This window comes from Deltaproteobacteria bacterium (genome assembly GCA_016208165.1).
GTDB lineage: Bacteria > Desulfobacterota > Desulfarculia > JACQYL01 > JACQYL01 > JACQYL01.
The window spans coordinates 1-57,671 of record JACQYL010000087.1 but is presented as its reverse complement, the minus strand read 5'-3'; the positions used below and the strand labels follow the sequence as shown (position 1 = coordinate 57,671).

Genomic DNA, 57,671 nt, shown 5'->3' with positions numbered 1-57,671 from the left:
GAAGCGGGAGGGCAGCGTCATTCGATGCCGATCCTGCAAGGAATCAACGCCGCCGGGAAGGAATGGGAAACTGAAATGCCGTTTTTGATTGGGAAGGGAGGCTTTTTCATCTGGCCTCTGCTGCTCTGCTCGGTCATCGCTTTAGCGATTGTGGTGGAACGGGCCGTGTGTTTCCTGAGGAATGAAGGTCCGGGCAAGGACTTTCTGCTGCGAATCGTACCCCTGCTCCAGAAATCGAGACTCCAGGAAGTGCTTTCCCTGTGCAAGAATACCAAAGGACCGTTGGCTTGTGTCTGCCGCACCTACATCGAAGCAACGAACATGCCGAAACATGAACGGGACGAGATTCTGTTTCGGGAAGGAAGCCAGCAGATTGCCGTGCTGGAGCGACGGCTTCGAGGATTGTCCCTCGTCGCTGAAATTACTCCCTTACTGGGGCTTCTGGGAACGGTTACAGGGATGATCCAGGCGTTTCAACGCATCCAGGGGTTGGGAGGCCAGATCAACATCGAAGCACTGGCGGGAGGCATCTGGGAAGCGCTGCTCACCACGGCCGTCGGCCTGACCATCGCTATTCCGGCCATGGCCGCTTTCCACCTGTTCCAATCCAGGATCGACCATACCCAGGCCAACATGCACTACCTGATCGCTTATTTGAATGAACACGTCGGCTTCAAGTCCGCGGGATCCGAAACCATTCCCGTGGAAGTCGAGTGCGCATAAGGGGTACGGCTTATGGAATTTCGGCGGGCCCGCAAGGTACGTTCTCCGATGTCCATAGCGCCATTGGTGGATATTGTCTTTCTGTTGCTGATCTTTTTTCTCCTCAGTTCATCGTTTCAGAATCCGGCCATCAAGCTCGATCTGCCGGAGGCGGAGAGCCGCGCGCATTCGGAACAGAAACCCATTACCATTGTCCTGGACCGCAACCTGAAACTGTTTCTGAACGCGGACGAGCTGAGCTTCGAGGAGTTTCCGCAGCGGTTGAGCGCCCTGATGCAGCAGACCGGAGGCCGGGACGTCATCTTCAAAGGGGACAAAAGCGTTCCTTACGAGATGGTGATCCGGATCATGTCGTTATCCAAGAAGTCGGGTGCTGAACACATCAATCTTTCCCATCGCTATCTTCCCTGAACGTGGAACACCGAGAATCCAAATTCTGGCTCTACCTGGCCCTGGCGCTGGCCGTTCATGCCGGCCTGCTGTTGGCTTTTGCCGGCCGCAGCACCAACATCCAGGAGCCCGACCAGACGTTCAGCGTGGATTTGAAGAACTTTCAGGTCCCTGAATCGACCGTGGTTGAGACCCTGCCTCAACCGGAGTCTCTCCCGGTCCATCCGACTCCGCCGGAGGACCCTCTCGAGCCGCGGCAGGCCATGGCGCAACTCCCGGTTCCTATGCCGAAACCATCCGTGGTTTCGGATCGGAAGCCGGTAACTCCGACGCCCCGGCGTGTGGTCATTCAAGAGGCCGCCATCCAACGCCCGAGCGCACCGTCGCCCGCGGCCGTGCCGACCGATAGAACGCTCAACGCCACGGCGGACGCCATGTCCCGGTATCTTTCGGCTGTCCAGGCCCAAATCCGCGCCAACAAAAGATACCCGAGGCTTTCGAGAAGCCGTTCCGAAGAAGGAGCCGTGACGGTGCAATTCCGGCTGCACGAGAACGGCGCCATTCAGAGCGGCCCGAAGGTGTCCAGGTCTTCGGGGCACCCCATGCTGGACGGTGAAGCCCTACGAAGCGTCGAGGTTTCGGCGCCGTATCCCCGCTTTCCGGAATCCGTGCGAAAAGAATACGTGGATCTCGAGATCGTAATTGTGTTCCGGCTGGAGGAGAGATCTTAACATACGGTCGTACGGATTCCGTCGGCTAAGTATCCCCTCTTTTACCTTCCAGGTAGAAATCCTTTGACTTTGGCGCTTCTTCTTGCTGTAAGGACACAAATGTCCTATAATTGATATGTATGAAGCTGAAGCAAGTTGTGCGAAGATTAAAGGCAGCCGGGGTTTTGGTCGACGCGTCCCGTGGAAAGGGGGGGCATTGCTTGTTGCGATACAACAATAAAAGGACCACGCTGCCATGTCACGGCAATGATCTGGGCAATGTGCTAATAAAGCGTATTTGCAGGCAACTCGGCCTGGACGAGAAGGAGATACTTTAATGTTTACAGGCTACCCGGTTGAATTCGAGCCGGATGATAACAACACCGTGATCGCTACGTGCCCCGATGTTCCGGAGGCCTTATCCGCCGGGCAAACTGAATCGGAAGCGCTTGATTGGATGGAAGACGCTTTGTGTGTCGCTCTGTCCGCCTATGTGGACGACAACGAGGATATACCCAAACCGTCCGCACCCAGGAAAGGGCAACCGATGGTGGAGCTTCCTCCGATGGCCGTCATGAAGCTGACCATTTATCAAAGCATGAGAGATCAGGGCGTCACGCAGGTGGAGCTTGCTCGCAGACTCAACTGTGATGCTCGACAGGTGCGCCGGATTCTTGACCTCGATCACCATTCCCGGCTGAACCAACTGGAAGCCGCGCTTCGCGCCTTGAAGAAAAAACTGGTGATCGATATCCGGGAAGCCGCCTGAAGCGGGGGGATGATGAAAGGAAATCGTATCCGATAGGAGAGAAAATGACGGAGGGCATGAAAGGGATTCCGTTTATGACCTCCGAGTGGGGCAAAACCTTTCAACTTTCAATATTTCACGGATGTCCCCAAATCGTGTGCAAAAGTTAAAGGCGACTTTCGTCGCCTCTTTTATTAAACACTCAGATTGTATTCCATTCGACACATCCAATTAGGCTCCCACCTCCCGTCTTTTCCCTTCCCGGCTCATTGAAACGTGCTCACGCCCTTTTCAGGGGCGCTCTTATTTGACTTCGATTTTCTTGGCTTTTGCTTCCTTCTTGTGCGGCATTACCAGGGTTAGCACTCCGTCCTTGAAGGTGGCTTCCACCTTGGCTTCGTCCACTTCTCCGGGCAAACGCAGGCTTCTGGAGAACGAGCCGTACACCGATTCCTTGAGGTAGAAGTTGGCGCCTTCTTCTTCTTTGCGCGCCTCTTTTTTGCCGCTGATGGTTACCATCCCGTTGTCAACGGTGATGTTTAAGTCGTCCTTGTTGATACCCGGCATCTCGGCCGTAAGATAGTACTTGTTGTCCTTCTCGAAGAAATCCAGAGCAGGCACCCACTCCTCGCCTTCAAACCGCGGCCATTCAGTCCACAATCGGTCAAAAAAAGCATCTCCCCAACCTTCGCCGCCCGGGGTCATCCATAAAGGTCTCCGTTTCTTTCGAACCAATGGAAGATTCATATGTGTACCTCCTTTCGTCTGAGATCGCCCTTATTCGGCACTAGCCGGAATTCGCTGTTTACTTAAAAAATAAGCATCCTCTTTCTCACGTTCAATGATTCCTATATCAGAAATGATGAGACTTCCGGATTGTGCAGGGTTTTGGACGGCCGGAATAGGATGCACGGCTCGCACCGGATGGGTCATCCGGCGTAAAAAGCGCGGGAGAACGTGTAAGAGCGATGCAGGCTCGATCGCGTCGAGAAAGAGCACCCGGAGAATCGCGCTCGTCCGGGCAGTGAAACGGCGTCACTTCACCGGGAACAGGAGGGAGTCCAATTGAATTCCAAGCCAGAGGCCGTAAGTAACAAAGGGCGCCAGTCCGAAAATTGTCGAAACGCTGACGGCCGTTAATTCGGCGTCCCGGGCTTCGAGCAACCGTCTGCTCGTCATCGCACCGACCCAGACCATTACGGCGGCGAAGAGCACAAAACCCGCCAGATAGACCGGTTCAGGCAGGAGTGACAGCCGGTGGATCCCAAGACCCGGATAGTAGGCATCGAGGACCGGCAACACGAGAATCAGTCCCAGGCAGGACAACACGGCCACGTGGAGGGAATGCATGTGTCGCACAACAGGAAGTACCGCCAGAATAATCGAGCCGAAAAGGAGCGCACTCTGGGTCAGTACGAATCTCACGAGATAAGAGGGGTCGCGGGCGGAAAATGCGGCAAAATCCCATCCGTCCTCCGCGGATATGCCGAGAAGGATCGGCGCCATGCTCAACACCAGAAACAACGTTCCGTATGCCTGAAAGGCGTGCTTGATGATAACTACCATGAAATGGGCTCGAGCGTGTTCTTCCGGAACCATCTCTTCGAAAACATGCGGCAGCAGGATCAGGGTGAGATAGGCGGACAAGGCTGCGTAGGTTTGCCAGAAAGTGAAGACGTTCAGGCTTTCCAGGATCTCGTTCCAGGGCATGTCTCTGCTCCGTTGAGTGATATCGGTAACGGTGGTCGGTCCGCGCAACGTCGGGGCGCCCCTTCCGTCTTTTTTATTCTTTATCATAAGGATTGACAACAAACCAGCGGAGGCTGTAATGTATAATACACCGTTGGGGGTGCTAGGCTTGGGCCTAGGGCTGAGATCATACCCTTTGAACCTGATACGGGTAATACCGGCGCAGGGAAACGGAGAACAGATACCGTTTCGATCAGGCAAAGCCGTCCTCTATACGGAAAAAGAGAGGAGCGGTTTTTTTGTTTTTGTTAAGCGAATCGGAGGAAGCGCGTTACCAACGCAATATTCGGGTCCCGGAAATTGGAGTTGCCGGGCAGAAAAAGCTTTTCCAAGGCCGAGTTCTGGTTATTGGAGCCGGAGGACTCGGTAGTCCCGCATTGGCTTACCTGGCCTGTGCAGGCGTCGGGACTTTGGGGATTCTCGACAACGACTTCGTAGAACTGTCCAATCTGCAACGCCAAATTCTCCATTTCACATCGGACCTGCAGCAACTCAAGATCCGCTCGGCATCGGGAAAAATAGCCGCCTTGAATCCGAACGTGCGTATTGTAACCCATCAAGTCCGGTTCTCCGCGGAAAACGGACGCAGCATCGTGCGCGATTACGACTTCGTCATCGAGGCCACCGACAATTTCGCGTCCAAGTTCGCCGTAAACGACGCTTGTGTACAGGAGAACGTTCCTTACTCCCATGCGGGCGCCATGGGCCTGGTTGGCCAGGCGATGACCGTAATACCGGGGAAAGGGCCCTGTTTCCGCTGCGTGTTTGGAGGCGTCGAGAACACGGAAAAGGCCCCAATGCCTTCGGAAATCGGTATCCTGGGCACGGTGGCGGGAGTCTTGGGATGCGTTCAGGCCTCGGAAGCCATCAAATATCTGGCGGAATTCGGGGAACTCCTGGTGGGGAGGCTGCTGACTTACAACGCGCTGGATTCATCGTTCCGGACCGTGCCCCTGCCGAAAGGCAACTGTCCGGTTTGCCGCAAATCGAAGACGGAGGCTTAAGCCCTGGAGGGTGATCCGGAGTCTCTATCGTGTGGGATCGGCTCTCGCACAGGACGATTTCGGGACGCGGGAACTTCAGGGAAAACCGAATGGTTTCGGGTTCCTGATTCAAGGTCCGGCGAGAGTCCGGACGTGACGGAGGAATGGATATTTCGTGCGCGGCCCGAACATGGTTCGTAGGTTTTCAACGTTTCAACATTAGAATTTGGGGGTCCAGTTTTGATTGATCTATCACCTCTCGTCATAGCGGGTCGTTCTTTCCGTTCGCGTCTGTTGGTGGGAACGGGAAAGTTCCCGTCCACGGAGCTTATGGTTCAGGCCATAGAAGCATCGGGCGCCGAAATAGTCACAGTAGCGCTGCGCAGGGTGGAATTGGACAACCCTGCGGATGATCTCATGTCCGCCATCGATCGCGAGCGGTACTTGCTGCTGCCGAACACCAGCGGCGCTCGGGACGCGGAGGAGGCTGTCCGCCTGGCTCGAATCGCCCGCGCCGCAGGCTGCGATCCTTGGATCAAGCTCGAGGTGACGCCGGATCCCAACTATTTGCTGCCCGATCCCATCGAAACCCTGAAAGCGGCCGAGATTCTTGTAAAAGAGGGATTCACGGTGCTTCCATACATCAATGCGGATCCCGTTCTGGCCAAACGACTCGAGGATGTGGGAACGGCGACGGTTATGCCTTTGGGCGCCCCCATAGGGACCAATCGTGGAATTAGAACGAAGGACTCCATTCAGATTATTATCGAGCAAGCACGGGTTCCCGTGGTGGTGGACGCCGGACTCGGCGCTCCGTCCCACGCGGCGGAAGCCATGGAAATGGGGGCGGACGCCGTGTTGGTGAACACGGCCATCGCTGTGGCCGGAGACCCGGTAGCCATGGCGAAAGGGTTCAAACTGGGAGTCGAGGCGGGTTTCTTGGCCCGGCAGGCGGGTGCGGGCAAACAACAGTGGAAGGCTGAAGCCAGCTCGCCCCTGACCGGATTTTTGAGGAGTGTCTGATCATGTCGTTTTCGGAAGAGATCGAGAAGCTGGATTGGGAAAATGTAAGAAGCACCATTGCGGGCGTTACGGCACGGGATGTCGAGCGTTCACTGCAAACCGAACGAAGAACCTTTCGGGACGTATTGAGCCTCCTGTCCCCTGCGGCGGAATCCTATCTGGAATCCATGGCTCAGATCGCGCACAACATCACGGTCCGGCGTTTCGGACGTATCATCCAGATGTATGCGCCCATCTATGTCTCGAGCGAGTGCACCAATTCCTGCGTATATTGTGGATTCAATCGACATAACGCTATTGAACGGGCGACGCTCACATTGGATGAAGCGGCTCGCGAAGGAGAAATACTGCACAGGGAAGGCTTCCGCCATGTACTGTTGGTCAGCGGCGAATCGCCCCGACACGCGTCGGTGGACTACCTGTGCGCCGTTGCTGAACGTCTTCGTCCTCTGTTCGCGTCGATTTCCATTGAAGTGTATCCCCTGGATACGGATGAGTATAGAGCGCTCATCGCATCGGGCGTCGACGGACTGACCATTTACCAGGAGACCTATCATAAGGGGCGATATGCGGAGGTCCATCCCGCCGGCCGGAAACGGAACTACAAGTGGCGTCTCGATACCACGGACCGCGGCGGTGAAGCCGGATTCCGCCGGCTGAACATCGGCGCTCTCTTGGGGTTGTCGGACTGGCGAATCGAGGGGGCTTACATGGCCTTCCACGCCGCCTATTTGACCCGGCGATTTTGGAAGAGCCAGATCTCGGTCTCGTTTCCGAGGCTCCGGCCCGCCGCGGGCGGGTACGAACCCGAGTTCCCCGTCAGCGATCCCCAAATGGTGCAGCTCATGTGCGCGCTTCGGCTGTTCCTCCCGGACGCCGGTCTGGTTCTTTCAACGCGTGAATCCCGTGAATTGCGGGATAATCTCGTTCCCTTGGGGGTAACGCAGATGAGCGCCGGAAGCAAAACGGCTCCCGGGGGATACGCTTCCAAACCCGAGGCGGAAGGGCAATTCGAGGTGAGTGATAAACGCAGTCCGGGGGAAGTAGCTCATATGATCGCCTCTCGAGGCTATGAACCGGTCTGGAAAGACTGGGATGCCGCTTTCTTGACCGGCGGCGAGGCCGGATCGGCATTGGACGTGAGGCGAGCGTCCGTCGAACGGTAACCACGCCGCTTGCGCCGGGAATTCCGTTCTTGCTTGGATTCCGGGCGTCAAAAATGCGCCTACCGATTTGCAGGCTCGAGCCGGCATGCCATTCGCCGGAGAGGCGCGGTAAAAAACGAGGTCGGCATGTCCATTTGCGTCAGACTGAACGGCGAAGACCGTTCGCTTGCTCCGAACACCACTGTTTCGGGCCTTTTGGAATTTTTGAAGGTGCCTGCGACTAATGTGGTCGTGGAACGGAACCGGCGAATTGTGGATCGAGACACGTTCGACCGGGAGGTTCTCGAGGACGGCGATGAGGTCGAACTGATTCGCTTTGTGGGGGGAGGATGACCAGAGAAGATCGTATAGCGCTTTTGCGCGACGTCGACCTATACCCGGTAACCTGTCAGGACCTCTCTGACGGACGAACCGATCTTGAGGTGTTGGACGGGGTTCTCGCCGGTGGCGCCCGAATGATACAGCTTCGAGAGAAGTACTGGGACAAGAAAGACTTGTACGAATTGGCGGTTGAATTCCGTAAGAAAACCCTCGAGCACAACGTCCTTCTGATCATCAACGACCACGTGGACGTTGCCTTGGCGGTGGATGCGGACGGGGTTCATCTCGGGCAGGAAGACCTGCCCATTCCGGCAGCCCGGAGCATTGCACCGGAACTGATTCTTGGTGCGTCCAGCCATAACCTCGAGGAAGCCTTACGCGCGCAGGAAGAAGGAGCCGACTATGTAAATATCGGCCCCATTTTCCCCACGAAGACCAAAGACAAGATCACGCGGTTTATAGGCCCCGACGCCGTCCGGGAGATCTCGCCTCATCTTCACATACCGTTCACCACCATGGGAGGCATCAACCTGGACAACATTCGGGAAGTGCTCGAGGCTGGAGCACGCCGCATTGCGATGGTTACGGGGGTCACCCGTGCCGAAGACATAGCGGAGAGGGTGCGCGCCCTGCGCGGGGTGATTCTCTCCTATGATTAAGCGGGGCCGGTGAACAGGGACGATCGATCCCGCGCATGTCTCTATGTCGAGTTGGAGGAATACATAGGGCGACGAATCATGCCCATGAGGTTCCCTCGATCACCAATACCGTGGCGGCGAATGCCGATGTAGGGGCCAACGATTTTTCGCCCCTACTCCTCGTGTCCTAGAAGCACCATCCGCCGGTGTCTCGCCGCGTCACGCTTTTCCTTCCAATGGTCCCATTCTCTTCGAAGTTCTTCGAGGCGAATTTCTTCCGAGTTCAGACGATGGCGCAGTGTTTCATTACGGCCGGCGGGTCGCTCCATTTCCTCTTCAATTCGTTTCCGGAGTGTCGCGATGCGCTCCTTAACCGGGAGGGCTTCGGACCGAATGCGTCTCATGACCGCCAGGATTTCAGCTTCTTCTTTAGTAAGGCCTTTCTTGGCGTCGAGAAGAAGGGCCCGCTCCTGGTCATCCTCGCAGAACACGTTTGGGATCGTCTCGAGAGTGATCGCTCCTGGATTACGGTATTTAGGTCTGGTTTCTTCGTCCACGGTCGGCGCCTTCGTTCGGGTCCCGGTTTTGGTCCATTCGACCCACCCAGGAGAACGGCACGGAGCCGGCCGAAGGGGCGCTTTTCTCCTGAGGGTCTCGGGGGCAGGGGTCCCGAACCATCAAACATCAGTGAGTTTTGATCTGAAACTGTTCCAGGTGTAAGATCTCCGAGGATTTGATCACGATGCTCTTATTGATCTTCCGTTCCAGAAACTCGATGTGCTGATTTTCTTCGTCCAGAAGCATGTTGCTGATTTCGGGGTGTACACGAACGTGTAGGTTGTTTTCCTGTATCTCCGGCGCCTCTCTCTCGATATTTCGAAAAATTTCGTAGCAGATGGCTCTTTTCGATTTGAGCAGGCCCTCTCCTTCACAATAAAAGCAAGGCTCCGACAGAAAGCGGTTGATGTTTTCGCGAGTGCGCTTGCGCGTCATTTCGATGAGGCCCAATTCGCTCATTCTCAGGACGTGGGTTTTGCTCTTGTCTTTGTGCAGGGCCTCCTTAAGAGAAGCGAACACCTTCTCCCGATCGCTTTCGCGTTCCATGTCGATGAAATCAATGACGATCAGGCCCCCCAGATTTCGAAGGCGTAGTTGATAGGCGATTTCCTTGACCGCCTCGAGATTGGTTTTCAGGATCGTTTCCTCGAGATTGCGTTTCCCAACGTAGCGGCCGGTGTTCACATCGATGCTGACCAGGGCTTCCGTCATCTCGATGACGATGTATCCACCCGACTTGAGCCATACTTTCTTACGAAGCGCCCGGTAGATCTCCATCGCGATGCCGTAACGATCGAAAATGGGCTCCGGGTCGGTATACAGTTCCACCGCCGGAGCCAGGCTCGGCATAAACGTTTGAATAAAATTAAGAACGGCCTCGTACTCCTCCCACGAGTCTATGATCAGACGGTCCACTTCTTTGGTGAACAGATCGCGAACCGCACGAAGCGCAATGTTGAGGTCCCTGTGGACCAGAAAGGGAACTTTGGGCGTTCTCTTTTTCTCCTGGATGCTCTCCCAGAGCTTCAGCAGGAATTCCATCTCCGCCATGATTTTGGCCTCGTCCTCTCCTTCGGCGGCGGTCCTAAGGATGAAACCGGTAGCTTCCGGTCTTATGGCCAGGATCATGTCGCGAAGCCGTTTACGCTCGGTTTCGTCCTCGATGCGCCGGGAAACGCCTACGTGATCCATCATGGGCATCAGAACGAGATTTCGGCCCGGCAAGGAGATATGAGTGGTCACACGAGCGCCTTTTGATCCCAGAGGTTCTTTGGACACCTGGACCATTACTTCCTGGCCTTCGTGGAGCAGATCTTGAATCTGGAAGCGGGGTTCTCTGCGAAACGGTTCCTCTGATGGCTCCTCTTCGCTCGATTCGTCTTCCTGGTCCTCCGATTCCTCCCTGGCGGCGAGCATCATCAACTCGAATTCTCTGAGATTGTCATACACATCGGAGACATACAGAAACGCCGCCTTCTGCAATCCGATGTCCACGAATGCCGCCTGCATGCCGGGGAGCACCCGGATGACCCGCCCATAATAGATGTTTCCGCTGATCTCCTGTTCTTTGCTCCGCTCGACCTGATATTCGGTAACAACACCGTTTTCCACAAGGGCCACTCGCGTTTCGTACGGCCTTGAATTAATGACCAGTTCCGTGGACATGGCAGCAATATTCCGCGTATGCTATAGGGTTCGAAGTTTTGCGACGGAAATCGAGATCTCGTCGGACTCCGGGAACCCGAAGATCTCCTTCGCAACTCCCGTCGGCTTCAACTTAACATCACCCGCCTGAAGCAGCCTCATCCGTATGGCGCAGCTTCCTTCAGCTTCTATCGCAACAATGTGTTTGAGGTCAATGGAACGTGTTTTTCGTTTGCCTTTATGCAGGAAGACAAAGGACGGAGCGTCGTTGAAGGCATCCATTTTCCCTTTGGGGAACGTCCCTTCCGGACCGGTTATGCGGTATTCCGCCCCCTGAGCGGGTATCGGTTTGCCCTTAACCTTCTTCACGTCCAGAACTTTCAATTCTTCCGGCAATTGAGCGTTGGCCCGTTCCATTATGCGATCCGGCGACATCGGTTCCGAAAGGATGATGTCGACTCCCTCTTCCCAGCTCTCCATCCCCAACGGAAGAGCGTCGTGAAAGACTATTTTCGGTTGGGGATGAAACCCCTCGGAGTATTTGAGGGGCAATTCCGCGCGTCGGAGAGAACGCCTGAAGGCGGCCGACATGTCAAGATGCCCCAAAAGACGCGCCGAACCCGTTTTCTTGAAAGTGATTCTGTACCTTTCGCCCACGGTCTCCTGATGTTCGATTCTTGTTTGATGCTCCGAGGACATTTCACAATCGGTCAGGGCATGCCGCACGAGTTTGTGATCGCACGCCCCGCAGTTGTGGCATGTGACGCGGCAGTCTCCGGTGATGGCGCCCTCGAAGGCCCGTGCATATTCCGACTCGAGAAACGAGCGTTCCACACCGAAACGAATATGATCCCAGGGCAGAGGCTCCTTCAGGGATCTGGATCTCTGAATCTCCTCCCACGCGGGCGCTCCGGCCTTTCGGAGTGCTTCCTCCCAACGCTGAAAGCTGAAGTGCTCGGTCCAGGCGTCAAGCCGGCATCCCTGACGGTACGCCTCGTATATCCAATGCGCCGTCTCCCGTCCTCCGCGGGCCAGAGCTCCTTCAACGATACTCATGGTCGTGCTGTTCCACTTGGGTTGCAGGCCTCCGCGGCTGCAGGCGTTTCTCAGGAATTCCATCTTTTCGCCGGCCTTCTCCAAAGAGTCCTGAGCGCACCACTGAAACGGAGTCTGAGGTTTGGGTACGAACAGGGCGTAACTCACATTGACCGTCCGGTGGTTGGAAGCTTTGGATTGATTCAATACTCGAACAGCCAGTTCCGGGATGGCCTTTACGTCTTCCGGGGTTTCTGTCGGAAGCCCGATCATAAAATAGAGTTTGATCAAGTTCCAACCGAGACGAAAAGCATGCCCCGCGGACTCCAATAGATTGTTTTCCGAGATATCCTTGTTGATGACCCCACGGAGTCGCTCCGTTGCTGCTTCAGGAGCGAATGTGAATCCGGTCTTACGCACCCGTTTGATTTGTTTCATGAGGTCTTCTGAAATGGTTCCTACCCGGAGGGAAGGCAGAGACACGGACGTCCTGTGCGGCAGCAGCTCTTCCATGAGGTGGGACAGCAGCGAATCGATGCACGAATAGTCTCCCGTGCTCAGCGAAAGCAGGGAGAGGTCTTCGTAGCCCGTGGAGGCCAAGCCTTCGAGAATCAGTTCCCGAACACGCTGCGGGGAGCGTTCCCTTACCGGACGGTAGAGCACGCTGGCCTGGCAAAAGCGACAACCTCGGGAACAACCGCGGGCGATTTCGACGTTGAGGCGATCATGTACGGTTCTGATGCCAGGCAACACAGGGCATACCGGGTAGGGTGAGTTTTCAAGGTCTGTCACCAGAGCTTTTTGGACGAACTCATATCCGGGAAGCTGGGGCTCTATGGCCGACAGTTTGCCGTTGCGGTCGTGGATGGGTTCGAAAAACGCCGGCACATACATTCCCTCGATGCGGGTCAGAGCGGACAGCAATTCGTTTTTTGAACCATGGGCCTGTTTCCATTCTACAACGGTATCGGCAATCCGTTCGACGGCCTCTTCACCCTCGCCGATCAGGAACGCATCGAAAAACGCCGACATGGGTTCGGGGTTTGCCGCGCAGGGCCCCCCGGCAATAACCAACGGATGCCGTTCATTCCTTTGTCCCGCCCACAAGGGTATGCCTGCAAGGTCCAACATGCTGAGCACGTTCGTGAAATCGAGTTCCGTCTGAAGACTGAATCCGACGATATCGAAGCGGTTGAGTGGAGTATCCGATTCCAGGGATGTCAAGGGCCGCTTCTCTTCCCGCAGCAGGGTCTCGAGGTCCGGTGCGGGAGCGAATACCCTTTCGGCCAACGTGTCCGGCCGATGATTCAAGATAAAGTAAAGGATCGATAGTCCTATATGGGACATACCGACCTCATAAAGGTCCGGAAACGCCAGAGCAAACCTGACTTTCGCACTATCCCAGTCTTTGCGTATTGCGTTGACTTCGTTTCCAAGATAGCGACCGGGGAGGTGCACACGATTCAAAAGACACTGATCCAACATAAAATGCCAGGAGTTCCTATATGTTTTGATTACGCCTATGGGGTTTTCAGGGGAGTGGTAAGAGAGCCGACGAAAAAGCCCACCATCCTGCCCGGTTGGAGATATTCCATCGCGTCAGCCGAGATTTGATCGGGGCGGAGACTGGATACAATGCGAAGATTGTCTTCTTCGGCAAGGCTGACGATCAATGGTTCCGCTCTGGAAAAGCTTTCATCGTAGATGATCAGTGTGGGATGCATGGATTTGGCCTGATCCGTGGTGATCACCATGCCCAGACTGCCGTCGGAGAGTTCGACTACCGTGCCGGGAGGGTATACCCCTAAACACTTTATAAAAGTCAACGTCACTTCTCTTGACAGCTCGTCTTTGTATCGGGTGTAAATGAATGAAAGCGACTCATGGGGGGTAAAGAAGCGATCCTCGAGTCCTCTGTTGGTCAGATTATCGTAGACGTCGGCAATAGCCGCGATCTTAGCGAAGTACGAAATCTGTTCGTCTTCCAGTCCTTGTGGATATCCCTTTCCATTGCATCGTTCGTGGTGTTGGAACACTACATCCAATACCTCCTTGGTGGCGTTCGCAAAGCTCGAGATCAGCGAAACCCCGTATTGCGGGTGGAGATGCAGAAATTGCTCTTCAGCCTTGGTGAGGGGCGTCTTTTTGAGCCACACCCGCTTGGGTATCTTTAGCTTTCCGATGTCGTGCAAGACCCCTCCCAAACCCAATTCGTGCAATTCCGACTTGGACAGCCCAAGCTTTCTTCCAACGATGAGGCTCAAAATGGATACGTTCAGGGAATGAAAGTACGTCACGTTGTCCTTTTCGCTCAGATTCATCAGGTGCACGATGGTTTCAGTATCCTGCAGCATGACGTCCACCACATGGTCCATGAGCTTGTCGGCCGCTTCCATGCCTTTTTCGTTGCCGGCTTCAATGTCCTTCATCACCCCGGCCACCTGATTCAGCGCGAGCTTGTATTCCTGTTCCTGCTTTACCAGGTTTTTCCGGCGCGTGTTGAGAAAGTGGATCCGACGTTGCTTTCGCTCCGTGATAAACTGCAGATATATGTCGGGGGCGTCCGAAGATCCGTCGACGTCCGGGGACGGTAGATTCGGCGATTCCGGAACGGGCTTTGCCGCGAGGGTCTTCTCCTCTCCGGCAACCGCCGTTTCCTGATTCACGCTTTTCTTGGGATCGTACTTTACCGAGTGAAGTCCCAGCCCAAGGAGTACTTCGACTTCCTTGGGATGAGTGAGCATGAATGAACTCCGCAAAAATGGATGCTTAAACCAGCTCATTTCCAGCCGGATGAACATGCCCAAGCGGACTTGGTCGATGGGTATTTCTACGAGACTCATGAATCCGTTCGTCACGCCCTCATGTGGCTATTTGGAAAGAGAACACGTTCTTTTCAAGCTTACGTCAGGAGTGGATCGACTAATGTTTTACGGATCTCTTCGCCGACAGCTTCCAATCCTTTTTCCGGAATAAGGTTGTAAAAGTCAACCAGTTCCTTGGCTTTTTGGCGCAGACGATCGTACGCGCGTTGGCGATCCTGCTCGATCCGGGTCCAGTCGCCGGAATCCGAGAATTCGCAGAATCCTGAGACGATTTCAGGATAAAGCACACGGGGGAAGCCGTCAATGAAAGCCGCGTATAGAGCCAGTGCGGTTTCGTCCTTTTGACGAACGATGTAAGCCACCGTTCCGTCCGGATGCGTATCCGCCATCACGTCTCTCAAAGACCGAACGAACTTTTCTATGGGCGACATGGGAAAGGCCGTCAGGATTTCCTTGAACGTCGCATCAAATTCATCCAGCCTGGATTCTCCGATCTCGTGATGCAACATGATTCCCAGATGAACTTCCACCAAGGCATCCAGATTCCGCCTCAGACCGTCCAAATCGACTATGCCCTGCCGGCGCAGAGCATACATGATGGCCGGCTTTTTGGCGGCGAGCCGTTCGAAGGTCTTGTCCCAAAGATAGAATCCGGCGCACTGTCTCCGAATATAGATGTTCGAGCCCTGTCGAAGGGCCGGGGAACCGATCATGTCGCGGGCCAACTCTCTTCCGACGAAACAAAGGTTCAGTCCATCAAGTCTTTCCCTTCGTTCCATCCGACCGAGAAAAAACGTGGGTTTCAGACCGTACGCGTACCCGGCTCCATACAAGAGCCCGTGGGGTTTCATTGCATCATTGACCCGTTCCAGGTCGAAGGGATCCATGTGTTCTCCGGATAGTACGAGATCCTGGTACGAAGCTTCGACCACGCTCTCCCACAGAGTTTCCCGCTCATCAATCCAACCCATGACAACCTGGGAATCCTCTTCTTGCCACGGTGGGTGTCCCTGTTCCCATTTATAGAAATTCCGAACCAGCAGGAGAAATGAACAAAGGGAGAGGGCGCCCGCATATTGCGCGTCGGAGATGTCGCAATTTCTCTGCACCTGCAACGTCAGGTCGCCGATCTGATCTTGTTTCATTACACCGCTCGATGGTGCATCATTTTGAAAAGAAACGCAAAAACCTTCGACGAAGGCCCGATCTTTTTGTTCAACCTTCCTGAGACGAAAGCATAACGCACCTTAGAGCTTCGAACCTCCAAAACCGTGCCGAATCACTTGAATTCAACATATGATCTGTTCCGAGCTTTGCTAATATACGACCAAGGGCCACGGCGGTCAACATGCAATACAGATCAGCCATGGGGATGAAACATCCTGTCAAACCGACTTATGATAGATGGACGGCAAGTTGGTCTTGATCCTCGGAGGATTATACCTATTGTATCCAATATGGATAAATTACAAGAAGAGCACCCGAACACCGGAAAGAGACCATGCCGGCAAAGAAAACCGCCGTGGCTTAAGAAGCGGATGACTGTAAACGGTTCATACGGCGAAGTTCTGAAGTCTCTCCGAATGCTGTCTCTGCATACGGTCTGCCAGGAGGCCCGATGTCCCAATCATTTCGAGTGCTTCTCGGAGGGTACGGCCACTTTCATGATTTTGGGGGACCGATGCACACGCAACTGCGGTTTCTGTGCGGTGCAGTTCGGAAGCGCGTTGGAACCGGATCCCACGGAACCCCTACGGGTAGCGGAAGCGGTCAGGCGCCTGGGACTCGCGTATGTGGTCATAACCTCCGTTACAAGAGACGACCTTCCGGACGGGGGGGCCGGGCACTTCGCCGCCACCGTGGGCGCCATACGTGGACAATGTCCGGGGGTATCCATCGAAGTGCTGATTCCGGATCTTCAGGGAGACAGGACCGCACTTGAAACCGTGCTGGATGCTCAACCCCAGGTCTTGAACCATAATGTGGAAACCGTTCCGAGAATCTATCCAACAGCACGGCCCCAAGCAGTATATGGTCGGTCCGTCGAACTTTTGCGGCGCGTGGGTGAAACGTCCGACGCAGTCGTGAAATCGGGCTTCATGGTGGGTTTGGGGGAAACCGAAAGCGAGGTGACGTCGCTGTTGCTCGACTTGCGAGAGGCGGGATGTGACATCGTAACCATCGGGCAGTATTTATCACCCTCTGCTTCGCACATTCCTGTCGTCGAATACATACCGCCCGAACAATTCGAGCGGTACGCCGAGGTGGCTCGTGACATCGGAATACCCACCGCGGCTTCCGGACCGTTCGTACGAAGTTCTTATCGATCCCGTAATCTCCTGGAAAATACTCGTCAGATTCTGCGGGAGCGTTCGCTTCGATCAAGGATACCTCCAAAAACGGAACCGAGTCCTGTACAGTCTTGATACGCGGGCGGAAAGGACCGTTTGTTTAAAGGGCAACAAGACACGATGAAAAGTCCACGTTCCTATGAAAAGTTCACCTATTGGCTTACCGCTTCTGAGGTGGAGCGGCTTTCCGAGGTCTTTTCCGAAAGAAAAGTCAGAATCAAAACGGCCAAAAGCGTGGTGTGCACTCCCCTCGACATCCTGAACAAACTATCGGTGGTAAAGCCGGAGACGTGGAACGATTTGTGCGGACGCCAAGGCTCCTGGTACCGCAAATCCGAACGGGCCGGCCTGTACCTGGTGGTCAGCAATTTCGATTTGAGCGAGTTCGGATACCGCCTGAACACGCGGATCCAACCATCCCGTTTCAAACTACCTGGAACGCCTGCGGCCGATGAACTCGATCAACTCGTATCTTCAGAGGCGTATCGTTCGGCCGTGCCGAAGGAATGGTCCGAGGTCAGCGAAGGGGAACGAAGACGATGGTTGCATTGGCTCGGCAAAGTGGGCGTGCACGAGCCGTTCGAGCGGTTGTTCCTGATTCATTCGGCAAATCACGCAAATTTCATGGCCCCAAGGTTGTATCTTGAAGAGGGGGGAGAGATTGTCCCATATTCCATAGCACCGAGCACGCATCTTTGCTCTTGCTGTCTAGAGCTGTACAATGTCATTGGGACGGAGTTCACCAAGAAACTCGTTTCCCCCTGCGTCGGAGCCGTGACGTTTGCGCGGCTGGAAGCGAACCGTTATCTGCAAGCCGTCCAGCCTGAATAGGGGGCGCTGAGCAGGAGGTCATGGTCCTATGCGAAATCCGGATAGGAACAAGAGACGCCGGACTTTTACCGGCGAGTTATGGCGCAGTCCGCGACTCAGAACCGTCCTGATCGTTCTGATCGGATGTGTGCTTTTGTATACGCTTCTTGGTTTTTTTGGCGCTCCCTTCCTCATAAAAAGCCTATTGGACAGTCGGCTTGAAACAGCCCTCGACAGACCGGTTAACATCGAGAGAGTCAAAGTGAACCCCTTTTCCTTCTCCATGACCGTAGAAAGCCTGAGCGTCCAAGACAAGGACGGCGAACCTTTTTTCGGCTTCGAAGAATTGTTCATCAACCTGGATCTGCTGTCGGCGGTTAAACGCGCTCCGATCATGCAGGAACTTAGGCTTTCGGCGCCTCACGCGCGCCTCTTGAGAACCGGCCAAGGGGCGTACAATTTCTCCGATCTTATCGGCCGGGAGAGAATTCAATCGCAGCAGAAGCAAACCGGAATACCTCGATTCTCCGTAAGAAATCTGAAGGTGGAAAGCGGAAGCGTGGACGTTCTGGACCGGGTGACAGAGTCCAAACATGCGCTGAACGATCTTTTCGTGTCCGTTCCCTTCCTGTCCAGCCTGCAGGAGGATATTCGGGAGAAGGTTCCGGTAACGGTGACGGCCGGGCTTGACGGCGCACCGGTGTTGTTTTCGGCGGAATGTTTGCCCTTTGCCCCGGAACGTACGGCGACGCTTTCGCTGAACCTGATGGGGCTCGATCTGCCCCGATATCTTGCGTACTTCGAGTTGCCGGTGAACATCCGGGTTCGCTCGTGTTATGTCGATGCCGACACCGAGTCCGTGCTGACTTGGGCGCCCGGAAAGAATCCGGAATGGTCGCTGACCGGTCATATGGGTCTCTCTGATGTGGACGTGGCGGATCAAGGGGGAACCAGCCTGCTTGACCTTCCCCAGTTGGATTTGGCTCTGGCTCCCTCGGATCCCCTGGCGGGCCGAATTCATGTAAAAAGCCTTTCTCTCAAGGCGCCGGAGGTCTGGATTCAACGCTCGAAAAACGGAGAGATCAACCTGCTCGATATACTGCCCCAAAAGGACGACCGTACGGTTGACCGAAACGAGGCTCGTGAGCCTGCCCAATTTGATGTGGTAATGGACGATTTGCAGCTGGCGGACGGCAGACTGGTCGTTTCCGACCTTCGCCCCACCAACCCGGTGGACATGAAAATGGATGAGATTGTGCTCGATGCCAAGAACATGACCACGAGACGTGGGGAGACCGGTTCCGTTCTGTTGCGTTTTCGCGTGAACGAACGCGGTTCGGTGACCCTCGAGGGAAACGCGGGAATCAGCCCTCCGGCAGCGGACCTGCGGCTGAACATGGAGGACGTCGGTATTCGTTCCTTCGGAAACTACATCGAAGACAACGTCCGGCTTGGGATCATTGACGGTCACTTGGAGGTAGACGGGCGTATCGCACTCGTTCCGGCGGAAGGAATCGAGCCCTCGTTTCAATTCAAAGGCGAAGCCTCTCTCGTAGATTTGAAAACGGTCGATCTATCCAACACGCAGGAGCTTTTGAGTTGGGAGAGTCTGTATACTTCCGACATCGATTTCAAGGAACGGCCGGCAAAGGTTTCAGTCGGGAAAGTCGCCTTGACCGGCCTCTACGCACGTGTGATCATCAGTCCCGAAGGCAGGCTGAATATACTGGACGTTTTTGGAGGGAAATCCGGCGAGCAAGAGTCTGAGCCGGTGGAAGTCGAGGAAGAAGATTCCGTTTCAGAAAAAGAATCTCAACTGCCCATAAGCCTTGGAACGATTACACTCCAGGGAGGGAACATCCTATTCTCGGACCGGCACGTCAAACCGAACTTCGAGGCCAATATGCGTGATTTGGGAGGGAGGATTTCCGAACTGTCTTCCAAAGCCCAACAGCCTTCCGATGTGCTTCTGGAAGGCAAGCTGGAGAACCAGGCGCCGCTCGAGATCAAAGGGACGGTGAACCCATGGGGAAAAGAGCAGGTGGCGAATCTGAATGTTCTGTTTAACAACATTGAACTTGCGCCCTTCAACCCATATTCCGAAAGATACCTGGGCCGAGCCATCAGGAAGGGCAAGCTCTCTTTGAATCTGGCTTACCAAGTATCGGAGAAAACGGTTTTTGGATCGAACCAGGTCTTTCTGAATCAGCTTATCATGGGCGACGAGGTGGCCGGCCCGGAAGCGACGACTCTACCGATCGAATTCGCCATTGCTCTGTTGAAGGACCGCGAAGGGAACATACAGCTGGATTTCCCCGTAAGCGGAGATTTGGGGGACCCTCAATTCAATTTCGGCCAGGTCATACTGAAAGTCATCGGGAACCTGTTCACCAAAATTATCACTTCACCGTTCGCCGCCATCGGCGCCGCCTTGGAAGGAACAGGCGATCGGGCCTTTATCGACTTCCAGCCCGGCCTCTCCACCCTCGATGCCGCGGCGGTCGACCAATTGAATACGTTGGCCAAAGCCCTGTATGAGCACCCTAAGGTTACGCTCGACATCCAGGGTGACGTGGCTCCTGAAGACGAACGGGAAGCAGTCAGACAAATCCGTTTTGACAACCTTCTCCGCGCCGAAAAGGAAAAAAGCTTCGGGCAAACAGGGCGACCGTCATCTCCTCGGGCCGAAACAAAAATCAAGCCTGAAGAATACGAAACCTATCTGAGAAAAGCCTACGAATCCGCCGACTTTTCCAAGCCGAGAGACACACTCGGAAACATTAAAGCGCTCCCGGCGCCGGAGATGGAGAAGCTGCTATCCACACACATCGAAATTACGGACCAGGAGCTGCTTCAATTGGCCCGGGCCCGCGCTTATCGGGTGAGAGACCGCCTTTTGAGCGACGAAAGAATTGATCCTGCGCGCATTTTTACTTCCGAGCCCGAGACCGTCAAAAAAGCGAACGCGGAAGAGAGAAAAAGCCGGGCGGTACTGACGCTGAAGTAGAGCCCAACTTCGTTGGATCTCTTTTCCGGAGAATGCGGAACAAACCGTTGCAGGCCTGTTCCGGCATGGCTGGTCAAAGAGCGACAGACACGGGGAACCCATGGAACGAATCGTTGGAGGCGGGCCTGAACAGGAGCTGCTACTCTGGTGCGCCAAACTGGGATCGGACGAGGAGGGCGAGCGGACCATTGAACACCTGTTGCGGCAGCGTTTGGACTGGGCCTATCTCGTTCGTATGTCGGATTCCCACGGAATGACGCCGCTCCTCTACTCGAAGATCCGCCGTCTCCGCCCCAGGAACATTCCCAACGACGTTTTATCCCGAATGCGGGGCAGCTATCGGTTCAGTGCGTGGCGGAGTGTTTGGTGCACACAAAAACTCATCGGGATTCTGGATCTCCTATCGTCGAGAGGTATTGAAGCCATACCGTTCAAAGGACCTGCGTTGGCGCGAATTCTCTACGAAAACCCGGCACTCCGATCTTTCGGTGATTTGGACTTATTGGTGCGTCGGCGGGATCTCGATGAATCCAAGCAAGTTCTTCTCTCCTCAGGGTATCATCTCGAGTTCGACCAAGACAGGCTTCCACCACACGAGTTCCACCTCACATTCGTGGATCGGCAAGGCATACCAATCGAGATCCACTGGGCTTTGGCCCGGACCTGGTACTTTTTCGGCATAGATATGGACCGATTCTGGGAGCGCAAAGAAACGACGCTTCTCGCAGGGAAGCCGGTTCCGATGATTTCCCCGGAGGACTTGCTGCTGGCCCTCTCCGTGCATGGAGTGCGACACCATTGGAGAAGCCTTCGTTGGGTATGTGACATTGGAAGATGGGTAGAGCGTTACAAGGAGAGGGACCTGTTCCGGACGCTCTCTCGTGTGAAAACAATCAGTCAGCGGCGCATACTTCTTCTGAGTTTGTTTCTTGCCTCAGAACTGACGGGCGTGGAAATCCCCGAGACCGTTCATCGTGCCGCTCGAACCGACCCCATCGTACCGTCTTTGGCCTCGTGGGTACGCGGGCAAATGTTCTCGGACACGGAGAACCTTTCGTGGAGATTGAAGAGCAAATGGTTCTACTTCCGCCTCACGTCCGGCGCGCATCGGAAATGTCGTCTGCTGCTTTCCATGCTTGGCCCCACACCCACGGACGTAACCTACAGACGGTTGCCGCCGGCGCTTTCCGTTTTCTACTTTATGATCCGCCCCATTCGGTTTATTCGCGAATGTGAGCTATGGTCTTCTTCCCATCACTGATCCCCTTTTGGCCCGCTTTGGGCCTCTCCAAGGCGGGACAGGAAATGCCTTCCGTAGAAACGATAAGGCCATGGCTACCGTTTCTTCCCGAGGAGTTCGCAGGGCCGTTTCTTTCGAGTCGGGCCACGTTGCTATCAACGGCCGGTCGAGTAAGCAACGTCACCGGTTTGTCCGGCGGGCTCCGTCTTCACCACGACCGCCGCTCCGAATAACAACTTTGACAGATCGATCACCGACTCGCGCGTGACGCTGCGGATCAGAGCGGGATATTCTTGGGAATAGTTGTAGCCCAGTCCGACGAGTTCATCCAGAGCAGCCGAATCCGCACGACTGGACAGCGTATCCAGCGAGATCTTGTGCGCGGTTATACAGAGGTCTTTGGCCTGCTCGAGTTCTTCCTCGGAAAAACCGCCGGCCGCAAGCTTCGCCATCTGGGTTCTGATTACCCCTATCACTTCCTCCGAGTCCTTAGGAGCCGATTGAGCGAGGATCTCATAGAAGCCACCCTGAAAATGGTATACCGGGTATCCGGATACAACATAAACGAGACTCTTGTCGCCGCCCCGAAGCGAGTCGAACAACCAACCTCCCGGATAGCGCCTGCCCGATTCCATGACGTCGATTACGTCCATAAAGGGTCTTCGTGGGTCCAGAAGGGGAATTCCCTGGTAAACCACCATGATGCCGCTGGCGGTTTTTTCATCCTTCCTGCTTATGACCTCATCCTGTTTAATCTGGAATTCTCGAGGATACTCCTCTACGGATGGAAGCTCTGCGGCTTTGAGTTTTCCAAACGTTTTCTCAATCACTGGAATGACTTCGTCGGTCTTGACATCTCCGAAAACGGCCAGCACCATGTGATTCGGTTGGATGAGCTCCTTATGGAAACGGACGAGTTCCGGTCGCGTAAGGGCGGAAACCGATGTCGTATCGCCAAGGATATCGTTTTTCAGGTGGTCCTTATCGAACTGACTCCGCCGGAAGATCCGGTCCACCTCCTGTACCCAATTCTCGTCCATACGATGGATGGCCAACAGAGTGTCCTGCCTGAGTTTCGAGATTTCTTCCTCTGGAAAAGTGGGTCCCGTCAGCACCGTAGCCATGAGTTCCATCATCCGTTCGAAGTCGGCTTTCAGGGCGTCTCCTCGCAGATAGTAGGTGTTGCGTCCGGAACCCGAAGCCAACTCCGCACCCATGTCCTCCACTCGCCGATCGATGTCGTTTGCGGTCAGGTCCCCGGCGCCCCGAGTCAGCATTCTTGCCATAAAGTGGCACAGCCCAGGCTCTTCAGGGGGGTCGTAGCGGGTTCCTCCATCTCCGTACAGGCGAATCGCCACCATGGGCAGAGTCTCATCGTTTTGGAGAAGAACTCTCAGCCCGTTGTCCAACGTGTGCATTTGTACGGGAGAAAGGGCTTTTGAGACTTCACCGGGCTCGTTGTCGGCTTTCGCCTGGATTTCCGGCCGCATGACCGCCACTGTAATCCGGTTCGGCCTGAGGTAGCTCCGGGCGGCTGCTTGCACCTGTTCGGCCGTAACCTCCTGAATACGATCCGTGTAGAAACGATTGAAATAGGCGTCCCCGCTGGAATAGACCGAAGATGCCAGTTCACGCGCCATGCCGGAGGGCGACTGCTGGTTGTAAACGTACTGCGCCTGGACTTTTCGTTTGGCCCGCTCCAATTCATCGGGAAGAGGACCCTCCTTCTGCATTTTCCCAATTTCAGCCCACATACGGTCAAGGGCTGCGTCCACATTTTCCGGCGACAGCTCCATGGACACGGAGAAAACGCCGTTCACAAACCATGGAGTCCAGCTCGAGCTGGACACGGACAGTACGAACTGGTCCTGCTCTTTCAGGGCTTGGTGCAATCTCGAAGTTCTACCGTCTCCCATAACCATCGCCAACACATCCAAGGCGTACAGGTCCGGGTCGGTTAAACGCACAGTACGGAATCCTGCCTCGATGCGCGCAACGCGAGCGATCGCAGACCGGATTTCGGCCCGTCTCGGGGCAGTCTGGGGGGGCTCTTCAGGGATGTACACTGGTTTAGGGATCGAGATGGGAGTATCCTTGGTGAGAGAAATCACGGCCTTAAGCGCCTGTCGGGGATCCACGCCTCCCGCGACGGACACAATCATATTGGAAAGGACATAGCGGTCTTTGTAATAGGCCTCGAGGTCCTTTTGTTGCACCTGAAGGAACCTCGATAGATAGCCAATGATGGGATACCGGACCGGATTATCAAGATAGGCCGTTTCGGAAAACAGCTTCCACAGCTCCCTATCGGGGTTGTTCTGGTTCATCAGGATTTCGCGCTCAATGACTTTCTTCTCGCGTTCCACTTCTTTGAGGTCCAGCACGCACTCCGTTGCGTAGGAAAGCAAAAGGTCCAGCGCCTCTTTGACTTTATCCGGTGTGGTGTCGATGAAATAAACCGTACGGTCGAACGAGGTGTACGCGTTGGTCGCCCCTCCCAGTTTTCTCAGGAGTTCCTTGTTCTGCTCCTCCGTACGTCGCTCTGTGGCGCCGCCGGAAACGATGTGTTCAAGGTAGTGAGTCATCCCGGCGGAGAGATCTTTCCCTTCGAAAATGGAACCCGTTTTAATCCACACCTGGTTGGACACCGCCGGAGCACCGGGTACTTCGCGAAGGATAACCGTTAGGCCGTTCTTCAATGTTACCCAGAGGTCTCTTTCCAAAGACGGAATGACCCTGTCCACGGCGCCGCGCTCCTCCGGAGTCAGCATGGTGAGGCTCGGGACGCGGTATGCGTCGGAAGGTCGCACTTCCTGACCCGAAGCGTGACCTTGAAACAGCACGCCGGATATCAGGAAGACAACCAGCATGCAGCAGACTGAAAGCACTGGAAAGCGTCGCATGACTTCTCCAATCTGAAATGCAACAAATCGGTAATAATCGAACCTAAGTCCGGCCGGACTAAGTGTCAAGCAAGGCGGGTTTAAGGAGACGGCGGCGCCGACGCTATAGGAAGTTGTCCAAGCGGGCCGGGTGCGGATCGATATGGATTGAAATGCTCAAGGCGGTCCGTCTAGAGCTCTTCATCAGGTAGCATCGGCGCCTTGGTGGAATCGCCTTGCGCGACGGTGAAGTGCGTCACATCTCCATTACCGGAAATCCGCGATGCATCAAAAGCGCCGCCGTGACCCCCACGGGTCGCTCCGGATACGACTTACAGCCGCACGAAGGACTTCGGGATTTGAGATAGCAGGCAGTCACCCGAAACCTCAGCGCCAGGTCCAAGGTCCGTTTTGCTCCATCCACAAATTGTGCGGTCACATCCACGTCTTTATCGCTTCGAACGAAAGCGGCTCCGTCGAGCACTCGCATACCATCACCGCCGAAAATCCGGGCCGGCGACCGGGGTATGGAGAGTCCCCCCAGCACTTCGGGGCAGACGGCCAGACAGGATTGATCCGCAAGACTAAGAACGAGCCGACGGCTCGCGGCGGAATTCCCATCGTATCGGCAAGAGACTCCCAACAGACACGCACTGACGAGAATCATGAGTTTGCGAATCGGATAGGCACGTCACCTTCAGCCCGCTCGACGATCTCACCGATCAGGTAGGCTGTTTCTCCCATGGCTTTGGCTCGTTCGGCTATCTCTTCCGCCTGTTCCTGCTGCACGACGATAATGAGACCCAGACCGATGTTGAACGTTCTGGCCATCTCATCGTTGGGGATGTTCCCCTTCTCCTGCAGAAACTTGAAAATCGGGGGCGGATTCCAGCTTCCTCTGTGAACCACCGCCTGACACGGTCGGGGAAGGATACGCGGAAGGTTGTCGACGATGCCGCCTCCAGTGATATGACTGATGCCCAGCAGTTTGAAATCACGTATCAAGTTGTGGATCAGCTCCCAGTAGATCTTCGTGGGCTTCAGAAGTTCTTCGCCGATCGTCGTCTGTAGTTCCTCAACGTACGTATCGGGCTGCATCGCGAGTTCTTCAAACACGATTTTTCGAACCAGCGAATAGCCGTTGCTGTGCAGCCCGCTGCTGGCGATGCCTATCAGTTTATCTCCGACGCCGATTTCCGACCCGTCGATGATCCGATCGTTATCCACGATTCCCACAACAAAACCGGCGAGTTCATATTCGCCCTCTTTGTAAAAGCCCGGCATTTCAGCTGTTTCGCCGCCAATAAGAGCACATGAAGCCTGCTTGCAGCCTTCTGCAATGCCTTCCACAATTTCCAGGGCAAGATCAGGATCCAACTTGCCCATAGCCAGATAGTCCAGAAAAAACAGAGGCTTCGCGCCGTTGACGATGATGTCGTTCACGCACATCGCAACAAGGTCTATGCCAATCGTCTTGTGACGGTTCAGCATCTGGGCGATTCTGAGCTTTGTCCCCACCCCGTCGGTGGACCCGACCAGAACAGGCCTGGCCATGCCCTCAATGGGTAAGGAGTACAGGCCGGAGAAGCTTCCGATGTCGGTTATTACGCTCGAGTGGTATGTCTGACGAACCAAGGGTTTGATCATTTCGACAAACCGGTTTCCAGTGTCGATATCCACCCCGGCCTCTTTGTATCGATCCGCTTTCATGTTTGCCCCCGACTCACCAAAAGAATGGATTGATTATGAACACGTTTTGTATTGCTGTCAACAGCGCTGCCGCCTTAAGATTCTTTAGGTTGAATGGTTGAGCGAAAGCTAATACGCGTCGTATGCTCGAAGCGCGAATCAGATTGAAGGGCGTTGGGCGACTGGTTGAAAAGTGCGGAGTGTTTTCGCCAGAAATTGCGAGAAACTGCAGCGCTGTTGTGAAAAAATCCTTGGCCTCCCCGCCGGCAGTGTGCTACAGGGGGCGGACCCCTTGAAGGCGAAGGGTGGGGGGAAGAAGGTGCAGCTAGGGAGCCTGTTTAGAAGCCTGTTCTCGCCGTTTTTCTATCCGGACAGGCGTCAGGGGGACCAAAGGGAGGCCAAAGAAGGCGGGGGTGACGACGGGCGGTTCGCCGGCCAAAAATTGACCGTGGACATGCGATATCGAGACTTTTCGTTCTCCTTGTCCAAGTCCAAACTAAAGGGGTTCTTGAAACGCCCTTCGGATGGTGAAAGCCCCCAAGCCACTGTTGATACGGAACCGTTGGAAGTCGGCTATGCCGGACAGGCCGTCGATCCCGTGGCAACGAACCAGCCTTCGAATCACCCCGGAATCGCTTATCTGATCGAACGGCTAAATCGGCTATACGGCACTGTAAAAGAAGTCGCCAACCGTATGCAGCGGCTGGAAGAACGCATTCTTCCCGTCCGAAACAAGGATTACTGGCCGGGCTTCAATCCCGATCAGGGCGTATTGGTGGCGAGCGTTCTGGGGGAGCAAGAGAAGGAACTGCTTCTACAAAGGAGCATGGGCGTTGAGTACGAACAGAACAGGGCCTACCGAACGATTCGCCCGGAAACGTTCATTGGGGATCGAAAACTGGACGTAGTCGCGTAATCAGCCAAAGCGACGGTTCTCCGTCCGAGTGCTCCGGAAAAAAACGACATCCGGAGAGGGGATGTTTCTTCGGCCGGCTCTTGCTGAATTCGTCTATCCAATCACATCCAGCAGGTGACCCATCTTTTCGTCTTCCGCTTGAAGCGTCTTCACGTTGGCTTCAAACGCCCGTTCATTGACGATCGTCTGAACGAATTCTTCAGCCAGATCTACGTTCGAACTTTCTTTCAGTTCCAACCCGTTTTCGGTCTGTTGAGCCATGAGCGCACCAGGGGTATCGATTTTTCTGACCGACACGGAGACTCCGCCCTCGGGATCGGATTTGAACTCGGCCCGTGACTTCTTGAACCCGTCGGTGTTCACGTTCGCCACGTTGTTGGCAATAACCCGGGCCTGATTCGTGAACGCCGTAAGGGCGGACAAGGCGCTGGAGATGCCTGAGATCACGGTGTTCCTCCTATATAGGGGGCTCGTTGTCATTCACTGCAAGACAAGCATTGCATATATCATCGACAAAATCAAAGAAAAGTTGAGCTCCGGAATTGATAGGAGCCTTCTTTTTTCGGATTTTCCGTGTCAACGCACTTGCCGCAAGACCTAATCCGCCCCAATCCGACCACCGACAGTCCAGCCGTCGATCCTCAATGAAATCTTGACACGCCATGGTCGAAACAGCAAAATAGTGGCCGTTCAGTGCCGACGACGAATAACAAGCCCTCCTGGGACACGCCGACCTACCGGGACAGCGGCCGAGTAGCGGCGGCCCGGGCTGTTTCGTGTTTTCTCCCCAGGGCAGATTCGCGCATCACCGCTTTTTCGAATGCGACGGGACGAGGATGAGCGTCTTAGCCATCCGACCAGAGTCAGGTAAGGAGATATCATGAAAAAGTTAAGCCGTTTTCAGCTGATCTGGATGTTGGCGGCGGTGCTTTCCCTTCTCTGTGTTGGGATTGCGCACGCCCAGTATCAGGGAATCTGGAAGGATGAAGGGCTGCCGTCCACGTACGGTTTTTATATTCAACACTATTCCAGCGGCGCTACCGTGGTGATCTACACCACCGATGGGACCACATTCCACGCCTTCCTCGGAGACATGTCGGGCGCCACCTTTGAAGCGGATTCCCTCGACTCTGAGACCGACCCATCCAGAAACATCCAAATCATGTTCGTGTCCGATAACCACGGCGCAGCCAAGATCACGGACAACGCCCTCCCTTCGCAGCCCGTCAATTTGAGTATCGAAAAAGCCTTCGACGCCGTTCGAACCATGCATTCGGGGATTTGGAAGAACACGGCGGGCGATTTCAGTATGTACGTTCAGGATTACGAATCGAATTCCACCATAGTGATATACACGTATGACGGAGTCGTATTTCGGGCCTTCCAGGCGGACATATCCACCTTCTTGTTCAGCGCAACCAGCATGGGAGCCGGAGACGAGCTGATGACTCTGGTGTTTACCGGCTCCGGCTCGGGTACGGTGAGTGTAGAGCCTGTGGTTTCAGGGGCCTCCCCTGCCGTGGCCGGCCCTTTTAGCTATCAGATCGGCAGAGCTTTCTCTCCGGGCGCCCTTGACGTGGCTTTTCAAGCCACGCCTACGTCCGGTCTGGTCCCTCTGGAGGTTCACTTCACGGATCTTTCCACCATCGGCATGACCAGCTGGCATTGGGAATTCGGAGACAACACCACGAGTGACGAACAGCACCCTTCGCACACGTATACTACTCCCGGAACCTATGACGTGGTTGTGACTATGAGCAACGGCACATTGACCAGCTCGTGCATTGCCCTTGACTACATCCAGGTGAACCTCCCCGCGGCTCTAATCATTTCCGGGAAGGTGACTGTTCAGGGCTCCGGGCTGCCCAGCGTCGAGGTATCGGCAAGTGACGGTGGAGGCACCGATGAAACGGACACCGCCGGCAACTACAGCATCGCGGTTCCCTACAATTGGAGCGGCGCCGTCACTCCTTCGCTGACCGGATACGCTTTTACACCTGCTTCCGGATTTTTCAGCAACCTGACCTCCGACAAAATACTGAATTTCCAGGCGGAAGAGATCAAATTCGCTATATCGGGGACCGTCCGCCTGAACGGATCGGGCCTGAGCGGCGTAACCGTGACCGCGAGTAACGGAGGCGGATCGGCCGTCTCGGATGACGCGGGCGAATACAGCGTCGAGGTTCCCTACGACTGGAGCGGAACCATCTCGGCATCGCTGCAGGGGTACAATTTTACTCCGGCTACTTATAGCTACAGTAACCAGATGGATGATCAGGAGGGCCAGGATTTTGAGGCCGCTATTACCATATCCGGGCGGATGACATTCGGCTATCTGTCTGACGAAGGACATCCGAACACGTCGCTGTCGGTCACCGGAATCGGCGCAATCAGCACGGACGCAGAGGGCTACTACACTGTGCAAGTCCCGTATGACTGGTCCGGGACCATTCAACCCTCGGAGGAATTCGCGCTGTTCGGTCCGAGCGAGATAGCCTACGTGAACGTCACTGCACCCCTATTCGAGCAGAATTTTGTGACCATCGTTGCAGAGGGACAGACGAATTATCATGCGATCTCGGGCGACATAACGTTTGTGGGTTTTTCAGGATCGTACAGTGCGGTGAGGATCTTTTTCTATAACGAGGAAGACTCCCAGTATGCTTACGCCAAAGTGGACGATACCGGCACGTATTATATGATGGTGCCGACAAACTGGAGCGGTACGGTCACTCCGACGTGGATGGGTATGGAACTCGTTTACTTCACACCAAGTTCGAAGTCCTATTCCGAAGTGACCGATTCATCATGGAATGAAGGCTACCAGGCACGTTTGGGTATGGCGGGTGATTCCATGTAGGAGCATCCCGGTTTCGCCGAACCTGCCGGGAGCATGAACGTCCCAATGCGGGGTCGCGCGAGGCCCCGCTGTTTATTTCAGAGGATCGTTCGGGAGAGCGGAAGACAAGAAAACATGGAAGATGATTTTGAATACATTCGACGCGCAATGAACACTGTTCTGGGCGGAAACGCGATTACCGCGTCCGAGGCGAAAACGCTGCTGGATATGCAAGACCCTCCGGCCATTCAGTACCTTATGGCGTGCGCCAATCGGATCCGGGAAACGTTTTTGGGAAAAGTGATCGAGTTCTGCGCCATTGTCAACGCCAAGTCCGGTAAGTGTTCGGAAAACTGTTCTTTTTGCGCCCAATCGGCGCATCATCGCACCGGCGTGAATGTCTATCCCATGATGTCCTCAGATTCGATGGTGGAGGCGGCTCGCAAAGCCCGAGACCAGGGCGCGACCCGATTCAGCATCGTAACCAGCGGAAAGGGCGTGCTCAAAGATCGGGATCTTGACACCATCCTCGAAACGGTTGACGAGATCGTGCGGGGGGAAGGCATCGATTGTTGCGCGTCTCTTGGTCTGGTGGATCGTGAGGATGTGAGGGCCCTCAAACAGGCCGGTCTGACACGGTACCATCACAATCTGGAAACTTCGAGAAGCCACTTCCCAAACATCTGCACGACCCACGGGTTCGAGGAACGTGTCCAAGTGCTTCGCATTTGCCGCGAGGAAGGGCTTGAAGTATGCAGCGGCGGTATCATCGGTCTGGGAGAGACTCGGGAGCAGCGACTCGAACTCGCATACACGCTGATAGACTGCGGGGTGCACTCGGTGCCCATCAATATTCTGAATGCGATCCCGGGAACGCCGCTTGAAAAGGAACCGCCTCTGTCGCCGTTGGAGGTGCTCAAGACGATTTCCGTGTATCGGTTCCTGATGCCCGGAACCGAAATCCGCACTTGCGGAGGCCGCGAGAATGCACTCAGGGGGTTACAGCCGCTCATGTTTATGGCGGGGTGCACGGGTACGATGATTGGTAACTACCTGACCACTGAAGGCCGATTGCCTGCGGATGACGTGCGGGATGTTCTCGATTTGGGGTTGTATCTCAGAAAACCGGAGCGAGACGGGAAGTGATCCTTGAAAGGAATCCCAATGCCCGACGTGGCCCAGGTTGCCCGAGACACCTCATCGTAACTTCCCAGCGCCTCCCGTAAAGTAAGCCGTTCCAGGGAAGAAAGCCGCTTCCCCATCTTTGCGGACTCGGGAAATCCCGGGCTGTATTGGATGGCGGCGCCTGGAAATCGACCGCGGCGGACGAATCCTTTATCCTGGTCAACATTCCGTAATCAGGCCAAGGCCGTATGCGGAAACCTCAAGGAGTGACGACTTATGACCTATCCCATGCCCGAAGGAGAACTTTTTAGAAAAGCGATTCGGTGGATCTCGGAACGACGAGAGTTGCCCGAGAGACCGGCTCTCTCCAAACTCATCGAAGAAGCAGGCAAGATATTCAACCTTTCACCCAAAGACCAGGAATTTCTCTTCGATTTTCTAACCAGGGACCGCCAATAGCCGGATCACCGGCGCGTGGGCCTTTGCGAAGCTCTCCTGCGACCCGTCGGAAATCGGTGATGACCGCTTCGATGTACGGCATCGGAGCTTCAAGTCCATTCGAATTACGATTTCGTAACATCGTTGACTCTCTACGCCTCCCGATTTCTGATCCTTTTCTTTTCTTCAGATATAAGCCTTTGTAATTATAGGACAATTTTTCACCCCGAGGGATCGGCCCGTGCTTTGCATACAATAGCATGCAAACGCATACAGTCCCGAGGGGGTACTCCACATGATCACAAAAGCAGGCCGCATCCCAACCGTCATCACGGCCGTACTGATGTTCCTCATCACCGCCGTTTCGGCTAACGCCGCTCTAGAACTCTACACCGTTCAGCACGCCATCGAGCAGCGACAACTTCAATGGACCGCGGAAGACAGCCTGTTGAGTCTCTTGTCCTCCGGCGAGAAGGTCGGATATGCCGGACTCAGCCTGCCCACCCCCGAAGATCAGGCCCAGGCCGATCTCTGGATGCCGGAAGCTTATGCCTCGCTTCCTTCGACCTTCGACTGGAGAAACGTGGAAGGGGCTTCGTGGATCGGGCCCGTGCAAGACCAGATGGGATCGCCCGTCAGCTACGCATTGGCCGGCGTGCAGAACCTCGAGGACCTGCTGCGCATCCGTGAAAACGAATCCGATCTGAACCTCAACCTTACGGCCTACCCCCTTATACCCGAGGATCCGGCCGACGGTTCCTTCACCGCCTTCCAGAATGTGCTCAAGCGATTCGGAGCTCCGGTGGATGCCTCGGATGTAAACGAAAACTACACGATCCGTTCGTGGCAGTGGGTGATCCTGGACGAGCCGGACGTCGAGGCCATCAAGCAGGCCGTGCTGCGGGGGCCGGTCCTTACCCTGATGGATGTATACGAAGATTTCCTGTACTATCAAAGCGGCGTGTATCAGGCTCTGGCCATGAACTTCCTGGGCGCTCACGTAGTGCGCATCATGGGATGGGACGACTCCGCCCGGGCCTGGATCGTGCAGAACAGCTGGGGTGAATCCTGGGGAGAAAACGGATACGCCCGAATCCACTGGGACGACCCCTTCTCTCAAATCGGACGATTCACCGTGATTCAACAGGTGGATCCCATTTCCGGCGCGGTCCAAGCCACGGACAACACCTCGGATTCCGCTTCCACGGGTTCCGGCGTCACCGGTTCTTCCACCAAACAGATTCATCCGATGACAGGCGGTATCGCCGACTCATCTCCCGTCTATCGAGCCCTGGATGAAACACCGCTCATTCTGCAAAGCACCACCGTGACCCTGGCGTGGGACGCTTGCGCCAACGCTACGTGGTACCGATGGGAAGTCAACACCAGCAGCGTCTGGAACGAGGGTGGCCGGGTGTTTTACGGGAACATCGGGACGGCAACGAGCCGGGTCCTGAACCAACTGGAAGCGGGCGTAGTGTACTACTGGCGGGTATGGGCCGGTAACGACGCCGGTGAGAGCGCTCCCGCCGTGGGACCCGCCTTTACCCTGCAGACCGTTTCAACGACGTACGCCATCAACGCATCCGCGGGCGCTCATGGTTCCATCACTCCGACAGGGGCCACAACGATACCCCAAGGCTCGGCACAGACCTACGCCATCACTCCGGCTTCGGGCTACCAGGTTTCCAGCGTGCTCGTGGACGGCGTGTCGATAGGGAACGTCACCACGTACACCTTCCAAAACGTTCAGGCCAACCATACCATCACCGTCAGCTTCAAAACCGCAGGACCGGACTACGATATCAATAACGACGGTTTCGTGGACGTCACCGATATCATGATCGTGGCTTCGAACTGGGACAAAACGATCAACGACGCCGGCTTCAACCCCGCGGCGGACCTCAACGGCGACAACCGCGTCGACATCGCGGACGTCATGATGATCGTTTCCATGTGGCGGCATAAGGTTTAGGGTGAATGATCGCCGGGGAAATCGCGAAGGGTGGGCGCAGGGGCCCACCCCTACGGAACACAACCCGTGGGACAGGCTTCCAGCCTGTCCGTACCATTACCGAACACCACCCATCGTAGGGGCAGGTCCCCGTGCCTGCCCGTATGGCGCAAACCCGTAGGGGCGACAGGCCGTTCGCCCTGGGACAATCCGTGCAAAATCGTAGGGGCGGTTCGCGAACCGCCCCTACAAAAAACGGCCGGAAAATAGAATTGTGGGGGCGGGTTTTCCATCGACCGGTTCGACCGGCTCACAGCGGGCAGGCTCAGGATCTACGACAAACCCGCCCGTCGGAGTCTTGCCAAATTTCTAAAACCCGAACTCGACGGACCCGCTGGGCAGGCTGGTGGAGACTTTCAAGGAGGCCAACTCCTGGGGTGAGAATAAATCGATGTATGATTTCCGGTCGGCAACATCAAATACGTACCGATCGAACCATGTCTTAGCCTGGTCGGGATCGCGTGTCACCTGACCGTACTCCAGGTAGAACGAGTCGTGGTGCCCGTAATAGCCCTGAACGGGCGACGGATGGGCGCCCCACGGTTCCACTACAACGGCCGATACCAGAAATCCCGGCAAGAACGTACGATTGGGATCGCTGCGGATTACATTCGAGTCTACCAGCTCTTCGACCACAACAATCGTGTTCTTGGCCGCCCGAGCGGCATCTCCCGCTACGCCGGAAGAGCCCCAGAACTGAGTATTGCCGTCAGCATCCGCCCGCTGGGCGTGCACAATCGCAAGATCCGGTTCCAACGCCTTGACCGCCAGCAGCGTTTCTCCGGTGAAAGGGCAGGAGATCGGGTGGAACCAGTTGGAATTCCGTGCAATATCAGAGCCCAGCAGCGAGCGGGTAACGGCAAACGGTACGCCTGTCGCACCGGCTTTCAAGGCAAGCGCGACGGAGAGGTTCGAATGGTTGTCCACTTGGAGGGGCTGGGGTATGCCCTGCTCTACGGCTCGACGAAAGTGATATCCGAGTCCCGTGCTGACGTTGCCGATCCATGCGGCGATGACTTTACTCACGGAACCGCCTCCGATCATCTGGTCGAAGAGGATGTCCGAAATCGGACCGATCAGCGTCAGATTCTTGCGGCCCTGGCGCAGTATTTCGTGGCCGGCGGCAAACGGGATGCATCCTTCGAGGGAACATCCCATGGCCACGCTCATTTCGTCCTGAACGTAACGAGCCACAGCCTCTTTCATGGAGAGAACTTTGTTCATAGGACAGCGTCCGTTCAAAGTTTCCCGGGTCGTCAGGGGGACGCCTCGTTCAAGAAAAGAAGTTCCCCGCGAAACTTCCCGAATTACGTTCTTTTCAGCAGGTTCGCTGGACCCCCTTTATTTGGACTTCCGGACTTTTTCTTGCGTGAGACTTTGCTTAATGGGGTCAAACACAGCGCTCAAAGCCGGTTCGGAAATCTCGAACACCTGATTGCTGTTGTCCATCTTGACATAGACGGGCCCGTCCTTCTTGGGACGGTTCGCCAACAGCTGAACTTCCCCCCCGCCGTCAGAGGCGATCCGTATGCGATAACCCGGCTTTTCCAGTCCGTATACATCCGGTTTGGCCGGATCCAGCACTTGATTGGCTCGAACCTTGCCCAGCGCATCCAAGGCTCGCTGCAACACGGCGTCTCCCACCGCGGGTTTTTCAGGCTTCTTCTGGACCCAAGGTATGGAGGCGGGTTCTGTTTCCTTTGTTTCGGCGGCTGCAGCGTTATCCGAATTCTCGGGCTCGAGTTTCTCTTTCACAAATACGGCCGTAAATTCCGGGTGGTTGAATTCCACACGCGCCCACTGGTTTTTGGAACTCTGAAGAAGCCTCAGGTCCACCCACGTTTTAGGCTCGGGCGCCTTCTTTGCCTCTCCGAGCAGTCCGAACGTTCCGGCGACGTTTTTGTCCGCCAGATACACTTCCGGTCTGCCTTTGATCCTCAAGAAACCGCCGCTGCCCGATGGACCGCGTTTACCAACAAAAAGCGTAGTTATCCGCCGGCCCTCCTTGTCCAACAGATCCAAAACCAGCGCTTTTCCTTCCTGCACCTCGAACATGTCGTACAGTGCTTCTTTTGAAGCTCTGACTTCTCCCTTCAGGTCCTTTAAGTCACTCAACAGGGTCTCGATTTTGCCCTTATCCGCCCGTTCGTTGAAATCGGAAGGTATGGTCCAGCTGTCCCCGTCTCTCTTCAGAATGAGCTTGGATTCCTCCCCTGTCACGTACGCGTCGATTTCGGATACGGCGGCGGTGTTCAGATCGGGAAGCACCTGAACGATACCGGTTTCGACCACCGTGATCCGGGTGCTCCGCTGTTGGACCGCATACAAAACCACCAGAGCCGCTAACACAACCGCAAACAGGATCAAATATTTGTTCTTCATGCCAGGCCCCCAACAGCGCTCGAAGCAATCGTTTTTTCGTAACGTTCACGACGGCGGCGTCTCATTGCAAATCGGCTGATTCCCATGACGGCCAACGCCAGAGGTACGAGAGCCACGGTCAAGAACCGGTAGAAGAGGTTTTGGCCGGGCGTTACGTTTTCGATATATCGTACGGCTTGATTCTTGGCCCGGATGCTGATCAGATCTTCGCTCAACGTCAGGCCGTCCACCATATTTTGGAAGAAGAGCCGGTTATCCAATGCTCCCAAAGCATTGTTCGTAAACATCTGCGAACAACCCACTACGATGAGATGTCCGGGTTTCTTTTCGATCGCAGGCGCCGGCCCCGGTTTGTCCTCGTCTTCGGCCGGCTGCTGCGCGTCCGGAGTCTGGGCCTGGGGCCAGGGGGGAACGTCCTTACCTTCGAAGGTGTCCGGGAACCGCCCTTCGAGATATACGGCCAGTGGTTTCGGTCCCACGGTCTTCCGGTCACCAGGGCTTATGTCTTCAGGCCCCAGGGGCGTTTGTTTAAACGGTATGGTCCAGGAAGCGGAACTTGACTCGGCGAGGGTCACGAGCTTGATCTGGTGCTGATCCATGACGCTCTTCTGCAGTTTGAGTGCGCCGCCCCAAAGATACAACAGGGCGCCGATGCGATTGGTGATGCCTATGTCCGGATTCAAGTCGGCCGCTGGAACGCGGATTTGAACCGGCGCCTTGACCGGCATGCTGACCATGGCGTTAAACAAGCCACCGATGCGTTTGGGCACGGACACGTTGAGGATCTCGATCTCTTCGTCCAGCAGAATGTCCGAATCCAACTGCACCCCATAGGGCTCGAGCAGCTTGTTCACAGCCGCGGGGGCTTGAACGGGCTGTATCTCGAGACCTCCGCCCCTGGTGGGCGAGTAGTTGAACATGGGGGGCTGCGCCGCCACTATCACGTTCCCTCCCCGGGCCAGAAAACGCTGGATTTCATAGACTTGCCTGTCGTTCAGGGTCTTCGGTTCGATGATCAGCATGGTGTCGGTTTCGTTCAGCATGGGTTCCTCTTTGGTGAGCGCGACCCGGCTGACCTGGTAACCTTCCTTGCGCAGAAGCTGCATTCCGCCCTGGTAGTCGTCCCTCTCTTCCGGAGGCGTCTGACCGAGTTTCATCAGCAAGGCTCTCATGCGCGGATCGTCATATCTGGGGTCCGCGGTTTCGATAGGCGCGACCATGGTGAGTCTGGGAGCATCCTCGAGGGTCATTCGGTATATTTTCGACACGAGTTCATATTCCAGTGCGCCCAGGTTCTGAGGCACGATCTGGGGGAGCACCTCGGTATTCTTGTCGAGGTACGTAACGCTGATGGCCGAATAGACTTGCTTGATGTCCAACGAATCCTGCTCGATGCTCCGAGCCTGGAACGGTACGATCCCTTTCTTTTCAAGCTCCTCGAGTTTGCCCGCGTCCGCCAGTGGATTGTACACATGATACGTGAAGTTGGAGGAAAGACGCGCCAGATCCGATAATTTGTCTTCCACGTCCTGTCGGATGTCTTTCAACGCCGAAGGCATCTTCCCCTTTTCCGAGACGTAATAGTTGACTTCAACGGGTACTTGCAGCTTGGAGAGAATCCGGGCTGTGGCGGGCGAGACCGTGTAAATTCGTCCTTCCGTGAAATCCAGTCGACCCAACCGTATATCGCTGACGATCAAATTCAGAACGAACCCTATGCCCAGGAGGAATACCACTGAAACGTAAAACCGTCCGGTGGAACGAAGTTTGATCTTACTATCCAGGGTGAACGTATTCAGGATGAGCAAAATAACGGTAAACGAGAGGAAGAAGAACACGCTCCCCCAGTCCACCACTCCACGTTCGAAGTCAGAGGCGTGGTTCAACACACCCAGCGCCTTTTGAAGGGCCGTTCCGAGCCCGCCGACCCAACCGTCGATGAACGCGGCCACGAACTCGGCTCCCAGCATGGACATTCCGAAACAGATCAGAATACTCAGGATGAAAGCCACGATCTGGTCTTTGAACAGGGCGGACACGAACATGCCTATGGCCAAAAACAGGCATCCCATGAGGGCGGATCCCAAATAGCCGACCAACACCGGCCCCCAATCCGGACTCCCGACAAGCGAAAGGACGATGGGAACGGTTACGGTACAGGCCAGCGCGGTGAGATAGAACAGCAGTGCAGCGGCAAATTTTCCGAGGACCAGAGCACCGCTTCGCATGGGAAAGCTCAGCAGAAGGCTGATGGTGCCCAGTTTGCGTTCTTCCGCCCACAAACGCATGGTAATGGCGGGAATGAACACGCTCAGGAAGAGAGGCATGACTGCGAAATATCCCCTCATGTTGGCCTGGCCCACGAGAAAGAACGTGGACATATAGAGTCCCGCCGTGATCAGCAGGAAAACGATGATGTAGATGTAGGCGATGGGTGAATTGAAATAACTCGAAAACTCACGTTTTAAAATGGTGCCGAAGTTGTTCATGGACGCTTACCCCGTTACTACGTATTCCGTTCGTGAACGCGCCGTGGCGCCGCACGTACCGGGCCGCAACCTATATATGCCGCCGGCCCCCGAAGCGTTGCACTAAGATTGCCCGAGCTCTCGTCGGGTCAGATGAATGAACGCCGCCTCGAGGGAAGGTTTCAGTTCCCGATTTTCTTTGACCAGCCAGCCGTTTTCCTGGATGGCGCCGGCCAGCTCCGGCCAGATTTCACGGCCCTGTTCCGCCTGTATTCGGAACGAACAGACACCGTCGTCCTGCGAGACCGCGACCGGGAGCACCTGTTTCACGCCCGGCAGGCCCTTCAGGACCCGCTCGATATCCGCCGAATTCCCCTTCAAGGCGACCATACGACCCGGCGTCTGACTGGCCGCCTGCTGGAGTTCCTGCTGGGTGCCGTCCGCGATGATTCGACCTTCATTGATAATAATGATCCGATCGCTTATGGCTTCCACTTCCTGCAGGATGTGGGTGCTCACGATGATGGTCTTGTCCTTTGCAAGCTCTTTGACGAGATCGCGAATTCCGATGATCTGTAACGGGTCCAGACCGGAAGTCGGCTCGTCGAGAACCAGGACCTTGGGATCGTGTATCAACGCCTGGGCCAGGCCCACACGCTGTCGGTATCCCTTGGAAAGCTGTGAAATGAGTCGCCTCATCATGGTGCGAATGCCGCACTTCTCGACGACCCACTCGAGGCGATTTTCCAGTTCGGGGCCTGCCAGTCCCCGGCCCTGAGCCACGAACCGCAGATATTCGACCACTTCCATGTCCACGTACAGAGGGACGGTCTCCGGAAGATACCCCGTACACCGGCGCACCTCGATGGGCTGCTCCAGCACATCGAAACCTTCTATGGTGGCGCTTCCGGAAGTGGGAACAATCTGAGTCGTGAGGATGTTCATGATGGTGGTCTTGCCTGCGCCGTTGGGTCCCAGGAGTCCCAGGATTTCCCCTTTTTCAACCCTGAAGCCGGCGTCCTCGACGGCTCGCGTGGAGCCGTAATACATGGTAAGCGATTTGGCCTCGATCACTCGAACATCTCCTCGGATGCCGTCGCCGGACGCTCTGCATCGTCCGTCATCGGCACGGTAAAAACGGTTAAAATTCAACGTGTTGTTCACCTAGACCGCGTACGATAGGAAAAACCGTCCCTGGTGTCAAGTCGTTCATCCCGTCGATGGCCTCATCGCCTTCGGCGGAGAGGCCGGCGGAGAAATGAATTTCGGGGTCGCGGCGCCACGAGCCCGTAAGGTTCTTCGGAGTGCGCGCCGGTGACCCTCCGCAGGCATCCGCGCTCAGAGTGGAAGTATGCGGGAAAACCGCATCCTTCCGTTCCGAACCGCTTTTTGTGTCTATTCTTTGAATGGATCGGGTGCGGGGAATCTATCGGAGGACGTCCCGCTCAAACTGCAGAGTGGCGAAGTAGTCCGCCAATGTTTCTTCACGGCGGATCAGTTCCACGGAGCCGTCACTGCGAAGCAGCAGCTCTTTCGGGCGAAGGCGTCCGTTGTAGTTGAATCCCATGGCGTGGCCGTGGGCGCCGGTATCGTGAACCATCAGAATGTCCCCGTCTTCGATCCGGGGCAGCAGCCGTTGGACGGCAAATTTGTCATTGTTTTCACACAACGAGCCGACGACATCCACAACAACGCCGCTCGTTCCCGGATCTTTTCCAAGGACCGTGATGTGATGGTAAGCGCCGTACATGCCCGGTCGCATCAGGGACGACATGCAGGCGTCCACGCCCACGTATTCGCGGTAGATGTGCTTGCTGTTAATGGCTTTGGTAACCAGCACACCATGGGGCCCGGTCATATAACGACCGCTTTCCATGTATAACTTGGGTGCATAACCGTTTCTGAGACGGAAATCGCCGTATGTTTTTTTGGCTTCGGCGGCCAGAGATTGGATGTCCAACGGCTCCTGGAGTGGTTCGTACGGTATCCCCAGCCCACCGCCGATATTGATGAACTCGAACTCGATACCGCGTTCCACCTGCTCCAACAACATACGCACCGTGGCCACCATGTACTCGTACTGACGTTCGTTCGAGCAGAGCATCGTATGCAGGCCGAAAACTTTGGCCCCGCGATCCATGGCTTGCCGGTAGGCGTCCACGAGTTGTTGGTGGCTCACTCCGTATTTAGACTCCGAAGGGTTCCCGATAATGCTGTTGCCCGTTCGGCGCGGTCCCGGATTGTAACGGAAGCAAATCCGTTCGGGAAAACGAGGAACCTTGGGAATGAGCGTGATGTCGTCCAGATTGAGTATGCATCCGCCCTCGGAAAGGGCGCTGTCGAACTCCTCGATCATGGTGTTGTTCGAGGTAAACATGATATCCTCGCCGCCCGCTCCCACGCCTCGGCTCATCTTCAGCTCCGCTATGGAGCTGCAATCGAAGCCGAACCCCATGCTTTTCATAACGGACAGAATGGATGGATTCGGAAGGGCTTTGACCGCAAAAAACTCACGGAAACTGCGGAAACCGGAAAACGTTTTCTTCAACGTTTCTCCCGTGTCCCGTATTCCCTGTTCATCGTAGATGTGAAACGGCGTTTTGAAGCGCTCGACGACTTCCTCGAGAATAGGTTCGAGCCGGTTCCTGAATCCCTCAGACATGGGCATGGCGCATTCCTCCTTGAAAACAGACCTTCATTCTCTAACAGATTCAGGGGGGTTTGTGAAGACAGAGGATGATATTTTTCTGGTGAACCGCGCCGAAAACCTGGAGACTTCATGCTCGGACCAAATGGTGGTTTGGACCTCCCGATGTCCGGATCCGAAGATGGGGAAGCGCCGGTACGCCTCTCGGACGTGAGAATTGTAGGGGCGTATCGCGATACGCCCCTACCGTATCCGCTTAATGAAGCAAGGGGTTTTATCCGACCAGGTAGGTACTTCTTACCGGCGCGGCCGGAATCGGGCAGTTTTTTCCCCGCGCCGTTTTCCGGAATCGGAGAAAGCGGCGTCCGGATTGAGGCCGGAGACTCGGGAGATGCCTCAGCGCCAGTACCGCCAGGTATTCGGGTACTGCCGGTATCCCACCAGCGTGTGGGTACGCTCGTAATAAGGAGTGTAGGGAATCGAACTCCGGATCTGGTAGTTTTCCCACGTAGTGGGCGGTTTGTAGTAGAGTCCGAGCTCTCCGGTGAGGGTGGTTCCAACCCAGATGCATCCATTGAAAAAACAGGTCAAGAGCAACAAGCCTATCAGGAACATTCGTTTCATACGGTCCCTCCGTTCTGCGCGCTTTATAGATAAAGCAATTTCCGCGCCAGGAAAGATCGGGTCCTGACCGGAAACATCGGCGGAATGTTCGAATGGTCACGCGGGCGGCATGGGAATGCCGCTGTCATTCTGACGGCCGTCAGGAAGTTGACGTTCACGATACTCACCCGTAGCGGGATGGGTTTCATTTAACCATTTAAAATGTTTACAGAATTTAGACAGGATCAACGGTGGTACGGCTTTTGCTTTATAGATGGGCAACGCCGGACAGTTGGAGCAGGACCGGACCCCCTCCCTCCGGGTAACCGCAAAATGGACGGCAAAGAATTTCAACGCAGCTTTAGTGTTCTTCCCTACACACCCTCAACCCTTCTCCTCATGCCCCCCCGGAGAGCTTCTCCGGGGGGCTTCTTATTTCATCAAAAAAGGGCGTAAATAAACGGCGCAATGGCGCTGCTTTCCGTGAAGACGACCAGCGCGCCTAGGGCTCCCAGCACAATCACGATAGGAAGCAGCCAGAAGCGCTTTCGAACTTTCAGGAATTCCCAGAACTCGGCAACGAGAGATGGATTAGGCATAGTCAGCTCTTTAATAACGTTTGAAAAACCGCTCCTTGGGCTGAGCCGGTTCCGTGCGGCTCACCCAATACGTGGCGGCGTTCTTGTCGGGCTTGGTGGACAGCGGCGGCCCCCCAAACCACCGTTTCGCGATCGCGAAGGGGGTGATAACCAGGTAGTAGGCAATGGCAAGAATCGTAGCGTTGGTAAGTGTACCTAGTAGATGAGCGATTTTCAACCAGATCACATATACCCGTTTGAGCCGGGAAGGCATGGTCATCAGACCGAAACCTACGGCCGAGAGACATCCGAACAGGACCAGGGGCAATGGGCTGTTCCGCCACCAGCCCAGAACGCCCAGGCCGCCGAAAAAAAGAAACGCCACTACTCCGAATCGCCGGATCTGCCGCGGGTCAGTCGAGTTCGAGTTCATTTCGCCAGTCCGTTTCCTCTTCCCAGGGCGGCTGCTCTTCTTTGAACAGAACGCAATTTTCCATCACCAGCACGTCCATTTCCGTGCGCATAAAACACCGATACGCATCCCGGGGGGTGCAGACGATGGGTTCCCCTCTCACATTGAAACTCGTGTTCACAAGCACCGGGCAACCGGTGCGGCGCTCGAATTCCGAAATCACGCCGTGATAGTCGGGCTTGGTCTCCGAGTTCACCGTCTGGAGTCGAGCCGAATAGTCCAGATGCGTAACCGCGGGGATGTCGCTCCGCTTGACCTTCAGACGCTCCAACATGGGCATTCCGTCCCTTGAAGGCTGGGGGAGCCTTCTTTCCGCTTTTACATCGGCCACCAGCAGCATGTACGGGCTGGGCCGGTCCGACTCGAAATACCGGTCCGCCTTTTCCTCCAGGACCGAAGGCGCGAAGGGCCTGAAAGACTCTCGGTATTTGATTTTCAGGTTCATGACGGTCTGCGTATCGTCCCGCCTCGGATCGCCCAGGATGCTGCGTGCTCCCAGGGCTCTCGGCCCGAACTCCATTCGGCCCGCCAGATAACCCACGATTTTTCCTTCAGCGATCTGTTCCGCCACAACGGCCGACCGGTTTTGATCTTGTACCTCGTGATACGCCGCGCCCACGGTCTCGAGAAAATCCTTGATCGCTTCATTGGAGAAACGCGGCCCCAGGTAGGAGCCTTTCTGGCGGTCTTTTCCCTCGACCGTGACTCTTTCGTTCCCGAGAAACCGATGCCAGACGGACAGGGCCGCTCCAAGCGCTCCACCCGCATCCCCCGCGGCAGGCTGTATCCAGATCTCTTCAAAGGGGCCGTTCCTCAGAATCCGCCCGTTGGCCACGCAGTTCAAGGCAACTCCCCCGGCGAGGCAAAGCTTATTCAGGCCCGTCTCCCGGTGAACGTGACGCGCCATTTTGAGGACAGCCTCCTCGGTTACCGCTTGGATACTGGCTGCGATATCCATTTCCCTCTGAGTGATTTCCGTTTCAGGACTTCGGGGAGGTCCTCCGAACAGAGCGGAGAAACGCTTGTTCGTCATCCGAAGGCCGCCCAGGAAATCGAAATAGGACAGATTCAAGCGGAGGGAACCGTCTTCTTTCATGTCCATCAGCTCCGAAAGAATCCGTTCCTTGTATCGCGGAGTGCCATAGGGAGCCAGTCCCATCAATTTGTATTCGCCTGAATTCACTCGGAATCCGGTGAAATACGTGAACGCCGAATACAACAACCCAAGCGAATCCGGGAAATGAAGTTCCTTCAGCAGGGTCAGATCCTTCCCTTTACCGAAGCCATAGCTGGCTGTGGCCCACTCGCCCACTCCGTCGATGGTCAGGACAGCCGCTTCCTCGAAGGGTGACGGATAAAAAGCCGACGCCGCGTGAGCCTCGTGGTGCTCGGTGTACAGCACGTCCCCTTCGTAGCCCGTCTCCTTCTTGAGAACTTTGGGCACATGGAGTTTCTGGCCGAGCCATCGGGGCATGGCCTGAAGCCAGGACCGGAGGCCCCTTGGGGCCACGGTCAGATACGTCATCAGGATTCGCTCGAAACTCAGGAACGGCTTATCATAAAACACCACGTAGGAGAGGTCGTCGATGCGGATACCGGCCTCTTCCAGACAATATCGGACGGCATTCCCGGGGAACGAGGGATCGTGTTTTTTGCGAGTGAATCGTTCCTCCTGAGCCGCCGCCAGAACATCGCCGTCCCGAACCAGGCAGGCGGCGGCATCATGATAAAAACACGAAATGCCCAAGATAGTGGCGCCGGTTTTAGCGTTCGTATTCATGTCGTTGAAACAGACCTCTTCAGCACGATCCGACTGTCGGCCACCACGCAGCCCCGGCCCTCAGGATACACGATCAAGGGGTTGATATCCAGTTCGGCCACTTCAGGTTGCTCCGTCATCAGTTGAGACAACCTCAAGATACATTCCTCGATGGCCTCGATATCGGAAGGGGGCATACCGCGGATTCCCTTCAACAGCGGGTACATTTTGAGCGATTCGAGCATGCGGTAGGCGCTTCGTTTCCACATGGGAGCGAGACGGAAGGTGACGTCCTTCATCACCTCGACGAAGGTGCCCCCCAGTCCAGCCATGACCATGGCTCCGAATTTGGGATCGCGGTTGGCGCCCAGAATCACTTCGACGCCTTTCTTTGCCATCTCCTCGATACGGACGCCCGTTATACGGGCCTCGGGATGACGCTGTTTCACATTTCCAATAATTCTCCGAAAGGCGTCTTTAGCCTCCCCGACACTCTTGATTTTCAACATCACGCCGCCCGCGTCGAATTTATGGACCACATCCGGTGAGTCGATCTTCATGGCCACCGGGAATCCAATGCGATCGAGTGCAGGCTCGATATCTTCTTCCCGGGCGATTTTTCCTCCCTCGAGAACCGGGAATCCGTAATAGGAAAGAAGGGTGTTGGCTTCGGTCTGAGGAAGATATACCGAATCTTTTTTTCCCAGCGTTTTCCCGATGAATTCCCGAGCCCGATCGGTGTCCACCTCGTAGCTGATGACTTCCCTATCCGGTATGGTCATACGGGTGGTGAAGTGAACCATGCTCGCCATGGCGTGCACCGCCTGTTCGCCCAGAAAATAGTTCGGGAACCCATGGCTTTCGAGATAGCGGACGCCTTCCGATACGTCCACGATTCCCATGAACACGCAAAGCACCGGCTTCTCGATCCCTTGTGTGGCTCGGGGCAGGATTTCCGCGGTTTGAAGAATGTCGGTAATGGCCTGAGGGGCCATAATCACAATGGCGCCCGAAACGTTTTCGTCTTCGAGAACGGTTCGTATGGCGCCCTCGTACCTTTTGTAGTCGGCGTCTCCGATAATGTCCACCGGGTTGTTCAGATTGGCCGTGGACGGCAGAAAGCTCGCCAATCGCTCCTTTGTGTCTTTCTTCAACTCCGCCAACTCGAGATTGAACCGATCCGCGGCATCCACGGTCATAATGCCGGGCCCGCCGGCGTTCGTGATGATGGCTATGCGGTTTCCCTTGGGCAGCGGCTGGCGGGCGAAGGCAATGGCCGCGTCGAAAACTTCTCCCAGATTGTTCATACGCTGGATGCCGCTCTGATGAAAAATGGCGTCATAGGCGGCATCGGATCCCGCCAGAGCTCCGGTGTGGGAGGACGCGGCGAGGGCCCCCTTGGGAGAACGACCGGATTTCATGGCCAGCATGGGCTTCCGGTATTGCCAGTTGATTTCTCGAGCGGTTTCCAGAAAGCGTCTTCCGTCCGTGATATCCTCGAGATACATGACAATCACGTCCGTGTCCGGATCGTCCTTCAAAAAGTCCAGCAAATCGATTTCATCCACGTCCGCTTTATTCCCGAAGGAAACGAATTTCGAGAATCCGATGTCGTGGCCTGCCGCATAGTCCATAATAGCGGTGCACAGTGCTCCACTTTGTGAAATGACGGCGATCCTGCCGTGCCGGGGCATGTTTCGGCTGAAACTGGCGTTCATGGAAATGCCGGGATTCGTGTTGATAATGCCAAGACAGTTGGGTCCGATGAGGGAAATGTGGAGATTGGCCAATTTGGTTTTGAGCCTTTCTTCACGTTCGACCCCAACGCCTCCGATCTCCTTGAATCCGGCTGTAATGACAATCACGCCCTTGACGCCTTTTTCCGCGGCCTGCTCCACCACTTCTTCCACGGCAGGGGGAGGTACGATTACAATTCCGAGATCCACAGGATCCGGAATGTCCAGGATGGACGGATAGGTCCGAATGGAATGGATGAAGCGGGAATCCTTGTTGACCGGATAAATACCTCCTGTGAAGTTACCATGTATGAGATTCTCCATCACCGCGCGTCCGACGCTGCCGGGTCGGTTGGTCGCGCCGATGACGGCGATGGATTGCGGTGCAAAGATGGGCTTCAAACGGTCGGCGTGCATGGTCCTTCTCCTCGAGGCTTGGATGTTTACCGGCTCTGCCGAGGCGGCTGATGACGGGTCTTCCTCAGTCCGCGTTCAATGGCATCGGGCGCCGCTCCGCAGGCCTTTGTGCAGCCATGGAACGTGGACCCGTTTCGAGAGCCCGAGCCCCACGGAAACACCGTTTCATAGGCGAATGCAACTCAAAACCGGGGCCGGGATTGATTCCGTTTCGATGTGCACGAGAATATGAAGCCCCTTATCATCCCTTACCCGATCCTTGACGGGTTTGTAAAATGGTTGAAGCGAACGGTCCCGTCGGGTCCAACATCGGCTTGGAGTATGGGAGCCGGCAGACCGGTGCGCGGATCCAATACCGCCGCTCCCACCGTGCCCCGGGTTCGGCAAAACCTTTTCTTTGGCTTTACACTGGATTCTATGTAAAAAAGGGAATGAAATTCAAACGGAGTTTTCATGATTCTTTTTCAAGGGACTTTCCTGAAAGACGCAGTTGATGTGGGGTTATCCGTCGTTCTCTGTTATAATCAGCGGCGCGAGGGGTAGGGGCGTGTTGCAAAACGCCTTTAGTCCGGAACCTCGAGCTTCGGCCTCCATCGTTCACGAGACGATCGATTTGGATGGTTCCGGGGAGAACCAAAAGTTTCGGGTTGGGTATCCTGATTTTGTGATTATAATAATAAAATGAGGGGAATGGCGGTTTCCTGGAGGGAAGCCCGGATTTCCTCGTCAGAACTCTATTATTCGCGGGGAAGGGAGCTAACTATGTGGGAATACACCGATAAAGTGAAACACTATTTCGAGGAGCCGGTGAACGTCGGCGTTGTGGAAGACGCGGACGGTGTAGGCGAGGTCGGATCGCTGGCGTGCGGCGACGCGCTCAAGCTGACGTTCAAGCTGGGACCGGACGGTCGTATTGCGGACGCCAGGTTCCAGACGTTTGGATGCGCCAGCGCCATAGCTTCTTCATCCGCGCTGACGGAAATCATCAAGGGAATGACCCTCGAGGAGGCCTCGAAAGTGACCAATCGCGACATTGCCAACTACCTGGGCGGCTTGCCCAAGGAGAAAATGCACTGTTCGGTTATGGGCATGGAGGCTCTGGAAGCGGCGATCGCCAATTATCGGGGCGAGGAAATCAAGAAGGAACAAGAGGGCGAGATCGTCTGTGAATGCTTCGGCATCACCGATCGAGAGATCGAACGGGTGATCCGGGAAAACCACCTCACCACTCGAGAGGAAGTGACGAATTACACCAAAGCGGGCGGGGGTTGCGAAGGCTGCCACGACAAGATCCAGGACATCCTGAATCGCATTTTGGCGGAAGAGAAAGGCAAGCCCGTTGAAAAGAAGAAGGAAGAGGCTCCCCGGAAAAAATTGACCAACCTGCAGAAGATCAAGTTGATTCAAGAGACTCTCGACAGGGAAATCAAACCCGCGCTGCAGGCGGACGGCGGCGACATCGAGCTGATCGACATAGAAGGGAACCGGGTTCTGGTGGCCCTCAGAGGCGCGTGTTCGGCGTGCTCGGCCGCTGAAGTGACCCTGAAAGGGTACGTGGAAACGAAATTGCGGGAATTCGTGACGGACGAACTCGTGGTAGAGGAGGTCAAGTAATGAAAACGATCTATCTGGACAACAACGCCACCACCCGCACCGCGCCCGAAGTGGTCGAAGCCATGCTCCCCTATTTCTCCGACCTGTATGGAAACCCCTCGAGCATGCACTATTTTGGCGGACAGGTAGAAAAGAGCGTCAGACTGGCCCGCGAAAAGGTCGCCTCGCTGATCGGGGCCGAGCCCGGCGAAATCGTTTTCACATCGTGCGGCACCGAAAGCGATATCACCGCCATATTCGGAACCCTGGAATCCTATCCTGAAAAGCGGCACATGGTCACAACGAGAGTGGAGCATCCCGCGGTCAATCATGTGGCCCAGGTGCTCACCAAACGGGGATATCGAGTCACCCAGGTCCCCGTGGATCGTTCCGGCGGGCTGGATCTGAAGCAGCTCGATACGGCCATTACGCCGGATACGGCTGTGGTCAGCGTGATGTGGGCCAACAACGAAACCGGCGTCGTGTTTCCGATCGAAGAGATCGCCGGCATCGTAAAAGAAAAGGGCAGTGTTTTTCACACGGACGCGGTCCAGGCCGCGGGCAAGATTCCCTTGGACATGTCCAGGCAGAACCATATCGATATGCTGTCGATTTCCGGGCACAAGTTGCACGCTCCCAAAGGCATCGGCGTGCTGTACGTGCGCAAAGGCACCCGGTTGGCGCCCTATATCATCGGCGGTCATCAGGAGCGGGGTCGACGGGGAGGTACGGAAAACGTACCGTACATCATCGGCTTGGGCAGGGCGTCGGAGCTGGCCCTGGGACGCCTGGACGACGAGAATACTCGAGTGTCGGCTCTCAGAGACAAACTCGAAAAGGGTATTCTCGACCCCATACCCAACACGCTACTCAACGGGCAGGGCCAGCCGAGGCTTCCGAATACCCTGAACGTGAGTTTCGAATATATCGAAGGCGAGTCGATATTACTCATGTTGAGCAAACTGGGTATCTGCGCGTCTTCCGGCTCGGCCTGCACGTCGGGCTCGCTGGAGCCGTCTCACGTGCTGCGCGCCATGGGCGTCCCATTCACGGCGGCCCACGGCTCCATCCGCTTTTCGCTGAGTTACTATAACGAGGAAGAAGAGATCGACTTCGTACTGGCGCAACTGCCGGATATCGTAAGGAAACTGAGAGCGATTTCCCCGTTCTGTCGCCCCGTGAGTGAGCGCCTCCCGGAGCGCCTCCCGGAGCTTGCTGAAAGCCGTGAGCCTGTCGAACCGGTCGAAGGGGGACGCCGGGTCGAAAGGTTTTGAAAAGGGGTTCGGGGAATGCGTTCGAGAAAGTTTTCCCCTATAAACGATCGAGAGAGATCTGCATGGCTGCGAAACGGGGCGTATCCACCTGTTGGAAATCCGCGGAAGCGAAGGATGGCGATGAACTGATATCGGGCATGGCCCGGATCGGGCTTTCCGGCCTGGAACTCGAGTACCGGATTAGGGGCCGCATGTACCGGCAGATGAAGGGGAGCCTCACTCAGGGTCATTTTCAAGTGCTGTCCATCCACGCTCCGTTTCCCTTGCCCGACGATCTGCCTCGAACTTCGGCAAGCGGCGACCTGTTCAATATGGCGTCGTGGGACGCGGACGTGCGTCGCGAGGCGGTCGCCGTCACGCGAAAAACCCTGGAAACGGCCAACGATCTCGAAGTGGACCGGGTCGTGCTCCATGGAGGCTATATCGAGGAGCTGAAAGACGAGGCCCGCGCATTCCACGAGGCCTTGAAACGGGAACAGACCCTGTCTCCGGCCGCCAAAGAAGATCTGGAGCGGCTGATCGAAAGGCGAAGCGAAAAGGCTTCCGAAGGAGTCGATCGGCTGCTGTTTTGCCTCGAGTCCCTTCTCAAGCCTGCCGAACGTCTGGGAGTGTCCATTTGCCTCGAGAATCGTTTTTCCCCGCACGAACTGCCCGACAAGGACGAATTGAGCCGCATTTTGGGCGCCTTTGAAGGCGCTTCCATCGGGTTCTGGCTGGACGTGGGGCACGCGGCTTTCCAGGAACGGTTGGGCCTGGCCTCGCTCGAAGATTGGCTCGAGTTCGTTCCGGGACCCCTCAAGGGCGTCCACGTGCACGACTGCAAGGCATGGGACGCCCATCTGCCCCCGGGCCGGGGCGACGTGGATTTCAAACGTCTCGAATCCGCGTTCGAGTGCGCCCCCGTACTGATCTTCGAGATCGACGGCTCCTTCCCCCCTGAAGCGGTTATCGAGGGGATCGAGTATTTCGAGAACGAATTTCCGGCCGATTGAAGGGAGAGGGCGTCGTCGTGAACAAGGACATGCGATGCGGATGGATGAAGCCCGCCTCATAGAAAAGCTTCTCCTCATGGAGGCGCTCTTCGCCGGTGCGGGATCAGGCCTTACCGATACAAGGGCCGGCCCTATACGACGGTGATGCCGAGTGTATCGAAGAGGTTTGTCGACGAGACGCTTCGGCCCGAGTTCCTCGAGTTTTCCGAGACGCTGCGCGCATACCTGTCCGTGAAATTGCAACTTAATCAGGAACGGAGAATATATGAATAAGTTTAAGTGGATATCGATCATACCGGTGAGTTTTTGTGTCATTTCGTTACTCTGTGTTTTCACTCCAATTCCGGCTCTTGCGGGTGAGTATATTGGTGATTTTTGTTGGGCTTTTTCACATCTTGCCTTGGACATTTCGGGGGTGATTAAGCTTGGTATATCTCATATGGGTGGTGATCACTACACGTGTAGTGGTGTAATTACCGTAACAAACCCCACATTTATGCAATTTCCGGCGTATGGGAATGCCGAGTTGTTGGCAGGAAAGATTTATATTACATTGTCGCTTGCCGGCATAAGAAATGGCGTCATCGGGATCGATATGATTAAAGCCACACTAAATCCCGACTTAAGCGGTACATTTGAATCTATCGGCGTATATGCCGATGCTGTTGAACTTTCTGAAGGGGGGCTCACAAGTACAACTTGTCAATGACGATAAACTCGTAAAAAGCCGAAAGCGGCCATTTCCCGTCATTCCGGAGAAAGCCGGAATCCAGCAATTTCAAATAGTTCTGGACGCCGGATCAAGTCCGGCATGACGACGTGGGGACTTTTTACGAAGGCATCGATGATGGATATCAAAAGCCCGTCGAGGAGCATGCCGTTGGTCCTTCAGCGGGTCGTTAGCACTCGAATTAGGGCCAAAAACGAGGGCTCAGGGACATATGGATCAAGGCCATCCCCCAAAAGATCAACGGGATGGCCTTTGTCCTTTTATTGACTGCTTGGTGAACGGTTACACTGTTTTGCGTTATTTCTCTAATATCTTTTTCAGGTTTTGGAGGGTGCCTTCGAAAAAGGTTCTCAAGTTGTTGCTGAACGTCTTGAATTCATCGTCGGTCATTTCCTGGGTGGTGTAATACACCGACCAGGTAAAAAGAACCGCACCGTCCGACAACGGCTCCATGGCCATGGTCGCGAAGTATCCTCGTAAGGGAAAGCCTTTGACCATGATGTAGGATACATGACGCCCCTCTTTCCAGGCGACGAAATGTTCCTCGATCAGGAGGCCGTCATCCAGCGTGATTTCGCGGACCGTACCAACGCCCTGCTTCGTTTCGGAAGTTATGACCGTCGCCTTGATGCCTGGGACCCAACCAGGGAGACCGGCCGGGTCCTTCAACACCTCCCAAACGGCGTTCTCGGGAGCGCTGATAACGATGGATCGGCTGTACGCATCGTTATGAACCATCTTGTCGGCTGCGCCGGCCGTGCCCGGGCCGGTGATGCAAAAGACCATGATCGCTGCGGCCAGAATGATCATTACCTTTCCACCCATTTTTCTCCTCCTTACCTCGAGTTATATGCGGCAAACGCCGCAATTTCAGTGTTCCAAGCCGCCCCGCTCCACTTTTCGCCTCCTGACTGGGCTCTAAGCCGAGCCGAAGGGCCTGGGCCTCCCTACCACTGGGCGAATTCCCGGCAAATTTTCTGAACCCGGATTATCCGGCAACATCCTGGCAAAAGGGGTTCCGCACGCCTTTTCCCCTGTTTTTGAAGTCCTTCCCATGGCTCGAAAGCAGAAAAAGGGTGTCAAACCGCAGAAGACACGGCTGATGCATTCTCCAAACCGGTTTGGCGTCTTTTTCCCGTGTATTTCAGAAATACCTCTCCTCTCGGAACTCTGCACCCATTTTTCAGGTCATGCACCCTCAATCCTGCCAATTAAGCACCGCCCGGCAGCGGTGCTGCAAAAAACTCCGATGCCATGAGCGCATCCCGATACCTGACCTGGTGGGTCAAATGCCTTCCTTGTTACGTATAGTGGCAAGTATGTTGAGGTTTTCGGACGGTCCGGAGCTGCGCCACAGCTTGTGCCAGACCCGAATTCCATATCGTTTCCAAACATCCGGACATATACTCCCTCTCCCTGCGTCGTTCATCCTGAGCCGGCCGATGGAGGAGAGGTCAGGGGCTTCGACATTTTATCCCGGCGTAGCCTGGGGAAGCGGGAAGCGCAGCGACGCCTAGGTCAGGGCGCACTGCTCAATTATTGAGCAATGGGTGCCCATGATTGCTCAATTTCTGCGCAACATCCAGATATTGACCTCGACTCAAAATCGAAGAATCGTCGTAAAATGAATCTGTTATTGCATTTGGCACGCGAGCTGCAAGTGATTTGTATTGCAGAGGTGTAGAACATCCCGCAAGTGTCGTACGTATGATTCACTCAAGTTTACATTCAAATGCCACGGTAGATTGAGGGACACCATGCTTACTTTCGAGCTGCCATCAAGGGAAAAGTCAACGCATAGCCGTAATAGGTAAGATGTCCCCGGATAAGGCCGTAGGGGCGGTTCGTCCTTCGACGGAGCTCAGGATCCGTGACGAACCGCCCCTACAGAACGACCCGTTATTCATGCTGTTGTTCCCTGAACAAGGAGGCCCTGTCGGCCCCTGACTTCTGTAAAGGCATCTTTATCACCAGCGTTGGAGATGGCGGCCAACAGCCGGGTACGCTCCTATTTCGCTCGAGATCCAAAGAAATACGGTAGTTGGACCGGAGCGGAAGGTTGAGGAAAAGAGGGACGTGAGGAAAAGAGGGACGGTGTTGAGTTTGCGCGTTTCTTTGTTTCATCATCGATGAAATAGAAACCTCAACCCATGAAAAGCACGCATTGTCGCGCCCGGCGCGTTGCATCACAGCATCTGCCGGGGGATCGAACGGCGCAACACCTTCCGTGACGATAGCGACGGAAACCGGTTTGTCGATCACCTTGGGATACTGCTGATCGAGGCCGCTACACCCTGTTTTCCTGAGCTTTGATCCGCAATCGGGCCGGCAAGCAAACCTGAGCCAAGCAGATCGGCGGTCAGCCGGGCTGTCGGCAGAGGCGGACAGATCGCTTCGGATAACGCATTGTCCGCTGAAGAATAGAAACGCACAAAATCAACCCCGTCCCCTATCCCGGTCTTCAGTTGGACAGGCTGGTTGACTTCCCAATCCTTTTGCGGCGCGAGACGGATGCGCGCCCCGTTCGCCCCGCCGCGCTTGTCGGAGCCGCGGAACGTGGATGCCGACGCCCAGGCGGTCGAGACCAGTTGGGCGACGGACAGGCCCGAGGCAAGGATCTTGCCCTTGAGGTCCGCGATGTCCTGCGCGTCGATCAGCTCATGATCGACTGCGGGCACCGGGTCTTGCCAGATCAGTTCTTCCGCCGGGACCTCCGGGCCGAGATAGCGCGAGCGGGGGCTCATGTCGCGGTGGGTCAGCTTGAACCACGCCCGGGCGAAGGCGTCCGCGAATTCCTCGGGGTTCTGCTGGTAGCGCCGCGCAATCGGCTCATAGATCGGGGCGTGGCGAAGGGAGAGGTCCGCCGTGGTCATCATCGGCCGGTGCTTCTTCGACGGGTCGTGCGCGTCAAACCACCATGTCCTCTTCGGCCACGTCCTTGGCGAGCCACTGATAGGCACCGGCCGGGCTCTTGACCAGCTCCCACTCATATTTGAACAGCACGTTCAGATAGCCCATGTCCCATTTGGTCGGTTTCGGCTTCCAGGCGCCCTCGATGCCGCTGCCGATCGCATCGCCGCCCTGTAAGTTTTCCCCCCGTGCCCTCCTTTCAAAACGTTCAAGGCCGGCGCCCCTAGCGGGAGGCGCCCAGGTGGAAATTGGTTTGTGGGGGAAGTCTCTGACACGGCGCTTTGGGGTGCCTTTTTCGGCCGTGGAGACTGCATCCGCCCTCCCGGGTCTTTCCGGCGGAAGCCGGAATGGCCCTAGTTCAAAAGTCTTGGGAGGGGTTTGGGGAACCCTTCTTCAGAAGGGCTCCCCAAGCACCCCCTGAACAGGTACCTGATTTTTCCCACTGCTTTCGTGTGGGGGAAGTCCCCTACAAATGCGTAGGGGTACTCTCGCTCAAGCATGTAAGTAGATCCCGTTGCATACATAACTGCCGCTCCCTGCTAAGGTTCATATTGAAGACACTATAACCGAAAGCTTACCGGACGAGCCTTCTGGCTAGTACATTTATTGAGGGGAGCGCAAAGCAGGTTAAGTCGCGATACCCTTCTGCCGGTCGGATTCAGGACTTGATGGGTTTCTGCTCAGAGAAAAGTTAATTGATTCGTTCTCCCCGTAATATCTTTGATATGCAAATAACGCGACTGGAAGAGGTTATGTATTTTATAAAAACCAATTCTGCTCTTCTGCTGATTGGCATTGACCTGGACGTCAATCATGTTCAACTCTGGTCCGGCCGGCAATTGCGAGAGCTGTCAAAGCAGGGTTTGCTTAAGTTACTTAATAATCAAGCTGAAATAGAAGTATAACACGAATTTCTTCTAGTAATGCGACGGTGGGACGAGAAGATCAAAATTTGGACAAAGGGTCTTATTGAGGCTTGGACAGATGCTTTAGAAAAAGGTTGATTTTATTTCGAGTGCGATGTTCGTGAATTAGATTGTTAAAACAAACCAAAGGAGAAAAAAACAATGAAGAAAACGCGAAATTTGACCATTTTGTTGTCAGCAGTAATCATGATGGTCTCGTTAATCTGTGGTACGGCGTTGGCGAAGCGACCCACTCCACCGCCTGTATGTGGTGGTCTGACCGGAACCTGGCATGGTGAAGAATCAGGTGATATGATTTGGTTGGCGATCCATACATCAGACAGTTTGGACCCTACAAAGGGAGAAATGTTGATGAACTGGATTTGGATCTCCCCTAATTTAATTGGACCTGATGTTAGTCTGACTCCAGGGCACGGCGTCTGGCAACTAAATAGCGATGGCACATCCAACTATACTTGGTACGCTTATGCCATTGGTACGGATGGGAGCCCATTATACACAGTTAGGGTCAGCGGAGTAGCATTGTTCAATCCGGAAGATCCGGATGACTGCAATACAGTCTTCATCTACTATGAATTTGCTTATTTCAATTCCGTTGTACCTGTGGGAGAGTTGAACACAGCCATTCCTGACGGGTCAATAACTGGAGGCGCTGTTGAAACGAGAGTTCCTATGGTTGTGACGCCGTTGCCAGAGCAATAATTTGAAGATATAACTCCGATTGCCTCTCCATGCAGGCAATCCGAGTTATAATTCAGTAACAAAACAATGTAACTATATAGAAGCCCCAGTAGCTCCAACAGGTAGAGCTACTCACTTGCAGGGTCACACGCATGGCCCTGCCGACTTGTTCCTCTCCATAATCAGAGACTCACCATGCTGATTCCTGCATTTGGTAGAAATTTGCCGATGACAAACCCCGCCAACTGGTCCAGAGCAGCATAGACGGCGACTTCTCCTTGCACAAAGGGTGGCGCACCGTCGCCCCCTTGCGCTTCTACAACGCCGACAAGCGTAAAGCGGGGGACGGGGTTGATTTTGCGCGTTTCTATCTTCAACGGACAATCCAGTTTTCTCGGAGACGGTATCGGCGATCCATCCGGTCGGAACATGGTCCAACAGCTCTTCCACAAAATCGCTGTCACCTCTGTTCGTCCATCGCCTTTCGAAGGGATCTGCGTTCTGCGCATGGATTTCAAAACGCCCCACCCGCCGACGCTTCTTTACAAAGCGCCTCAAGTCAATTCCGCCTTCCGACTTTGGGCCAGGCCTTTTTCAGCAAATTGATAGATGAGGAGACGGGGAAACGCGCAAAATCACCCCCGGCCCCCTTTTTTCATATTTGCCGAACCGCAAGAGCGAAACGGGTGTCGGACACGCTTATCAGCAGTAATATTGCGTTTTAGAGCAGGATAGAGGGGCACAATATGTCGGGGGGAATAGAACCCAACGTCGGTCCAAGCGCTAACATCGACAGAGAAAAAACGATTTACTCCAACAAGGATGTTTTCCGCCAGCCCTACGGTTTTTTTGATAGGTGATCCGCCTACATGGTGAGGGTACGGTATTACGTCAGACTAAAACGTTTCTTGACCTCGTCGCTTTTTCTAAATGACAATCGCTACACAAGGACGCCACGAACAACCTTATCTGCCAAACAGCAATAGCCATACGTTTTGAAAGGTGACGCCCCCCACCCTACCCGCACAAAATCAACAAAGGCCTTCATCAGTGTCAAAAATATCAAAGGTGGGAAAGCAAGTTGAGCAAAAGCAAGTTTCTTCAAAGTCACTTTGCAGCCGAGAGGTGGTCTTAGAAGGAGGTGTTCACACGAAACACGCAAGGAATTCTGTTCTATGCTGATCTGTACATTCCGTTTGCTCCGCGGACACATCCAGTTATAGTTTTGCATCCGTTTATCATTCACCATTTCTTTTAATATTGTTCTATTGAATTGATCTCTTGCCTGTGCATTTTCTTCGATGTCGGATGCGACCTGCAAAGCCACCTTGCCCAAATCAATTAGCGGATTTAAAGAGATGTTAGCTACCGTATCTCCTATGTTCTTAGGAAGAGAGAAACTGGCCGCTACACCCAAAGCCCTAGCTGCGTCTATAACAAGGGAGGCAGCATCATTAGCAACTGGTACCTCATTCTGTCGCTCTCTCATGGACAGCAGCGTTAGAAACGCTTGGTGTATTGCCACTATAAACATAGTTATTGGCTCCATTTGAGATCCTTATTGCTGCTAACATCTCGGATGACCGACTCGACCTATGGGTCGTCCACGCGGACGTCCATGCTACTATACCTTCATTCTCCAATCGATTGAAATCGATATTCTTTTTCAATTCATTCAC

48 protein-coding genes, 1 pseudogene and 1 riboswitch are annotated in these 57,671 nt (G+C 55.2%); of the genes and pseudogenes, 24 read left to right on the top strand and 25 right to left on the bottom strand.

Going from position 1 to position 57,671, the window contains the following annotated elements:
• Window positions 1-24: 24 nt before the first annotated feature.
• The 5 genes from HY788_17165 (at window position 25) to HY788_17145 (ending at window position 2,592) form a co-directional block, all read left to right on the top strand.
• Window positions 25-723 carry a MotA/TolQ/ExbB proton channel family protein gene (locus tag HY788_17165; protein MBI4775875.1) on the top strand — a complete coding sequence of 233 codons (699 nt, stop codon included), beginning with the start codon at window positions 25-27 and terminating at the stop codon, window positions 721-723.
• Between the two features lie 12 nt (window positions 724-735).
• A complete protein-coding gene (locus tag HY788_17160; GenBank protein MBI4775874.1) occupies window positions 736-1,134 on the top strand; it encodes a biopolymer transporter ExbD in 399 nt (132 codons plus the stop codon).
• A 2-nt stretch (window positions 1,135-1,136) separates the two neighbouring features.
• Complete coding sequence (locus HY788_17155) at window positions 1,137-1,844, top strand: energy transducer TonB (GenBank protein ID MBI4775873.1); 708 nt, start codon at window positions 1,137-1,139, stop codon at window positions 1,842-1,844.
• Between the two features lie 137 nt (window positions 1,845-1,981).
• Window positions 1,982-2,161 carry a type II toxin-antitoxin system HicA family toxin gene (locus HY788_17150; protein ID MBI4775872.1) on the top strand — a complete coding sequence of 60 codons (180 nt, stop codon included), beginning with the start codon at window positions 1,982-1,984 and terminating at the stop codon, window positions 2,159-2,161.
• On the top strand, window positions 2,161-2,592 hold the full coding sequence (locus HY788_17145; GenBank protein ID MBI4775871.1) for a type II toxin-antitoxin system HicB family antitoxin: 432 nt from the start codon (window positions 2,161-2,163) through the stop codon (window positions 2,590-2,592). The genes HY788_17150 and HY788_17145 overlap by 1 nt, the downstream gene beginning before the upstream one ends.
• A 282-nt stretch (window positions 2,593-2,874) precedes the next feature.
• Here the strand turns inward: HY788_17145 and HY788_17140 are convergent, their stop codons facing one another.
• Window positions 2,875-3,318, bottom strand: a complete 444-nt coding sequence (locus HY788_17140; GenBank protein MBI4775870.1) for an Hsp20/alpha crystallin family protein — start codon at window positions 3,316-3,318, stop codon at window positions 2,875-2,877.
• A 288-nt stretch (window positions 3,319-3,606) separates the two neighbouring features.
• Window positions 3,607-4,281 carry a hypothetical protein gene (locus HY788_17135; protein MBI4775869.1) on the bottom strand — a complete coding sequence of 225 codons (675 nt, stop codon included), beginning with the start codon at window positions 4,279-4,281 and terminating at the stop codon, window positions 3,607-3,609.
• Between the two features lie 125 nt (window positions 4,282-4,406).
• Window positions 4,407-4,506, top strand: a riboswitch (TPP riboswitch).
• Between the two features lie 59 nt (window positions 4,507-4,565).
• Here HY788_17135 and HY788_17130 point away from each other — a divergent pair.
• The 5 genes from HY788_17130 (at window position 4,566) to thiE (ending at window position 8,472) form a co-directional block, all read left to right on the top strand.
• Window positions 4,566-5,324 carry a HesA/MoeB/ThiF family protein gene (locus HY788_17130; protein ID MBI4775868.1) on the top strand — a complete coding sequence of 253 codons (759 nt, stop codon included), beginning with the start codon at window positions 4,566-4,568 and terminating at the stop codon, window positions 5,322-5,324.
• A 222-nt stretch (window positions 5,325-5,546) separates the two neighbouring features.
• Window positions 5,547-6,326 (top strand): thiazole synthase, encoded by a 780-nt coding sequence (locus tag HY788_17125; protein MBI4775867.1) that lies wholly within the window; start codon window positions 5,547-5,549, stop codon window positions 6,324-6,326.
• Window positions 6,327-6,328: 2 nt separating this feature from the next.
• On the top strand, window positions 6,329-7,492 hold the full coding sequence (gene thiH / locus HY788_17120; GenBank protein MBI4775866.1) for a 2-iminoacetate synthase ThiH: 1,164 nt from the start codon (window positions 6,329-6,331) through the stop codon (window positions 7,490-7,492).
• A 126-nt stretch (window positions 7,493-7,618) separates the two neighbouring features.
• Window positions 7,619-7,825 carry a sulfur carrier protein ThiS gene (gene thiS, locus HY788_17115; GenBank protein ID MBI4775865.1) on the top strand — a complete coding sequence of 69 codons (207 nt, stop codon included), beginning with the start codon at window positions 7,619-7,621 and terminating at the stop codon, window positions 7,823-7,825.
• Window positions 7,822-8,472 (top strand): thiamine phosphate synthase, encoded by a 651-nt coding sequence (gene thiE / locus HY788_17110; protein MBI4775864.1) that lies wholly within the window; start codon window positions 7,822-7,824, stop codon window positions 8,470-8,472. Before thiS ends, thiE begins: the two co-directional genes overlap by 4 nt.
• Window positions 8,473-8,624: 152 nt before the next feature.
• On the opposite strand, the gene HY788_17105 is transcribed toward thiE, so the two are convergent.
• From HY788_17105 to HY788_17085, 5 genes are all read right to left on the bottom strand, one after another.
• Window positions 8,625-9,008, bottom strand: a complete 384-nt coding sequence (locus HY788_17105) for a hypothetical protein (protein MBI4775863.1) — start codon at window positions 9,006-9,008, stop codon at window positions 8,625-8,627.
• Between the two features lie 127 nt (window positions 9,009-9,135).
• Window positions 9,136-10,674: an Rne/Rng family ribonuclease gene (locus HY788_17100; protein MBI4775862.1), complete on the bottom strand. Its 1,539-nt coding sequence runs from the start codon at window positions 10,672-10,674 to the stop codon at window positions 9,136-9,138.
• Window positions 10,675-10,695: 21 nt separating this feature from the next.
• Window positions 10,696-13,155, bottom strand: a complete 2,460-nt coding sequence (locus tag HY788_17095; protein ID MBI4775861.1) for a TIGR03960 family B12-binding radical SAM protein — start codon at window positions 13,153-13,155, stop codon at window positions 10,696-10,698.
• 53 nt (window positions 13,156-13,208) lie between these two features.
• Window positions 13,209-14,531: an HD-GYP domain-containing protein gene (locus HY788_17090; protein MBI4775860.1), complete on the bottom strand. Its 1,323-nt coding sequence runs from the start codon at window positions 14,529-14,531 to the stop codon at window positions 13,209-13,211.
• A 59-nt stretch (window positions 14,532-14,590) separates the two neighbouring features.
• Complete coding sequence (locus tag HY788_17085) at window positions 14,591-15,658, bottom strand: hypothetical protein (GenBank protein MBI4775859.1); 1,068 nt, start codon at window positions 15,656-15,658, stop codon at window positions 14,591-14,593.
• 312 nt (window positions 15,659-15,970) lie between these two features.
• On the opposite strand from HY788_17085, the gene lipA reads away from it, so the two are divergent.
• The 4 genes from lipA to HY788_17065 all read left to right on the top strand — a co-directional run bounded on the left by lipA (window position 15,971) and on the right by HY788_17065 (window position 21,942).
• Entirely contained in the window at window positions 15,971-16,939 is a 969-nt protein-coding gene (gene lipA, locus HY788_17080; GenBank protein ID MBI4775858.1) for a lipoyl synthase, read from the top strand.
• 45 nt (window positions 16,940-16,984) lie between these two features.
• Window positions 16,985-17,695, top strand: a complete 711-nt coding sequence (locus HY788_17075; GenBank protein MBI4775857.1) for a hypothetical protein — start codon at window positions 16,985-16,987, stop codon at window positions 17,693-17,695.
• A 28-nt stretch (window positions 17,696-17,723) separates the two neighbouring features.
• Complete coding sequence (locus tag HY788_17070) at window positions 17,724-20,681, top strand: DUF748 domain-containing protein (protein MBI4775856.1); 2,958 nt, start codon at window positions 17,724-17,726, stop codon at window positions 20,679-20,681.
• Window positions 20,682-20,781: 100 nt separating this feature from the next.
• The gene (locus HY788_17065; protein ID MBI4775855.1) at window positions 20,782-21,942 is read left to right on the top strand and encodes a nucleotidyltransferase family protein; all 1,161 of its coding nucleotides are present in this window, start codon (window positions 20,782-20,784) and stop codon (window positions 21,940-21,942) included.
• 134 nt (window positions 21,943-22,076) lie between these two features.
• Here the strand turns inward: HY788_17065 and HY788_17060 are convergent, their stop codons facing one another.
• The 3 genes from HY788_17060 to HY788_17050 all read right to left on the bottom strand — a co-directional run bounded on the left by HY788_17060 (window position 22,077) and on the right by HY788_17050 (window position 26,513).
• Window positions 22,077-24,824, bottom strand: coding sequence for an insulinase family protein (locus HY788_17060; GenBank protein ID MBI4775854.1), 2,748 nt, complete (start codon window positions 24,822-24,824; stop codon window positions 22,077-22,079).
• Between the two features lie 235 nt (window positions 24,825-25,059).
• Window positions 25,060-25,470 carry a DUF523 domain-containing protein gene (locus HY788_17055; protein ID MBI4775853.1) on the bottom strand — a complete coding sequence of 137 codons (411 nt, stop codon included), beginning with the start codon at window positions 25,468-25,470 and terminating at the stop codon, window positions 25,060-25,062.
• A complete protein-coding gene (locus tag HY788_17050; GenBank protein ID MBI4775852.1) occupies window positions 25,467-26,513 on the bottom strand; it encodes a phosphoribosylformylglycinamidine cyclo-ligase in 1,047 nt (348 codons plus the stop codon). The genes HY788_17055 and HY788_17050 overlap by 4 nt, the downstream gene beginning before the upstream one ends.
• A 271-nt stretch (window positions 26,514-26,784) precedes the next feature.
• Here HY788_17050 and HY788_17045 point away from each other — a divergent pair, with 271 nt between their 5' ends.
• Window positions 26,785-27,408 (top strand): hypothetical protein, encoded by a 624-nt coding sequence (locus HY788_17045; GenBank protein ID MBI4775851.1) that lies wholly within the window; start codon window positions 26,785-26,787, stop codon window positions 27,406-27,408.
• A 93-nt stretch (window positions 27,409-27,501) separates the two neighbouring features.
• Here HY788_17045 and HY788_17040 read toward each other — a convergent pair whose 3' ends face one another.
• Window positions 27,502-27,855 (bottom strand): flagellar biosynthesis protein FlgC, encoded by a 354-nt coding sequence (locus HY788_17040; GenBank protein MBI4775850.1) that lies wholly within the window; start codon window positions 27,853-27,855, stop codon window positions 27,502-27,504.
• 433 nt (window positions 27,856-28,288) lie between these two features.
• Between HY788_17040 and HY788_17035 the strand changes: the two genes are divergently transcribed.
• The 4 genes from HY788_17035 to HY788_17020 all read left to right on the top strand — a co-directional run bounded on the left by HY788_17035 (window position 28,289) and on the right by HY788_17020 (window position 33,785).
• Window positions 28,289-30,268 (top strand): PKD domain-containing protein, encoded by a 1,980-nt coding sequence (locus HY788_17035; GenBank protein ID MBI4775849.1) that lies wholly within the window; start codon window positions 28,289-28,291, stop codon window positions 30,266-30,268.
• Between the two features lie 114 nt (window positions 30,269-30,382).
• Complete coding sequence (gene bioB, locus HY788_17030; protein ID MBI4775848.1) at window positions 30,383-31,393, top strand: biotin synthase BioB; 1,011 nt, start codon at window positions 30,383-30,385, stop codon at window positions 31,391-31,393.
• Window positions 31,394-31,648: 255 nt separating this feature from the next.
• Complete coding sequence (locus HY788_17025; protein MBI4775847.1) at window positions 31,649-31,831, top strand: hypothetical protein; 183 nt, start codon at window positions 31,649-31,651, stop codon at window positions 31,829-31,831.
• 274 nt (window positions 31,832-32,105) lie between these two features.
• Entirely contained in the window at window positions 32,106-33,785 is a 1,680-nt protein-coding gene (locus HY788_17020) for a hypothetical protein (GenBank protein MBI4775846.1), read from the top strand.
• A 348-nt stretch (window positions 33,786-34,133) separates the two neighbouring features.
• Here HY788_17020 and HY788_17015 read toward each other — a convergent pair whose 3' ends face one another.
• The 10 genes from HY788_17015 to HY788_16970 all read right to left on the bottom strand — a co-directional run bounded on the left by HY788_17015 (window position 34,134) and on the right by HY788_16970 (window position 46,886).
• Window positions 34,134-35,048, bottom strand: a complete 915-nt coding sequence (locus HY788_17015; GenBank protein MBI4775845.1) for a CoA transferase subunit A — start codon at window positions 35,046-35,048, stop codon at window positions 34,134-34,136.
• Window positions 35,049-35,165: 117 nt separating this feature from the next.
• Window positions 35,166-36,206, bottom strand: coding sequence for a DUF4340 domain-containing protein (locus HY788_17010; protein MBI4775844.1), 1,041 nt, complete (start codon window positions 36,204-36,206; stop codon window positions 35,166-35,168).
• Window positions 36,203-38,695 carry a Gldg family protein gene (locus HY788_17005; protein ID MBI4775843.1) on the bottom strand — a complete coding sequence of 831 codons (2,493 nt, stop codon included), beginning with the start codon at window positions 38,693-38,695 and terminating at the stop codon, window positions 36,203-36,205. The genes HY788_17010 and HY788_17005 overlap by 4 nt, the downstream gene beginning before the upstream one ends.
• A gap of 102 nt (window positions 38,696-38,797) precedes the next feature.
• On the bottom strand, window positions 38,798-39,748 hold the full coding sequence (locus tag HY788_17000; GenBank protein ID MBI4775842.1) for an ATP-binding cassette domain-containing protein: 951 nt from the start codon (window positions 39,746-39,748) through the stop codon (window positions 38,798-38,800).
• A gap of 352 nt (window positions 39,749-40,100) precedes the next feature.
• Window positions 40,101-41,342 carry a diaminopimelate decarboxylase gene (locus tag HY788_16995; GenBank protein ID MBI4775841.1) on the bottom strand — a complete coding sequence of 414 codons (1,242 nt, stop codon included), beginning with the start codon at window positions 41,340-41,342 and terminating at the stop codon, window positions 40,101-40,103.
• Window positions 41,343-41,717: 375 nt separating this feature from the next.
• Entirely contained in the window at window positions 41,718-41,945 is a 228-nt protein-coding gene (locus HY788_16990) for a hypothetical protein (protein ID MBI4775840.1), read from the bottom strand.
• Window positions 41,946-42,364: 419 nt separating this feature from the next.
• Complete coding sequence (locus tag HY788_16985; protein MBI4775839.1) at window positions 42,365-42,523, bottom strand: hypothetical protein; 159 nt, start codon at window positions 42,521-42,523, stop codon at window positions 42,365-42,367.
• Window positions 42,524-42,533: 10 nt separating this feature from the next.
• Complete coding sequence (locus HY788_16980) at window positions 42,534-42,935, bottom strand: hypothetical protein (GenBank protein ID MBI4775838.1); 402 nt, start codon at window positions 42,933-42,935, stop codon at window positions 42,534-42,536.
• Entirely contained in the window at window positions 42,916-44,754 is a 1,839-nt protein-coding gene (locus HY788_16975) for a carbamoyltransferase (GenBank protein MBI4775837.1), read from the bottom strand. The genes HY788_16980 and HY788_16975 overlap by 20 nt, the downstream gene beginning before the upstream one ends.
• Complete coding sequence (locus tag HY788_16970) at window positions 44,751-46,886, bottom strand: acetate--CoA ligase family protein (protein MBI4775836.1); 2,136 nt, start codon at window positions 46,884-46,886, stop codon at window positions 44,751-44,753. Before HY788_16970 ends, HY788_16975 begins: the two co-directional genes overlap by 4 nt.
• A gap of 762 nt (window positions 46,887-47,648) precedes the next feature.
• Here HY788_16970 and nifU point away from each other — a divergent pair.
• The 4 genes from nifU to HY788_16950 all read left to right on the top strand — a co-directional run bounded on the left by nifU (window position 47,649) and on the right by HY788_16950 (window position 51,454).
• Complete coding sequence (gene nifU, locus HY788_16965; GenBank protein MBI4775835.1) at window positions 47,649-48,500, top strand: Fe-S cluster assembly protein NifU; 852 nt, start codon at window positions 47,649-47,651, stop codon at window positions 48,498-48,500.
• On the top strand, window positions 48,500-49,753 hold the full coding sequence (gene nifS, locus HY788_16960) for a cysteine desulfurase NifS (GenBank protein MBI4775834.1): 1,254 nt from the start codon (window positions 48,500-48,502) through the stop codon (window positions 49,751-49,753). The genes nifU and nifS overlap by 1 nt, the downstream gene beginning before the upstream one ends.
• A gap of 62 nt (window positions 49,754-49,815) precedes the next feature.
• Complete coding sequence (locus tag HY788_16955; GenBank protein ID MBI4775833.1) at window positions 49,816-50,745, top strand: sugar phosphate isomerase/epimerase; 930 nt, start codon at window positions 49,816-49,818, stop codon at window positions 50,743-50,745.
• 265 nt (window positions 50,746-51,010) lie between these two features.
• Window positions 51,011-51,454 (top strand): hypothetical protein, encoded by a 444-nt coding sequence (locus tag HY788_16950; GenBank protein MBI4775832.1) that lies wholly within the window; start codon window positions 51,011-51,013, stop codon window positions 51,452-51,454.
• Between the two features lie 318 nt (window positions 51,455-51,772).
• On the opposite strand, the gene HY788_16945 is transcribed toward HY788_16950, so the two are convergent.
• Window positions 51,773-52,300: an SRPBCC family protein gene (locus HY788_16945; protein MBI4775831.1), complete on the bottom strand. Its 528-nt coding sequence runs from the start codon at window positions 52,298-52,300 to the stop codon at window positions 51,773-51,775.
• Window positions 52,301-53,931: 1,631 nt separating this feature from the next.
• Window positions 53,932-54,559, bottom strand: a pseudogene (locus tag HY788_16940) (catalase-peroxidase).
• An 893-nt stretch (window positions 54,560-55,452) separates the two neighbouring features.
• Here HY788_16940 and HY788_16935 point away from each other — a divergent pair.
• On the top strand, window positions 55,453-56,013 hold the full coding sequence (locus HY788_16935; GenBank protein ID MBI4775830.1) for a hypothetical protein: 561 nt from the start codon (window positions 55,453-55,455) through the stop codon (window positions 56,011-56,013).
• A 161-nt stretch (window positions 56,014-56,174) separates the two neighbouring features.
• Here the strand turns inward: HY788_16935 and HY788_16930 are convergent, their stop codons facing one another.
• Together HY788_16930 and HY788_16925 are read right to left on the bottom strand one after the other, a co-directional pair.
• Window positions 56,175-56,423 (bottom strand): hypothetical protein, encoded by a 249-nt coding sequence (locus HY788_16930; GenBank protein MBI4775829.1) that lies wholly within the window; start codon window positions 56,421-56,423, stop codon window positions 56,175-56,177.
• Window positions 56,424-56,932: 509 nt separating this feature from the next.
• Entirely contained in the window at window positions 56,933-57,526 is a 594-nt protein-coding gene (locus HY788_16925) for a hypothetical protein (GenBank protein MBI4775828.1), read from the bottom strand.
• Between the last annotated feature and the right edge of the window lie 145 nt (window positions 57,527-57,671).

Excerpts from the sequence above, each read along its gene's own strand:
- HY788_17165 (MBI4775875.1), top strand. The coding sequence starts at position 25 with ATGCCGATCCTGCAAGGAATCAACGCCGCCGGGAAGGAATGGGAAACT.
- HY788_17160 (MBI4775874.1), top strand. The coding sequence starts at position 736 with ATGGAATTTCGGCGGGCCCGCAAGGTACGTTCTCCGATGTCCATAGCG.
- HY788_17145 (MBI4775871.1), top strand. The coding sequence starts at position 2,161 with ATGTTTACAGGCTACCCGGTTGAATTCGAGCCGGATGATAACAACACC.
- HY788_17140 (MBI4775870.1), bottom strand. The coding sequence starts at position 3,318 with ATGAATCTTCCATTGGTTCGAAAGAAACGGAGACCTTTATGGATGACC.
- HY788_17135 (MBI4775869.1), bottom strand. The coding sequence starts at position 4,281 with ATGCCCTGGAACGAGATCCTGGAAAGCCTGAACGTCTTCACTTTCTGG.
- thiH (MBI4775866.1), top strand. The coding sequence starts at position 6,329 with ATGTCGTTTTCGGAAGAGATCGAGAAGCTGGATTGGGAAAATGTAAGA.
- thiS (MBI4775865.1), top strand. The coding sequence starts at position 7,619 with ATGTCCATTTGCGTCAGACTGAACGGCGAAGACCGTTCGCTTGCTCCG.
- thiE (MBI4775864.1), top strand. The coding sequence starts at position 7,822 with ATGACCAGAGAAGATCGTATAGCGCTTTTGCGCGACGTCGACCTATAC.
- HY788_17100 (MBI4775862.1), bottom strand. The coding sequence starts at position 10,674 with ATGTCCACGGAACTGGTCATTAATTCAAGGCCGTACGAAACGCGAGTG.
- HY788_17090 (MBI4775860.1), bottom strand. The coding sequence starts at position 14,531 with ATGAGTCTCGTAGAAATACCCATCGACCAAGTCCGCTTGGGCATGTTC.
- HY788_17085 (MBI4775859.1), bottom strand. The coding sequence starts at position 15,658 with ATGAAACAAGATCAGATCGGCGACCTGACGTTGCAGGTGCAGAGAAAT.
- lipA (MBI4775858.1), top strand. The coding sequence starts at position 15,971 with ATGGATAAATTACAAGAAGAGCACCCGAACACCGGAAAGAGACCATGC.
- HY788_17075 (MBI4775857.1), top strand. The coding sequence starts at position 16,985 with ATGAAAAGTCCACGTTCCTATGAAAAGTTCACCTATTGGCTTACCGCT.
- HY788_17070 (MBI4775856.1), top strand. The coding sequence starts at position 17,724 with ATGCGAAATCCGGATAGGAACAAGAGACGCCGGACTTTTACCGGCGAG.
- HY788_17065 (MBI4775855.1), top strand. The coding sequence starts at position 20,782 with ATGGAACGAATCGTTGGAGGCGGGCCTGAACAGGAGCTGCTACTCTGG.
- HY788_17060 (MBI4775854.1), bottom strand. The coding sequence starts at position 24,824 with ATGCGACGCTTTCCAGTGCTTTCAGTCTGCTGCATGCTGGTTGTCTTC.
- HY788_17055 (MBI4775853.1), bottom strand. The coding sequence starts at position 25,470 with ATGATTCTCGTCAGTGCGTGTCTGTTGGGAGTCTCTTGCCGATACGAT.
- HY788_17050 (MBI4775852.1), bottom strand. The coding sequence starts at position 26,513 with ATGAAAGCGGATCGATACAAAGAGGCCGGGGTGGATATCGACACTGGA.
- HY788_17035 (MBI4775849.1), top strand. The coding sequence starts at position 28,289 with ATGAAAAAGTTAAGCCGTTTTCAGCTGATCTGGATGTTGGCGGCGGTG.
- bioB (MBI4775848.1), top strand. The coding sequence starts at position 30,383 with ATGGAAGATGATTTTGAATACATTCGACGCGCAATGAACACTGTTCTG.
- HY788_17025 (MBI4775847.1), top strand. The coding sequence starts at position 31,649 with ATGACCTATCCCATGCCCGAAGGAGAACTTTTTAGAAAAGCGATTCGG.
- HY788_17020 (MBI4775846.1), top strand. The coding sequence starts at position 32,106 with ATGATCACAAAAGCAGGCCGCATCCCAACCGTCATCACGGCCGTACTG.
- HY788_17015 (MBI4775845.1), bottom strand. The coding sequence starts at position 35,048 with ATGAACAAAGTTCTCTCCATGAAAGAGGCTGTGGCTCGTTACGTTCAG.
- HY788_17010 (MBI4775844.1), bottom strand. The coding sequence starts at position 36,206 with ATGAAGAACAAATATTTGATCCTGTTTGCGGTTGTGTTAGCGGCTCTG.
- HY788_17005 (MBI4775843.1), bottom strand. The coding sequence starts at position 38,695 with ATGAACAACTTCGGCACCATTTTAAAACGTGAGTTTTCGAGTTATTTC.
- HY788_16995 (MBI4775841.1), bottom strand. The coding sequence starts at position 41,342 with ATGCCCATGTCTGAGGGATTCAGGAACCGGCTCGAACCTATTCTCGAG.
- HY788_16990 (MBI4775840.1), bottom strand. The coding sequence starts at position 41,945 with ATGAAACGAATGTTCCTGATAGGCTTGTTGCTCTTGACCTGTTTTTTC.
- HY788_16985 (MBI4775839.1), bottom strand. The coding sequence starts at position 42,523 with ATGCCTAATCCATCTCTCGTTGCCGAGTTCTGGGAATTCCTGAAAGTT.
- HY788_16980 (MBI4775838.1), bottom strand. The coding sequence starts at position 42,935 with ATGAACTCGAACTCGACTGACCCGCGGCAGATCCGGCGATTCGGAGTA.
- HY788_16975 (MBI4775837.1), bottom strand. The coding sequence starts at position 44,754 with ATGAATACGAACGCTAAAACCGGCGCCACTATCTTGGGCATTTCGTGT.
- HY788_16970 (MBI4775836.1), bottom strand. The coding sequence starts at position 46,886 with ATGCACGCCGACCGTTTGAAGCCCATCTTTGCACCGCAATCCATCGCC.
- nifU (MBI4775835.1), top strand. The coding sequence starts at position 47,649 with ATGTGGGAATACACCGATAAAGTGAAACACTATTTCGAGGAGCCGGTG.
- nifS (MBI4775834.1), top strand. The coding sequence starts at position 48,500 with ATGAAAACGATCTATCTGGACAACAACGCCACCACCCGCACCGCGCCC.
- HY788_16955 (MBI4775833.1), top strand. The coding sequence starts at position 49,816 with ATGGCTGCGAAACGGGGCGTATCCACCTGTTGGAAATCCGCGGAAGCG.
- HY788_16950 (MBI4775832.1), top strand. The coding sequence starts at position 51,011 with ATGAATAAGTTTAAGTGGATATCGATCATACCGGTGAGTTTTTGTGTC.
- HY788_16945 (MBI4775831.1), bottom strand. The coding sequence starts at position 52,300 with ATGGGTGGAAAGGTAATGATCATTCTGGCCGCAGCGATCATGGTCTTT.
- HY788_16935 (MBI4775830.1), top strand. The coding sequence starts at position 55,453 with ATGAAGAAAACGCGAAATTTGACCATTTTGTTGTCAGCAGTAATCATG.
- HY788_16930 (MBI4775829.1), bottom strand. The coding sequence starts at position 56,423 with ATGTTCCGACCGGATGGATCGCCGATACCGTCTCCGAGAAAACTGGAT.
- HY788_16925 (MBI4775828.1), bottom strand. The coding sequence starts at position 57,526 with ATGTTTATAGTGGCAATACACCAAGCGTTTCTAACGCTGCTGTCCATG.